This is a genomic window from Staphylococcus xylosus (assembly GCF_002732165.1).
Taxonomy (GTDB): Bacteria; Bacillota; Bacilli; order Staphylococcales; family Staphylococcaceae; genus Staphylococcus; species Staphylococcus xylosus.
In genome coordinates this window covers 1-57,671 of record NZ_MRZO01000003.1, presented here as the reverse complement: position 1 = coordinate 57,671, position 57,671 = coordinate 1, and the positions used below count along the sequence as shown (strand labels likewise).

Annotated in this window: 51 protein-coding genes (1 of these 51 running past the window's edge); 19 read left to right on the top strand and 32 right to left on the bottom strand. The window is 33.8% G+C overall.

The window, feature by feature from the left end; translation table 11 throughout:
• Together betA and betB are read right to left on the bottom strand one after the other, a co-directional pair.
• Positions 1 to 1,613, bottom strand: partial view of a choline dehydrogenase gene (betA, locus tag BTM19_RS05415; protein WP_029378084.1) — the 5' portion only. 70 nt of this gene lie to the left of the window's left edge; only the first 1,613 of its 1,683 coding nucleotides appear in the window; it begins with the start codon at positions 1,611 to 1,613; the stop codon falls past the left edge of the window.
• A 62-nt stretch (positions 1,614 to 1,675) separates the two neighbouring features.
• The gene (betB, locus tag BTM19_RS05410) at positions 1,676 to 3,169 is read right to left on the bottom strand and encodes a betaine-aldehyde dehydrogenase (protein WP_029378083.1); all 1,494 of its coding nucleotides are present in this window, start codon (positions 3,167 to 3,169) and stop codon (positions 1,676 to 1,678) included.
• Between the two features lie 198 nt (positions 3,170 to 3,367).
• On the opposite strand from betB, the gene cudC reads away from it, so the two are divergent.
• A complete protein-coding gene (cudC, locus tag BTM19_RS05405; RefSeq protein ID WP_029378082.1) occupies positions 3,368 to 3,928 on the top strand; it encodes a choline uptake/conversion transcriptional regulator CudC in 561 nt (186 codons plus the stop codon).
• Positions 3,929 to 4,101: 173 nt separating this feature from the next.
• Here the strand turns inward: cudC and BTM19_RS05400 are convergent, their stop codons facing one another.
• The gene (locus BTM19_RS05400) at positions 4,102 to 5,724 is read right to left on the bottom strand and encodes a BCCT family transporter (protein ID WP_029378081.1); all 1,623 of its coding nucleotides are present in this window, start codon (positions 5,722 to 5,724) and stop codon (positions 4,102 to 4,104) included.
• Positions 5,725 to 6,251: 527 nt separating this feature from the next.
• On the opposite strand from BTM19_RS05400, the gene BTM19_RS05395 reads away from it, so the two are divergent.
• From BTM19_RS05395 to BTM19_RS05385, 3 genes are all read left to right on the top strand, one after another.
• The gene (locus tag BTM19_RS05395) at positions 6,252 to 6,968 is read left to right on the top strand and encodes a class I SAM-dependent methyltransferase (RefSeq protein WP_029378080.1); all 717 of its coding nucleotides are present in this window, start codon (positions 6,252 to 6,254) and stop codon (positions 6,966 to 6,968) included.
• Between the two features lie 135 nt (positions 6,969 to 7,103).
• Entirely contained in the window at positions 7,104 to 7,994 is an 891-nt protein-coding gene (locus tag BTM19_RS05390) for a fructose bisphosphate aldolase (RefSeq protein WP_099265777.1), read from the top strand.
• 222 nt (positions 7,995 to 8,216) lie between these two features.
• On the top strand, positions 8,217 to 9,224 hold the full coding sequence (locus BTM19_RS05385) for a PTS sugar transporter subunit IIC (RefSeq protein ID WP_038679216.1): 1,008 nt from the start codon (positions 8,217 to 8,219) through the stop codon (positions 9,222 to 9,224).
• Positions 9,225 to 9,380: 156 nt separating this feature from the next.
• Here BTM19_RS05385 and BTM19_RS05380 read toward each other — a convergent pair whose 3' ends face one another.
• From BTM19_RS05380 to BTM19_RS05355, 6 genes are all read right to left on the bottom strand, one after another.
• Positions 9,381 to 10,781, bottom strand: coding sequence for an APC family permease (locus tag BTM19_RS05380; protein WP_038679217.1), 1,401 nt, complete (start codon positions 10,779 to 10,781; stop codon positions 9,381 to 9,383).
• Between the two features lie 173 nt (positions 10,782 to 10,954).
• Positions 10,955 to 12,334 carry an NAD-dependent succinate-semialdehyde dehydrogenase gene (locus BTM19_RS05375; RefSeq protein WP_038679218.1) on the bottom strand — a complete coding sequence of 460 codons (1,380 nt, stop codon included), beginning with the start codon at positions 12,332 to 12,334 and terminating at the stop codon, positions 10,955 to 10,957.
• 83 nt (positions 12,335 to 12,417) lie between these two features.
• The gene (gene gabT, locus BTM19_RS05370; protein WP_038679219.1) at positions 12,418 to 13,734 is read right to left on the bottom strand and encodes a 4-aminobutyrate--2-oxoglutarate transaminase; all 1,317 of its coding nucleotides are present in this window, start codon (positions 13,732 to 13,734) and stop codon (positions 12,418 to 12,420) included.
• Positions 13,735 to 13,830: 96 nt separating this feature from the next.
• The gene (gabR, locus tag BTM19_RS05365; protein ID WP_081225191.1) at positions 13,831 to 15,231 is read right to left on the bottom strand and encodes a MocR-like transcriptional regulator GabR; all 1,401 of its coding nucleotides are present in this window, start codon (positions 15,229 to 15,231) and stop codon (positions 13,831 to 13,833) included.
• A gap of 455 nt (positions 15,232 to 15,686) precedes the next feature.
• Positions 15,687 to 17,171 carry a cardiolipin synthase gene (gene cls / locus BTM19_RS05360; protein WP_029378073.1) on the bottom strand — a complete coding sequence of 495 codons (1,485 nt, stop codon included), beginning with the start codon at positions 17,169 to 17,171 and terminating at the stop codon, positions 15,687 to 15,689.
• Positions 17,172 to 17,352: 181 nt separating this feature from the next.
• Complete coding sequence (locus BTM19_RS05355; RefSeq protein ID WP_058625919.1) at positions 17,353 to 18,537, bottom strand: CynX/NimT family MFS transporter; 1,185 nt, start codon at positions 18,535 to 18,537, stop codon at positions 17,353 to 17,355.
• Positions 18,538 to 18,622: 85 nt separating this feature from the next.
• On the opposite strand from BTM19_RS05355, the gene BTM19_RS05350 reads away from it, so the two are divergent.
• The 4 genes from BTM19_RS05350 (at position 18,623) to BTM19_RS05335 (ending at position 20,693) form a co-directional block, all read left to right on the top strand.
• Positions 18,623 to 19,168 (top strand): helix-turn-helix domain-containing protein, encoded by a 546-nt coding sequence (locus BTM19_RS05350; RefSeq protein WP_029378071.1) that lies wholly within the window; start codon positions 18,623 to 18,625, stop codon positions 19,166 to 19,168.
• Between the two features lie 299 nt (positions 19,169 to 19,467).
• Positions 19,468 to 19,668, top strand: coding sequence for a helix-turn-helix transcriptional regulator (locus BTM19_RS05345; protein WP_029378070.1), 201 nt, complete (start codon positions 19,468 to 19,470; stop codon positions 19,666 to 19,668).
• Positions 19,661 to 20,185: a hypothetical protein gene (locus BTM19_RS05340; protein WP_099265776.1), complete on the top strand. Its 525-nt coding sequence runs from the start codon at positions 19,661 to 19,663 to the stop codon at positions 20,183 to 20,185. Before BTM19_RS05345 ends, BTM19_RS05340 begins: the two co-directional genes overlap by 8 nt.
• Positions 20,178 to 20,693: a hypothetical protein gene (locus BTM19_RS05335; protein WP_029378068.1), complete on the top strand. Its 516-nt coding sequence runs from the start codon at positions 20,178 to 20,180 to the stop codon at positions 20,691 to 20,693. The genes BTM19_RS05340 and BTM19_RS05335 overlap by 8 nt, the downstream gene beginning before the upstream one ends.
• A 113-nt stretch (positions 20,694 to 20,806) precedes the next feature.
• On the opposite strand, the gene BTM19_RS05330 is transcribed toward BTM19_RS05335, so the two are convergent.
• The 4 genes from BTM19_RS05330 to BTM19_RS05315 all read right to left on the bottom strand — a co-directional run bounded on the left by BTM19_RS05330 (position 20,807) and on the right by BTM19_RS05315 (position 26,941).
• The gene (locus tag BTM19_RS05330) at positions 20,807 to 21,220 is read right to left on the bottom strand and encodes a VOC family protein (RefSeq protein WP_029378067.1); all 414 of its coding nucleotides are present in this window, start codon (positions 21,218 to 21,220) and stop codon (positions 20,807 to 20,809) included.
• Positions 21,221 to 21,371: 151 nt separating this feature from the next.
• Positions 21,372 to 22,187, bottom strand: a complete 816-nt coding sequence (locus tag BTM19_RS05325; protein WP_099265775.1) for a pyruvate, water dikinase regulatory protein — start codon at positions 22,185 to 22,187, stop codon at positions 21,372 to 21,374.
• The gene (gene ppdK / locus BTM19_RS05320) at positions 22,180 to 24,813 is read right to left on the bottom strand and encodes a pyruvate, phosphate dikinase (protein ID WP_038679222.1); all 2,634 of its coding nucleotides are present in this window, start codon (positions 24,811 to 24,813) and stop codon (positions 22,180 to 22,182) included. The genes BTM19_RS05325 and ppdK overlap by 8 nt, the downstream gene beginning before the upstream one ends.
• Positions 24,814 to 25,861: 1,048 nt before the next feature.
• Positions 25,862 to 26,941, bottom strand: coding sequence for a CdaR family transcriptional regulator (locus BTM19_RS05315; protein ID WP_099265774.1), 1,080 nt, complete (start codon positions 26,939 to 26,941; stop codon positions 25,862 to 25,864).
• A 134-nt stretch (positions 26,942 to 27,075) separates the two neighbouring features.
• On the opposite strand from BTM19_RS05315, the gene BTM19_RS05310 reads away from it, so the two are divergent.
• From BTM19_RS05310 to larC, 6 genes are read left to right on the top strand one after another with little or no spacing between them, the layout of a single operon-like run.
• Complete coding sequence (locus BTM19_RS05310; RefSeq protein ID WP_038679224.1) at positions 27,076 to 28,206, top strand: glycerate kinase; 1,131 nt, start codon at positions 27,076 to 27,078, stop codon at positions 28,204 to 28,206.
• A gap of 25 nt (positions 28,207 to 28,231) precedes the next feature.
• A complete protein-coding gene (locus tag BTM19_RS05305; protein ID WP_029378062.1) occupies positions 28,232 to 29,395 on the top strand; it encodes a 2-keto-3-deoxygluconate permease in 1,164 nt (387 codons plus the stop codon).
• 3 nt (positions 29,396 to 29,398) lie between these two features.
• A complete protein-coding gene (larA, locus tag BTM19_RS05300) occupies positions 29,399 to 30,661 on the top strand; it encodes a nickel-dependent lactate racemase (RefSeq protein ID WP_029378061.1) in 1,263 nt (420 codons plus the stop codon).
• Positions 30,662 to 30,677: 16 nt separating this feature from the next.
• Positions 30,678 to 31,502 (top strand): ATP-dependent sacrificial sulfur transferase LarE, encoded by an 825-nt coding sequence (larE, locus tag BTM19_RS05295; RefSeq protein WP_038679227.1) that lies wholly within the window; start codon positions 30,678 to 30,680, stop codon positions 31,500 to 31,502.
• Positions 31,503 to 31,523: 21 nt separating this feature from the next.
• Entirely contained in the window at positions 31,524 to 32,282 is a 759-nt protein-coding gene (gene larB, locus BTM19_RS05290) for a nickel pincer cofactor biosynthesis protein LarB (protein WP_099265773.1), read from the top strand.
• A 17-nt stretch (positions 32,283 to 32,299) separates the two neighbouring features.
• Positions 32,300 to 33,481 (top strand): nickel pincer cofactor biosynthesis protein LarC, encoded by a 1,182-nt coding sequence (gene larC, locus BTM19_RS05285; protein WP_038679229.1) that lies wholly within the window; start codon positions 32,300 to 32,302, stop codon positions 33,479 to 33,481.
• Positions 33,482 to 33,697: 216 nt separating this feature from the next.
• On the opposite strand, the gene BTM19_RS05280 is transcribed toward larC, so the two are convergent.
• The gene (locus BTM19_RS05280; protein ID WP_029378057.1) at positions 33,698 to 34,693 is read right to left on the bottom strand and encodes a Gfo/Idh/MocA family protein; all 996 of its coding nucleotides are present in this window, start codon (positions 34,691 to 34,693) and stop codon (positions 33,698 to 33,700) included.
• 206 nt (positions 34,694 to 34,899) lie between these two features.
• Between BTM19_RS05280 and BTM19_RS05275 the strand changes: the two genes are divergently transcribed.
• Positions 34,900 to 35,298: a hypothetical protein gene (locus BTM19_RS05275; protein WP_029378056.1), complete on the top strand. Its 399-nt coding sequence runs from the start codon at positions 34,900 to 34,902 to the stop codon at positions 35,296 to 35,298.
• Between the two features lie 42 nt (positions 35,299 to 35,340).
• Entirely contained in the window at positions 35,341 to 35,673 is a 333-nt protein-coding gene (locus BTM19_RS05270; RefSeq protein WP_029378055.1) for a YflT domain-containing protein, read from the top strand.
• A gap of 95 nt (positions 35,674 to 35,768) precedes the next feature.
• On the opposite strand, the gene BTM19_RS05265 is transcribed toward BTM19_RS05270, so the two are convergent.
• From BTM19_RS05265 to BTM19_RS05240, 6 genes are all read right to left on the bottom strand, one after another.
• On the bottom strand, positions 35,769 to 35,969 hold the full coding sequence (locus BTM19_RS05265; protein WP_029378054.1) for a hypothetical protein: 201 nt from the start codon (positions 35,967 to 35,969) through the stop codon (positions 35,769 to 35,771).
• 204 nt (positions 35,970 to 36,173) lie between these two features.
• Positions 36,174 to 37,196 (bottom strand): lipoate--protein ligase, encoded by a 1,023-nt coding sequence (locus tag BTM19_RS05260; RefSeq protein ID WP_029378053.1) that lies wholly within the window; start codon positions 37,194 to 37,196, stop codon positions 36,174 to 36,176.
• 9 nt (positions 37,197 to 37,205) lie between these two features.
• Positions 37,206 to 38,090 (bottom strand): SIR2 family NAD-dependent protein deacylase, encoded by an 885-nt coding sequence (locus tag BTM19_RS05255; RefSeq protein ID WP_029378052.1) that lies wholly within the window; start codon positions 38,088 to 38,090, stop codon positions 37,206 to 37,208.
• Positions 38,083 to 38,868, bottom strand: a complete 786-nt coding sequence (locus BTM19_RS05250; RefSeq protein ID WP_099265772.1) for a protein-ADP-ribose hydrolase — start codon at positions 38,866 to 38,868, stop codon at positions 38,083 to 38,085. The genes BTM19_RS05255 and BTM19_RS05250 overlap by 8 nt, the downstream gene beginning before the upstream one ends.
• 3 nt (positions 38,869 to 38,871) lie before the next feature.
• Complete coding sequence (locus BTM19_RS05245; RefSeq protein WP_029378050.1) at positions 38,872 to 39,204, bottom strand: glycine cleavage system H family protein; 333 nt, start codon at positions 39,202 to 39,204, stop codon at positions 38,872 to 38,874.
• Between the two features lie 20 nt (positions 39,205 to 39,224).
• A complete protein-coding gene (locus tag BTM19_RS05240; RefSeq protein ID WP_029378049.1) occupies positions 39,225 to 40,229 on the bottom strand; it encodes an LLM class flavin-dependent oxidoreductase in 1,005 nt (334 codons plus the stop codon).
• A gap of 259 nt (positions 40,230 to 40,488) precedes the next feature.
• Between BTM19_RS05240 and BTM19_RS05235 the strand changes: the two genes are divergently transcribed.
• Positions 40,489 to 41,718, top strand: coding sequence for an NADH-dependent flavin oxidoreductase (locus BTM19_RS05235; RefSeq protein WP_029378048.1), 1,230 nt, complete (start codon positions 40,489 to 40,491; stop codon positions 41,716 to 41,718).
• Positions 41,719 to 41,813: 95 nt separating this feature from the next.
• Here BTM19_RS05235 and BTM19_RS05230 read toward each other — a convergent pair whose 3' ends face one another.
• From BTM19_RS05230 to BTM19_RS05205, 6 genes are all read right to left on the bottom strand, one after another.
• Positions 41,814 to 43,457 carry an alpha-keto acid decarboxylase family protein gene (locus BTM19_RS05230; protein WP_029378047.1) on the bottom strand — a complete coding sequence of 548 codons (1,644 nt, stop codon included), beginning with the start codon at positions 43,455 to 43,457 and terminating at the stop codon, positions 41,814 to 41,816.
• A 419-nt stretch (positions 43,458 to 43,876) separates the two neighbouring features.
• Complete coding sequence (locus tag BTM19_RS05225) at positions 43,877 to 44,332, bottom strand: MarR family winged helix-turn-helix transcriptional regulator (RefSeq protein ID WP_029378046.1); 456 nt, start codon at positions 44,330 to 44,332, stop codon at positions 43,877 to 43,879.
• Between the two features lie 320 nt (positions 44,333 to 44,652).
• Positions 44,653 to 45,594: a mechanosensitive ion channel gene (locus tag BTM19_RS05220; protein WP_029378045.1), complete on the bottom strand. Its 942-nt coding sequence runs from the start codon at positions 45,592 to 45,594 to the stop codon at positions 44,653 to 44,655.
• Between the two features lie 205 nt (positions 45,595 to 45,799).
• Entirely contained in the window at positions 45,800 to 46,228 is a 429-nt protein-coding gene (arr, locus tag BTM19_RS05215; RefSeq protein WP_029378044.1) for an NAD(+)--rifampin ADP-ribosyltransferase, read from the bottom strand.
• A 229-nt stretch (positions 46,229 to 46,457) separates the two neighbouring features.
• Positions 46,458 to 47,201 (bottom strand): glycerophosphodiester phosphodiesterase family protein, encoded by a 744-nt coding sequence (locus BTM19_RS05210; protein WP_029378043.1) that lies wholly within the window; start codon positions 47,199 to 47,201, stop codon positions 46,458 to 46,460.
• A gap of 174 nt (positions 47,202 to 47,375) precedes the next feature.
• On the bottom strand, positions 47,376 to 48,416 hold the full coding sequence (locus BTM19_RS05205; RefSeq protein ID WP_058625926.1) for a M23 family metallopeptidase: 1,041 nt from the start codon (positions 48,414 to 48,416) through the stop codon (positions 47,376 to 47,378).
• Between the two features lie 346 nt (positions 48,417 to 48,762).
• Between BTM19_RS05205 and BTM19_RS05200 the strand changes: the two genes are divergently transcribed.
• Positions 48,763 to 49,953: an MFS transporter gene (locus tag BTM19_RS05200; protein WP_029378041.1), complete on the top strand. Its 1,191-nt coding sequence runs from the start codon at positions 48,763 to 48,765 to the stop codon at positions 49,951 to 49,953.
• A 58-nt stretch (positions 49,954 to 50,011) separates the two neighbouring features.
• On the opposite strand, the gene BTM19_RS05195 is transcribed toward BTM19_RS05200, so the two are convergent.
• From BTM19_RS05195 to BTM19_RS05185, 3 genes are all read right to left on the bottom strand, one after another.
• On the bottom strand, positions 50,012 to 50,992 hold the full coding sequence (locus tag BTM19_RS05195; RefSeq protein WP_029378040.1) for a tRNA dihydrouridine synthase: 981 nt from the start codon (positions 50,990 to 50,992) through the stop codon (positions 50,012 to 50,014).
• A 276-nt stretch (positions 50,993 to 51,268) separates the two neighbouring features.
• Positions 51,269 to 51,616, bottom strand: coding sequence for a DoxX family protein (locus BTM19_RS05190; RefSeq protein ID WP_029378039.1), 348 nt, complete (start codon positions 51,614 to 51,616; stop codon positions 51,269 to 51,271).
• A gap of 26 nt (positions 51,617 to 51,642) precedes the next feature.
• A complete protein-coding gene (locus tag BTM19_RS05185; protein WP_029378038.1) occupies positions 51,643 to 52,200 on the bottom strand; it encodes a TetR/AcrR family transcriptional regulator in 558 nt (185 codons plus the stop codon).
• 140 nt (positions 52,201 to 52,340) lie between these two features.
• Between BTM19_RS05185 and BTM19_RS05180 the strand changes: the two genes are divergently transcribed.
• A complete protein-coding gene (locus BTM19_RS05180) occupies positions 52,341 to 53,282 on the top strand; it encodes a DsbA family protein (protein ID WP_058625927.1) in 942 nt (313 codons plus the stop codon).
• Positions 53,283 to 53,426: 144 nt separating this feature from the next.
• Here BTM19_RS05180 and BTM19_RS05175 read toward each other — a convergent pair whose 3' ends face one another.
• The 3 genes from BTM19_RS05175 to BTM19_RS05165 form a co-directional block, all read right to left on the bottom strand.
• Positions 53,427 to 53,753: a hypothetical protein gene (locus BTM19_RS05175; RefSeq protein ID WP_029378036.1), complete on the bottom strand. Its 327-nt coding sequence runs from the start codon at positions 53,751 to 53,753 to the stop codon at positions 53,427 to 53,429.
• 97 nt (positions 53,754 to 53,850) lie between these two features.
• Positions 53,851 to 55,371, bottom strand: a complete 1,521-nt coding sequence (locus BTM19_RS05170; RefSeq protein ID WP_058625928.1) for an aldehyde dehydrogenase family protein — start codon at positions 55,369 to 55,371, stop codon at positions 53,851 to 53,853.
• Between the two features lie 220 nt (positions 55,372 to 55,591).
• Positions 55,592 to 57,671: Ig-like domain-containing protein (locus BTM19_RS05165; protein ID WP_142378968.1), on the bottom strand; the 2,080-nt coding region annotated here is incomplete at its 5' end.

Genomic DNA, 57,671 nt, shown 5'->3' with positions numbered 1-57,671 from the left:
GGTTTTTTACCACGAATGATATCTGAAGCTCTTTCTGCCATCATTAATACTGGTGAATGGATATTACCATTTGTCGTACGTGGCATTACCGAAGCATCTACCACTCGTAAATTCTCCATACCATGAACTTTGAATGTCTCTGGATCTACAACAGCCATTTCATCTGAAGCAGGCCCCATTCTACAACTACATGATGGGTGGAGGGCAGTTTCGCCATCACGTTTAACCCATTCTATAATCTCTTCATCTGTTTGTACTTCAGGTCCTGGTGAAATTTCTCCACCATTGAAAGGATCTAATGCTTTTTGTTTTAAAATATTTCTAGCTACTTTAATTGCTTCAACCCACTCGCGCTTATCTTCTTCAGTAGATAAGTAGTTGAACACGAATTCTGGTTTTTCAAATGGGTCTTTTGATTTAATCTTCAAGTGACCACGAGAGTTTGAGTACATAGGTCCAACATGCACTTGGTAACCATGTGCAGCTGGTGCTTTTGTACCATCATATCTTACTGCGATTGGCAAGAAGTGGAACATTAAGTTTGGATAATCTACGTCATCATTTGAACGAACAAAGCCGCCACCTTCAAAATGGTTAGATGCAGCAGCACCTTTACGTCCTAAGATCCATTGTAAACCAATAAATGGCATCTTCAATTTATTTAAACTTGGTTGCATTGATACTGGTTGTTTACATGCATGTTGCACATAAACTTCTAAGTGGTCTTCAAAGTTTTCACCAACACCTGGTAAGTGAATACGAGGTTCAATTCCTAGTGAACGTAAGTGTTCAGAATCACCGATACCTGATAATTGTAATAATTGTGGTGAGTTAATTGCACCACCAGATAAGATAACTTCTTTCGCACTTACTGTATGCTCTTTACCATTTTTCTTAAATGTTACACCAGTAACTTTATTGCCTTCAAAGTTTAGTTTTGTAACAAAAGCACGAGTCTGTACTTCTAAGTTTTTACGTTTCATCGCTGGATGTAAATATGCTCTAGAAGCTGATACACGGCGACCATTATGTACTTGACTGTCAAATGGTCCAAAGCCTTCTTGACGGAAACCATTCACATCTGGTGTTTTATTATAACCTGCCTCTACGCCTGCATCGAAAAATGCTTGGAATAATGGGTTATCAGCAGGACCACGTCTTAACTTAATTGGTCCATGATGTCCACGATAAGGATCACCTTTCTCAGAACCAAATGTTGTTTCTAGTCGTTTAAAATACGGTAAACAATGCGCATAATCCCATGACTCCATACCTTCAGGTTTAGCCCATTTTTCATAGTCCATAGGATTACCTCTTTGATAAATCATGCCGTTAATTGAACTTGATCCACCTAAAACTTTACCACGTGCATGTCCAACCTTACGACCACCCATATGTGGTTCTGGTGTCGTTTCATAAATCCAATCATATAATTTATTACCAGCTGGGTACATTAAAGCTGCTGGCATTTGTATTAATAAGTCCCATGGATAGTCACTACGTCCAGCTTCTAATACAAGTACATTATTTGATACGTCCTCACTTAATCGGCCACCTAGTACTGAACCAGCACTACCGCCACCGATGATTATATAGTCATATGATTCTTTCATTGCTATACCGCCTCCTGAATTTATTTAGTGTTATTTAGCCTTCTTTATTTATATATTTATAATTATGCTTTACCAAACCAATTGACTGGCTCTGGGTTAGTATTACGCAAAATGTGCTTTTCTTCTTGATACTCAGCTAATCCTGCTTTACCAAGCTCTCTACCGATACCTGATTGTTTATATCCACCCCATGGTGCTTGTGCGAAGTATGGATGGAAATCGTTAATCCAAACAGTACCCATTTTTAATTTATTTGCTATACGTTGTGCTTTTCCAACATCATTTGTAAACACACCGCCTGCTAATCCATAAATTGAATCGTTAGCAAGTTCAATCGCTTCTGCCTCAGTTGTGAAACTTTCAATCGTTACCACAGGGCCAAACACTTCTTCTTGTACAATACGCATTGATGTATCACAGTCTGTAATAACTGTTGGTTCAAAGAAGAAACCATCTTGTAAATCTTCACGCTCAGGTCGTTTACCACCAATTGCAATCGTTGCATTCTCAGATTTAGCAACTTCCATGTAGTTTTCAATTTTTTCACGGTGTTCAGCTGAGATGACTGGTCCCATTTCTGTATCTTCATCAAAACCGTTACCCAATTTAATATTTTTTATTCTTTCTATAAGTGCTGCTTCAAATTTTTCTTTAATATCGTTATGCACGATAATTCTTGCCCCTGCAGAACAAACTTGACCTGCATGGAAAAATCCACCATTCAATGCTTGATCTACTGCTAAATCAAAATCAGCATCATCAAATATAATATTTGGATTTTTACCGCCTAATTCTAAAGCAATATTTGTTACGTGATCTGCCGCATTTTTCATAATATGTTTACCTGTTTGAATACCACCAGTAAATGATACTAAGTCCACTTCTTTATGCGCTGAAAGTGGCTCACCTACTTCTGAGCCTTTACCTAGTACAAGGTTAATAACACCTTGTGGGAATCCTACTTCTTCCATCAATTCAAATACACGAATAGTTGTTAACGGAGTAATTTCACTCGGCTTCATGACTAATGAACATCCTGAAGCTAATGCAGGTGCTATTTTCCACGATGCTTGGAGTAAAGGATAATTCCATGGTGTAATTTGTGTAACAACACCAATTGGTTCTTTGATAACTTTACTCTCTGTATTTGGAATTGGTGAATCTATAATTTCGCCGCCATCTTTGTCTGCAAGTCCAGCAAAGAAATTAAATACATTAGCAATATCGTCCATGTCAGCATAAGATTCTTCTAACGTTTTGCCAGTGTCTAATGTTTCAAGTTTAGCTAATTCTTCACGATGTTTAACGATTAAGTCAGAGATTGCTCTCACTTTTTTACCGCGATTTTCACTTGTTTCGTTAGCCCATTCGCCATCTTCAAATGCGCGTCTAGCTGCCAATATTGCACGCTCGCTATCATCGGCTGTTCCTTCTGCAACTTCAAAAATCACTTCTTGATTAAATGGATTAATAATTTTTCTTGTTTCTTTATTTGAGCTTTCAACCCACTCACCATCAATAAATTGACGACGAGATAAATTTTTTACAAGTTCCATTAAAATTACCTCCGTTAAGTTTGTTAAATTTTTATTTAACGAATTTTATAAAGTTTATGTTAGCATAGTAATTGAAAGGGTGTCAAACGAGTTCAAATATTACACACTCATTTTCAATTATGATTAGGTATTTATATTACTTAGATTAATTGACCTTCCTTAGTTTGAACTTAAAAAATTTAATCGGAGGTGTACACATTGGTACATTCTAATAACCCTGAAAATCAATTAGACACGGCCAAAGATATTGTTATCAATGCAATTGGTGAAACAATGGATTTATATGGTATCAATAGAAGTGTCGGAAATTTATTCGGTACTATGCTTTTTGAAGATAGTATGACGTTGGACGAAATGCGCGAACAATTACAAATGAGTAAGCCGAGTATGAGCGCTGGCGTTAAAAGACTCCAAGAATTTGATATCGTAAAACAACAATTCACTCGTGGAAGTAGAAAACAGCATTTCATCGCCGAGAAAGATTTCTTTAATTTCTTCAGAAATTTCTTCACTCGAAAATGGAGAAGAGAGATTGTCATTAATGCTGAAGCTGTCCATGATTCAGTTGCAATTTTAGATAAAATCATTGGTGATACAAACGTCGATGAGGCTACTAAGAGTGAAGCGCTTGAAACAAAACAGCAACTCGTTGGTACATTGCCTTATTATGAATGGTTAGATCAATTAAGTGACGCACTTGAAAGTGGCGAAATCTTCAAATACTTCCCTATGCCAGAAGAAACGCACAAAGAAGAATAAATTTTCGTATTTATAAAAATAATTACATTACTTATTCTGTTAATGATTCGCCTTCATTCTTGTCCTATATACTTAATTTAACTTTGTTCGATAATATGTGGTGTTTCATTCTCATTTAATTAATAAAGCCTAAAAAATAGCTACCGACTCACTGTCGGTAGCTATTTTGCGCTTTATAAATTGTCGTCTTCTTTTTTCTCTCTTACTTGTGTAATTCTTAACGAACGGCGTTCTACTTCTCTATATTTATCGGCACGATGTTCCAATTTGAGTCGATCTTCTGACAATGTCCTTAAGAATGCAATCATCATCATGACAAACACAATAAGTACTGGTACACTCGCTAATACGGAAGCTGTCTTCAATACATCTAATGCACGTTCACCACCAACTAACATTAATGCAAATGGTAATAAGCATAGTGCAAATGCCCAATATAAACGATTTGCCTTTAATGGTTCACCAATCACCTTTTTCTGCGATGCTGCAGCTAAAATATATGAACCAGAGTCAAATGTTGTTGCTAAGAATAAAATTGCTGAAATTAAGAATAATACAATAATTAAATTAGGAAACGGTAAATGATGTAACACTTCAATAATTGTTGCTTCAGTTGTATGCGTGTTTAAGAATTCAATCACATTGAATTGACCACTTATTTGTAAATATACTGCATAGTTTCCAAAGATGCCAAAGAATAACATACAGCCCAATGTACCGTATACTAACGTTCCTAAAACAAGTTCTTTTAATGTACGACCTTTTGATATACGTGCAATAAACAATCCAATAAATGGTGCATAAACTATCCACCATGCCCAATAAAATATCGTCCATTTTTGAGGGAACATTGTTTCTTCACGTCCCCCTATACCGCCAAACGGTTCAATCCATGTTGCCATTTGGAAAAAGTTTTTAAACATATTTCCCATACTAGTGATAGTTGTTTCCATTATGAATACGGTAGGGCCTACAACTAATACAAATCCGAGTAATATAAATGATAATATTACGTTTCCATCACTTAAAACTTTAATACCTTTTTTCAATCCTGAATATGAACTATAAGCAAATATTGCTGTAATAACTAACAAAATAATGCTCTTCATAAGCATATTATCTCCATCTATACCTGTAAGACGCTCTATTCCTGCTGTAATCATCGGCACACCTAATGCTAATGATGTAGCTGCTCCGCCTAACAAGCCGAAAATAAAGATAATATCAACTATTTTTCCGACAATACCATCTGTTTGTCCTTTTAATATAGGACGTAATGTCTGGCTAATTTTATAGACTGGCTTGTTTTTCACAAATACAAGATAACCAATACAAAGTGCCGGTAATACAAATGTTGCCCATGCAATTGGTCCCCAGTGGAACATACCATACATAGTTGCATAATTAAGCGCACTATCTGTCATCCCTTTACCACCATGTGGAGGGTCTTGATAATAAAATGCCCATTCAATTATACCCCAGTATAAAATATCAGAAGCAATACCTGCACAAAACAGCATTGCAGCCCAACTAAAATTATTGAACTCAGGTTTATCTGTTGCTTTACCTAGAGTTACGTTTCCATATTTACCAAAAGCTATGTATAATACGAAAATCAATGTTGCTAAACCAATTAGTAAATATATAGAACCTATTGAACTAGAAACAGCATCGTTCATTTTAGTAATAATATCTTGACTTGCTTTTGGAAAGACCATCATAGGAATTACTGCAATAAGTAAAATTATCGATGATCCTATAAAGGTCGTCCAATCCATGACTTTATTCTTTTCCATTTTTGAACACCCCTGAATTTAGATTTCTTAACTATGTATAAGTTGCTAAAATAAATAAACATTAGCAAAACAAAATATTAATTCACAAACATGAGCCTAACGAACTTTAAATAATAATGCAAATTACATTCAAAAATCCCATCATCAAAATATGAATAATTATATAAAATGAACATTTAACTATCATATGAAAATTGCCACAATCACAGTGTTAAGTTTAAATTTAACGTAATTAATAAATCTTACAACTTTTATAATTGGATATTTATGCTTAAAAAATGCATAAATATTTGTTTTATTTTTTTCGTCAAAATTCAAAAAATTAAGATTAATTATTATTAACATTTTAAAATAACGATTTCTAAAATGTATAATTTTTTGAAATTTTTTTAAGTAAAATGAGTGCCATTATTGTCAATAAAATATATATTTTTAATGTTCTAATTGTCTAAACTCACTTTTACGCGTAAATATTTTATAATAAGATAAGAGACTTTTTAGTCGAATTGAATGAAGGAGTACTGTAAATGAAAAAATCACAAATTGTTACTTACTGGGATAAGCGAGCTGTCTCTTTTGGCGAAAATAAACAAGCAGAATTAGAGAGTCAACATGCATTAACCTGGATTGACGAAATCAATCAAATTGCCCCTATACATGGAGGAATGAAAATATTAGATATCGGTACTGGTGCTGGATTTTTAGCAATCTTATGCACTCAACACGGTGGAACAGTTACTGGTATAGATCTTTCACCAGAAATGATAGAACATGCTAAAGCAAATGCACAACACTTCAAACAAAATCTAGATTTTAGAATTATGGATGCTGAAAATCTAGACTTTGAAGATGAAACATTTGATATCGTTATCTCAAGAAACGTAACTTGGCTCCTACCAAATACAAGCGCTGCTTATAAAGAGTGGTTACGCGTATTAAAACCACAGGGTAAGTTGGTAAATATTGATGCTGATTATGGTAAAGATTCATTTGAATCCTATAAAGCGATCGGGTCAAATCATGCTCATGACACACTTGATAAGGACATGCTAGCAGAAAGCGAAGCTATTAAGCAGAGTATCCCAATTAATCATCACTCCCGACCACAATATGATATTCAAATACTTAAAGAATTAGGTTTTAATCATATACATCTTGATGAAGGAGTATATCACCGCATTTATAATAAAAAGGACGCTTTCTATAATCCAACGCCTATATTTTTAATATCTGTTACAAAATAGATGCGATTATTATTACGTATTTTTTATAATAGATAGAATTTTTATTATATTTTGTTATATAAGGTGCCTACAACTTGCGTTTCAGACAGTTTTTTATCATACTAATAATTGAATAAAGTAAAAGGAGTGGTAAGAATGAATAAAGAACAATTTGACAAAGTAAAAAATGGTAAAGGATTCATTGCAGCATTAGACCAAAGTGGTGGTAGTACACCTAAAGCGCTAAGTGACTATGGTGTTACTGAAGATCAATACAATAGTGAAGACGAAATGTTCAAACTCGTTCATGACATGCGTACACGTATTGTTTCATCACCTTCATTTAGTTCTGATAAAATTGTCGGTGCAATCCTTTTCGAACAAACAATGGATCGTGAAGTAGAAGGTAAACATACTGGTGACTACCTTGCAGATAAAGGTATCGTACCATTCTTAAAAATAGATAAAGGTTTAGATGAACAAAAAGATGGCGTTCAATTGATGAAACCAATGCCTGAATTAGACGATTTATTAAGCCGTGCAAACGAACATAAAATTTTCGGAACTAAAATGCGTTCTAATATCTTAGAACTTAATAAAGATGGTATTGATCTAGTAGTTAAACAACAATTTGAAGTAGCTAAGCAAATCATCGCTGCAGGTTTAGTACCTATAATTGAACCTGAAGTTAATATTAATGCTGAAAACAAAGAAGAAATCGAAGCTTACTTAACTGATTCTATATTAGAAGAATTAAATAAATTAAATGATGATCAATTAGTAATGCTCAAAGTAACTATCCCTACTAAAGCAGATCAATATCAAACACTTATTAATCATCCAAACGTTGTTCGTGTCGTTGCATTATCTGGTGGTTATAGTAGAGAACATGCAAATGAAGTACTTAAACAAAATAAAGACCTAATCGCAAGTTTCTCTCGTGCACTTATCAATGATTTAAATGTAAATCAATCAGATGAAGAGTTCGATAGAATCTTAGGCGAAACAGTTGAATCTATCTATGATGCTTCTGTTAATAAAAACTAAGTATTCTTTCCATAGTTTCGTATTACGTATCGCTATATAAATTAAATAATTAAGCTTTCTGAGGCTGGGACATTATATTTGTGTCCTAGCCTCAATTTTTATTCCACTAATACCAGACAATCATTGTATCAATTTCTAAATGGACTAGCCAATACTGAAAACTATCTATATACTAATATTAATTTATAAAATAACTTTATTTAAAAACAGGGAGCATACTTAATGAAAAATCATTTACATAGATGGGTTATTGAAGCACTAAGTTTTATGGCACTTGGCTTATTTGGTTCATTGATAATTGGACTTATTTTAGAAACATTAGGCAGCCAAACTTTGATACCGCAACTCAATTTATCTTTTTTATCTGAAATAGGTAAGGTAGCTATGTCCGTAACAGGAGCCGCAATTGGTGTTGCTATAGCTTATGGCCTAGGTGCTAAACCTCTAGTTATTTTTTCTTGCGTTATCGTTGGGACGCTTGGTTATGACACATTTGGTGGTGGTGCTGTAGGTGCATATATCGCAACACTTATTGTCGTTGAATTAAGCAGACTTTATGCTAGTAAGACAAAAATAGATATCATCATCACGCCTTTACTTACCATTGTAATTGGTGGTGCAATAGCCAAACTATTTGGTCCAGCTTTGAATCAATTCATGACTGGCTTAGGTAAAGTGATTATCGTTGGAACAGAACAACAACCATTGATTATGGGCATAGTCGTGTCCGTTATATTTGGACTAGCATTAACAGCACCTATTTCTAGCGCGGCCCTTGCTTTGATGCTTGATTTAAGTGGATTAGCTGCCGGAGCGGCCACTATTGGCTGTGCTTCCCAAATGGTGGGATTTGCAGTGAATAGTTATAAAGATAATGGATGGAGCGGCTTACTTTCGATTGGTATTGGAACGAGCATGTTACAAGTTCCAAATATTATTAAAAATCCAATGATTCTCTTGCCTCCAACGCTTGCAAGTGCAATTGTTGCCCCAATTATGACAACATTATTCCCGATGTCGAATAATCCTGCAGGTGCAGGCATGGGTACAAGCGGCTTCATAGGTCAAATTATGACGATTAATACGATGGGCGGTTCGATTCAAACTTGGTTACTGATAGCTATATTCCATATTTTGCTACCCTCATGTTTTAGCTTTATGTTATATAAATTTTTCTTAAATAAACAGTGGATTAAACCAGGAGATCAACGTATCAATGTAGCTAGTTAAAGATGTGATATATTCGAAAGATTATAATTTTATATTGTTTATTAAGCGCTAATCCATTTACCATCAATACTTCATTTATGAACAGAAAAAGGTGACTCAATTTCTATCTCAGCTTAAACCAGCTTATAGAAATCGAGTCACCTTTTTTATTCAATACTAATTAGATTGGTTCTCACCTTGTATCGGTACTTGTCGTCCTGTTGTCACTCTTCTCTTTTGAGTAAAATAAAGGACAAAGGCAACAAAGTACCACGCTAATACAATCAACCACTCTGCAGGCCAAGCGAGTGACGAAGGCATGCCAGGAAGATAAATACTTATAAATAAAATACTAAGCACAACTGCAATAATACCTACAACTCTACCATTTCTAATACGATATGGTCTTTCTAAATCAGGTTGTGTCTTACGTAATTTTAAAAATGAAATTGCTACTAATAAATAACCTAATACGACACCAACACCTCCAGCGTTAACAATCCACGAAAGTGCCGGTCTTCCTAATAATGGCGCCACAAATGCAAGTATACCTAAAAATAAAATACCGTGTGTTGGCGTTTTGAATTTAGGATGAATATAAGCAAACCATTGCGGAATCATTTTATTTTTAGCCATAGCATACAAAATTCTACTACCGCCTATAATAAATGCATTCCAACTGGTAATTATGCCGGCGACGCCACCTAGTACGAGTAAAACGCCAAATCCACTATGCCCAAAAAGGTTTACCATTGCATCAGCTGTAGCTAAACTACTAGTGCCAAGGGCTTTAGGAGATAATCCCGTTGCGACACCAAAAACAATAAGTAAATAAAAAATCACAGAGGCAATAATCGAAAAGATTAAAATACCACCTATTTTTTTAGAAGGTGCTTTTACCTCTTCAGCAATCTGTGGAATAACATCAAATCCAACAAATAGGAAAGGAATCATCATCAACACGGACATTGTTCCACCTACTCCATGTTCAAATGGTTTTAAGTTACTGAAATTACCATTAAATCCAGCACCAAAAACGAGTAGCAAACCGACTGAAACAATAAATATTGTAAAGACTGTCTGCATTATTGCCGCAGGTTTAACACCAAAGTAATTTAATGACGTTAAAACAATACTACCCACAGAACCAATTAACACCCACGTTAAGTATACGTCCCATCCGGCAATATTCCACATAAAGCCATGATGTTGAAAAGGAACAACATAATCGATTACTGTTGGTAAAGCCACCGCTTCAAATGTAATCACTGATACATAGCCAAATAATACTGACCACCCAGAAATAAAAGCAATACCCGGTGAAAATGCTTTTTTTACAAAGACAAATCCCCCACCAGTTTCTGGAATTGCAGAAGCAAGCTCTGCATATGTAAGACCAATTACAATTACTAAAAATCCTCCTATTAAAAAGGCAACAATACTTCCTACGAAACCTGCTGTTGATACCCATTCACCCGATAATACGACCCATCCCCATCCAAGCATGGCGCCGATCGCAAGAAATAAGACATCAACAATATTCATTGATTTATCAAACTGTGATTTTTGTGATTTCATTGAACATACCCCATTACATTCTTCAAATTAAAATAATAATATTGTAAGGCCAGCACAGTAATACAACTTAACTACTATGCTTATAACCTTACCTTGATTTAATTATTATTCCTTAAATCTTCAACCCTTGTTTATATTTTAATTGACAGTACTCTATGCATGCATTCCTAAAGTTATTCTTGAATAGAAAGATATTTCGTTTCTAAATACGGTTCAATTCCTTCTATGCCACCTTCTCTACCATAACCGCTTTCTTTTAAACCACCAAACGGTGCATGGGCAGCAGATGGACCTCCATCGTTCCAACCAATAACACCATATTCTAATTCATTAAAGAGTTTCAGACCAGTACGATAGTCATTAGTAAAGAAATATGATGCTAAACCGAATTCTGTATCATTTGCTATTTGAATAACTTCATCTAAATCTTCATATATCATAACTGGCGCAACTGGTCCAAATGTTTCTTCATGCATGGCCTTCATATCCAAATTTGCGTTAGAAATAACTACTGGTTTCAAGAAATTTCCGCCCAACGATTGAATTTCTTCAATGCTACGCGATAATGCCCCACCTTTCTCTTGCGCATCAGTTATATGCGTTAATACTTTCTTAACAGCTTGTGCATCGATAAGTGGTCCTACTTTGACATCACTTTCTAAACCATTACCTACAGTCAGTGCATGCACTTTTTCTACTAATTTCTCTGTATAGGTCTCTGCGATATCTTGATGTACATAAATTCTATTGGCACATATACAAGTTTGACCCGCATTTCTAAATTTAGAAGCAATTGTTCCTTCCACAGCTGCGTCAACATCTGCATCTTTATGCACAATTAACGGTGCAAGTCCACCTAGTTCCATTGTTACATTCTTAACTTGTTGTGCAGATTGCTCTATCAATGTTTTACCCACTGCAGTTGATCCAGTAAATGTCACTTTACTGATAAGTTCATGTTCAGTAAATAAATCACCTGCGTCTTTACCAGATGCAATAATATAAGAAATCGCATCTTTAGGGAATCCAGCTTCATGGGCAAGTTCTACTAATTTAATTGTAGTTAATGGCGTTTTTACTGCTGGTTTACAAATAATGGTACAACCGGCTGCTAAGGCTGGTGCCATTTTTCGCGTAATCATAGCTGCCGGGAAATTCCACGGTGTAATTGCACCGACAACGCCTACTGGAAATTTATCTATAATAATTTTTTTAGACGAAGCGTTAGCCGGAATTGTGCGACCATAAACACGTTTTGCTTCTTCTGCATACCACTTCACATAAGAATTAGCATAAGTAACTTCACCTTTTGCTTCAGCAAGTGGTTTACCACCCTCTAATGTGATGAGACGTGCTAGTTCATCTTGATGTTCATCTATAAGTTCTGCCCATTTCAATAATTTAGCAGAACGTTCGTGAGCGTCTACTTTTTTCCATTGTTGAAATGCTTTATGTGCGCGTTCCACCTGTGCTTGAATATCTTCGTTACTTGTATAATCTAAGCGTTCAATGACTTCATTTGTAGCTGGATTAAATACTTCTAATTTTGTCATATTAAGGTCTCCTTTTTATTGATCAATTATAAAATGCTTATAATTACCATACCCTATATCAAAAAAGCATAAAGTGTAGATGTTTATGCGATACCTTCTTTAGAAATTACACTCTCAAACACATCTGTTAAAATTCGTAATCCTTCATTCAACTCATCATCTGTTATAACTAAAGGTGGTAAGAATCGAATAACATTACCTTTAATACCTGCAGATAACAATAACAAGCCTTTTTCATTGGCTAATTGTACAAGTTTACCTGTTAATGCTTTATCAGGTTCACCAGTTTCAGCATCAACCACTTCAAAAGCAACCATTGCACCTAATCGACGTATACTTGAGATTTGATTATATTTTTCACTCAATGATGTTAGATATGTTTCTAAGTTATAACCTAGTTGTTCTGCTTTACCATTTAAATCTTCTGTCTCTATAATTTCAATAACTTTAAGCGCAGCCTCACAAGCTAATGGATTTCCAGCATAAGTACCACCTAATTCTCCTGGTGCAGCACTATCAATGATTTCTGCTTTACCAACTACACCACTTAACGGAAAGCCGGCAGCTAATGATTTTGAGACTGTGATTAAATCTGGTTCAATATCAAAATGTTCTATAGCAAAAGTCTTGCCCGTTCTGGCAAAACCGCTTTGAATTTCATCAGCTACAAAGACAATACCATTATCTTCACAAATTTGTTTGACTGCTTTTACAAATTTAGAATCTGGGATAATGAACCCACCTTCACCTTGAACAGGTTCCATAACGATACAAGCCACATCACTTGGATCTACTGTTTCGATAAAGAAATCATGTAATTTATTGATAATCTGATCTGTATAAGCTTCATTTGATAATTCTTCAGATTTTTCAGAAATATTTGGGTAAGGCGCTTGATAAACTTCTGGTGCAAACGGACCGAAACCTAATTTGTAGGGCTTCACTTTACTTGTCATTGACATAGTTAAATTTGTTCTACCATGAAATCCTCTTACAAATGAAACGACCGCTTGTCTGCCAGTATATTTTCTTGCAATCTTCACAGCATTTTCTACGGCTTCAGCTCCAGAATTCAACAATATTGATTTTTTCTCAAAATTACCTGGCGTAATTTCTGTTAATTTTTGTGCTAAGTTAAGATAGCTTTCATACATAATGACATTGAATCCTGGATGTATAAATTTATCTAATTGTGTTTTTAAATGTTTCGTAATTTCAGGATGCGTATGCCCCACATTTAATGTTCCAATCGCACCGGCAAAATCAATAAATACATTGCCTTCGACATCTTTAATAGTTGCACTTTGCGCTTCATCAGCAACATGTAAATTTCCGTTTCCTACTCCACGAGCTACATATTTTTCACGTTGTTCTTTATAATAATTAAATTTATCTGACATTATGAAACCTCCTATGACTTAATACAAACATTATTTCATTTATTGTCTAAAAATTTAAAATATTATTGGTATTATGTAAAGTACCAGATTAGCTATTTATATGGTACCAGATGTAGCATTAATTACTTTTTTTAAGCGTTGAACTGCATCAGGTATTTGCTGTTGCTCAATTTTAGAGAAACCAATAATCAATATCTTACGTTCACTATTATTTTGAAGTGCTGTCACATTGAAGCGATTTATCGTATATAGTTCTAATTTATACTCTTTAGCGCGTGACTCAATTTCTTCATAAGAGTATGGTGAAACAACTTCAATAATAAAATGTAACCCTGCTTGCGTATCTTTAATATCAATATTTTCACCAAATATCATTTCTAATTGTTCAATTAGATATGCCCTCTTTTTGCCGTATATCTGATGCATTTTTTTTAGATGTTTTTCATAGTAGCCATCTTTAATCAGTAAATTCAATGTTAATGCATTTAATATTGAAAAATCTGGAATTGCGCTTTGATTTTGTGCTTCAAATTTTCCAACTAATTTTGTCGGTAATATCATATAACTAATACGTAACGCTGGCATTAATGTTTTAGAAAATGTGCCTAAGTATATTACACGTTCATTTTTATCAAAACTAAATAGAGATGGGATATTATCTGTTTCATATTTGAATTCACTATCGTAATCATCTTCGATAATATAGCTTTGTGTTTTACTTGCCCAATTCAATAAACTTATACGTCTAGATACAGGCATAATTGTCCCCATCGGAAATTGGTGTGAAGGGGTTACAATGATAGCATCAGGTTGAGCATTTTTAATGCCTTCTATAGAAATGCCTTTGTTATCTAATGAAATGGGAGCCATTTGCGTATGTGTTTGCTTTAATATATCCCTAAATCTAGAATAACCTGGATTTTCAACAGCTATCCTCACATTTTCAGACATCAGCTGTATCAATTTCATCAATAATGTATTGGTCCCTGAACCAATAATTATTTGTTCTGGATGACATTGGACACCTCTTTGATAAGAAACAAGTTTAGCAATAGATTGTCTTAGTTCTATAGGACCCTTTACATTAGGGATTGATGATAAATAATGATCATAGTCTTGAAAAACACGTTTGGTTAATTTTGTCCATATGTCTATTGGAAATTCAGATATATCAGTACTCATATGAGAAAATGAATAATCATAATTTATTTCTGCAGCACTTTCATATGAAGTGCGTAAATTTTGTGCATCTGGGTTAATGATTAATTTATCTAATGGCTCTACAAAATAGCCTTTCCGTTCTTCAGTGTAGATGTAACCTTCTGCTAGTAATTGTTCATATGCAGCTTTAACACTATTCACACTTACATTCATATGTTTTGCCATAGTTCTTTTAGAAGGTAATTTTTCATGACTTTCATATTTAGAAGCTAGCATATCAGACTTCAAATGATTATATAATTGTCTATAAATATATTGGTTTGTATCACGCTGCATAGGTACACCTCTCTATTATTCAATAAATAAATTATTATTAGCATTAACTATAGTAATTCATGATTTTATAAATTATATCATATAAAAAAGCAACGGTTATCCTTCTGATAACCGTTGCCTTAGTAGTATTTATTAAATTATAGGTAAGGGCTTATTCTTTAAAGTATTTCGATGTGAAATTACATATTAATGCGACGTATTTTGGCGAGACTCTTGAGGGAACAGGACAAACTGAAGACTACAGGCTGAAGATGTCCCCTAAGAAAGCGAGCCAACAATACGAAGTATTGAACAAAAAGAAGCACTCAGATGAATTGAATTAAATCATCTGAGTGCTATTTTTCTAAGATTCATGGCCTAATTTCTTCTCTACGTTCTAAGCCAACAGTTATCCTTCTGATAACCGTTGTCTTAAATTGTATTCATTATATCTTTCAGGTCACAATAATTCTCATTTATAATATAGGCGAAGCTAATTTTGCAATAGCTTGTTTAAATTTAATCCAATTAGAACGTTGATTATAACGCTCTTCTGTTAATTCTTGTGATACTTTCAAATCTTCAAAGAAAGCGTCTTTAAGTTTTTTAGTGATACGTTCATCATACATAAATGCATTTATTTCAAAGTTTAATTCAAAACTTCGAATATCCATGTTAGCTGAACCTACACTCGCAACTTCATCATCGATAAGCATCATCTTAGAATGAATGAATCCATTTTCATATGTGTAAACTTTAACACCATCCCGTATAAGCTGAGCCACACTTGAAATTGTAGCCCAATATACAAAAATATGATCCGGTTTGCAAGGTATAATCAAACGTACATCCACACCTGATTTAGCCGCAATACGCAAAGCATTAATATAACCTTTATCTGGAATAAAGTACGGACTATGCATATAAATAGATTTCTCAGCTTTCATAATCATCTTCATGTAACCAAATTCAATTTGATGCCAATTATCACTTGGTGCACTGAGTGCTAATTGCATGGATACATCGCCGCCTTGATCCGCATTTTCCGGGAAATATTTTTCATTATAATCTAATTGTTCACGCTTAGCTTGCGAGTTCCAATCATGAATAAAGCTTAGTTGTAATGCATCTACGCCATCACCTCTAACTCTTAAATGCGTATCTCTCCAATAACCAAATTTTTCATTTAATCCTAAATATTCATCTCCAATATTAAAGCCGCCGACATAACCAGTCATACCATCAATGACAACAATTTTACGATGGTTTCTATTATTCACTCTAAAGTTGATTAAAGGAATTTTGGCTTGAAAGAAAGCTTCAACTTGACCGCCCGCTTCTTGAAATGATTTAAATTTTGATTTGTGAACAGATTTTGAACCTACTGCATCATATAATAGCTTAACTTCTAACCCTTCTCTTGCTTTTTCTTCTAAAATATTAACAATTTCAGTGCCCAAACCATCTAACTCTAAAACATAATATTCCATATGAATATAGGACTTAGCACTACGCAAGTCTTGTTTCATTTGCGCAAATAAGTCATGACCATCAGTATAAATATCAACATTATTATCATTACTTAAGAATGACGGTTCTTTTGTTAATAACGTGGTTGCAATATCTTTATGCTTTCTTACAATTGGATTTTCAGAATCACTAATTTTATTTGTAGATGTTTTCAATTGAGCTTCTACACGTTTCATACCATCCTCTATTTGATTATGCGCAAAACCTCGCTCACGTTTCTTACGCACACCTCTACCAAAGAATATATAAATAAAGAAGCCTAATATAGGCATAACAAAGAGTAGGAACAACCATGCCCAAGTTGCTGTAGCATCTCTTCTATCTCTATCTAAAAATACAATTAGCAATGCTAATATAATGTTTACTACAAAGAAAAATGCTAAAACACCTCGATAGATTGGACTTACATTTGGATCAAAAATTAACTGCATAAACTCACCTCATTGTACTTTCGTTTATCGAAAGATTTATAAAACTATCAAAAAATTTACTAATTAAATTAAATGTTAAACATGTATAATACTAAAAATACAATGCTTATTAAAGCCAATTATATTGTAAAATCCCTAATTTTACCATTCTCTTTAACCTATTTTTATAACATGGTTTATGCTATTTCTGAAGCGTTTCTTCAATAGTACGATTACGACCGGCTTGGGAACCAAATAGCGTGATAATACATGCAGTTATTAACAAAATAGACAGTGAAGCCAACCATTCACCAGTAATGTCATGTAAAATTCCAAATAGTAATGGACCAATTGCAGCAAATAAATAACCGATAGATTGGGCCATACCTGACAATTTAGCAGCGGTTTGACTATGCTCTGTTCTCAAACTAAAGAAAGTGTTAACTAAACCGAATGCAATACCACCAGCCATACCAATAAGAATTGTCGATATAATTGCTAAATTGGGAATAAATATCATGATTACAACACCAGCTATAAAACATAGACCAGTAATAAAGGTCAATAAAAATTGGGATTTCATTTTTGTAGCAAAAATAGGCGTAATAAATGTAAATGGAATAATTGAAATTTGAAGTACTGATAGATAGGCGCCCGCTTCACTGATTGACATGCCACTTTGCGCAAGATATGCTGGCATCCAGTTTATAAGTGAGTAAAAGATAAGCGACTGTCCCCCCATTAATACAGTAATTTGCCATGATAACGGAGATTTCCACACATTAATACTTTCTCGAGGTATGGCAGTCGTCACCTCTTGCTTACCTTTTAATTGGAATGACCATAAGATAATTGTCAAAAGTGTCACTATACCAATAACGCTTATTGCAATATTATAGTTAAAGGCTTTCACTAATGGCGCTGTTCCATATGAAGATAGCCCCCCAAAGACGTTCATAACAACGGTGTAATACCCAGTCATAATACCAATATGTAGTGGGAACTTTGCTTTGATAACTGCTGGTGCGAGTACATTGCCAAACCCAATACCAATACCAATCAACACAGTCCCAATGTACAACCATGAAATACCTGTAACTGATCTGACAACAATACCTATTAATATTAACCATAAAGCTAGGAAGATTGTTTTCTCAAGTCCGAACCTATTACTCGTTCTGGCAGCAAATAATGAAATTACAGCAAAGGCTAATAAAGGTACTACCGTAACCACACTAACAGCACTATTGGATAACGCTAAATCTGCTTTTATATCAGGCAATGCCACACCTATAGAAGTTATAGGTGCTCGTAAATTTGCCCCAACTAATAAAATACCTATAAATAATAACCAATTAAATGGTTTTATTTTTCTATAATTTTCCATACTTTACCACCTTGATGGATTATTTTAAAATCAATACACTATATGGTACGATATGTACGTTATATTGTAAATAGGAGCGATGCATTTGTATAATATTCAGAATATAGTAGCCAAAAACATTGCTGACCATCGGAAGAAGCATCAACTCAGCTTAGAGAAAGTTGCAAATGTAACTGGTGTCAGCAAAAATATGCTAAGTCAAATTGAAAAAGGAAATTCCAATCCTACCATTACAACTCTTTGGAAAATTGCCAACGGACTTCATCTATCTTTATCGCAATTAACATCATTAAATAACGATGAAGTAGACTTTATCGATGAGTCTGACATCATTCCAATCATTGACGATAAAGTCTCTATCTATCCATATTTTCCATATGATGATAATAAGAAATTTGAAATGTTTAAAATGGTAATAGAGCCAGATGGAAAAATGAATTCAGCGCCACACCATGTTGGTTCTGAAGAATATATCATTGTAAACGAGGGTGTGCTTGAAATAGAAGTTGATTCTACAATATATACAATTAACCATCATCAAGCCTTTCGTTTTAACAGTGATGTACCACACTGTTATCGAAATCGTGGAAACGTAACTGCTGTTTTCACCTCTACTATGTATTATCAATAATCAATTATAAAGTCACTATGCTAGGAAACTACTTTATAAAACCACTTCCAAAAGTCCCACTGTCAAAATATTGAACAAGTGGGACTTTTTCTATGTCTATTAATTCATATATTCCTCATATTTAATTGCAAATTCTTACAACTGTTCTACCACTTATCAATTTCGCTTAACAAAATACAGCATCATGTTATTTTGATCATTTAAATTTAAAAAATTATGTAACATTGACACATTTAGAAATGTCGTATATATTGTACATGTAACATATATTTGACACAAAAGGTGGCGATATATTCACCATGAATAAAGTTAAGCATTATCGAAACGCCAAGCATATGTCTCAACTTACACTTTCAAGAACAGTTGAAGTATCAAGGCAAACAATCAATATGATTGAAAATAATAAATATAATCCATCATTAAATTTATGTATTAATATAGCGAAAGCTTTAGATGTTACACTCAACGATTTATTTTGGGAGGAGCATTCAAATGAATAGAAAAAATAAGTGGTTATATCAAAATTTTACCGGTTTAATGAGCAATCCAGATGAATACCAACAGTATGAAATAGATAAAACTCTAGCCAAACATAGTATTATCGGATTATATGTACTTATCGCACTCGTTTATTTATCTATTTTCTTCGACATTGAACGTGAGTTTTTATCTCCGTTCACTATTGGCGGCGCATTATTACTTATCATTTTAGGTTGTAGAATGTCTATGAGTAAATTTAGTGCTGATCCATTAGAAATAGAGGTGAAAGATCGAGAAGTTTACCATAAATTGCTACGAGAAACCCGTAATAAAAGGGTCATTTTCTTAATCATCGCAATAATCTATATGCTATTGACTACAGTAGTAATTGCGCCAATCCTTGCAGGTAATAGTTTAAACTTTTCTATATTAACAAAGTTTAGCACCTATATACCTTTAATTCTCATCATAATATTTACGGTTACTAAGGATTCTCGGATAAAATTGCTAGATGAAAGGAGTAAACATGATGAATAATGACAAAATTCTACGTTTAATTCCTAATTTTAGATTTACAGACGAATATGAACGTCAACAACTATTACATGATTATGCTAGGTTTTCTCCATGGATTTTTTATGGTGGGCTCATTGTCAGTGCGTCAGACTTTTTTATAACTAGCTATCTAAATCGCCTACCTTTATTAGGTTCAATAACTTTCATATTAGTATTAATCTATTCAATCATTTTAGTTGGTTCACTTCGTAAGAAAAAAGTGGACACTTTAGAGGTACATACCGAGGCGCAATATAAGACACAATTAAAAAAATTACATAAAAGTAGCATATTATTCGCAACTATAATGTTTATCATATTCAATCTAAGTAATTATTGGATACCATACATTACAGGTTCGAATTTACCACAGAGTTCAGATATCTTGAAATATCTATTTATTAATTTAATCATTGCTATTATATCAGGTCTTATTATCTATGGATTTGCTAAAATGAAGCTCATTAAAACTTATAAAGATAATGACTAGTTAACTCTTAATTACTATCACTACAAACTCATTTGTACCATTAAATAGATAGCACTGATTATAAGTAATGCCCACGTTCATTTAAGTAAACGTGGGCATTTATATCAATTTATTTATGATGATTTAGTGTAACTTAAGTCCCATCCAATATCATATTTATCAATGAGTTTGGCATACTTAGCTCCCCAAAACATGTCATCAAGCTCCATTTGTACTTCGCCGTCTGCCTTTAATTGGTTATAAGCACGTGTTAATGCTTCCTCACTATCAAACTCAAGTACAATATAAACATTACGATCTTGAAGCATAGAGTTATCATCTTTAGGAATATCGGACAACATAAACAACTGTCCATCTACTTCTAATTGGCTATGAATAATACGCTCAGGGTCATCAGCAACTTTTTCATTTGCTTCACCATACGTCATTACACCTTTAATTGTACCTTCTAATATTTCACTGTAAAATTGTAAGGCTTCTCTGCATGTGCCATTAAAAAACAAATACGGTGATACTGTTTTTAGCATTGTGACACTCCCTTTTAAATTTTATATCACTTTAACCCTACCCACCTTGTAACAACACTACTCACTATTCCAGTGAAATTAATACATCTTTCAGTCTTAAATTTTACTATTAAAATATATTGCAGTCATATAACTGTGAAATAAGACTAACTTATAAAAACTTTTCTATATAAAACGCTGATTCTTCAATTGATTTGTATTCTGTTTTAATAACTGTTGCGCTTAATTTTTCAAAAATCTCTTCAGCATATATTAATTCTTCTCTGATTCTTTCAATACTATTATAGTTTGTTGGGCCGTGTAGCCCCAACACTTTCACACGTTCATTACGTATGTTCAAAATATAATTAGGGCTTGCAGTTAAACCAAATACTTTTAAATCCTTATGCCTAAAAACTTCATCAGGTATATCAACTTCTGGTACCAGCGGTATATTTGCAATTTTGTAACCTTTATTCGCTAAATACATACTAAGTGGTGTCTTTGATGTTCTTGAAACACCAACAATGAGTGCATCGGCTTCCCCTATGTCAGTAAAATGCTTACCATCATCATATTTAACAGAGTATTCCATAGCTTCTATTCTTCTAAAATAATTTTCATCTAATTTACGTAAGGCTCCGCTTTCTAAAATAGGCGAACAATTTGTGCGTTGCTGAATAATGCCAATTAAGTCAGACATATAATCAACATATGGAATATCCGCTTCTTTTGCATATTGCTGACCAACCATATTAAATTCAGGATTCACTAATGTTGTTATTACAACTGCAGCACGTGCTTTAGCACTTTTCAATATATTAATAAGTTCTTCTTCACTTTTTATAAATGGAAATTTTTTTATTTCAATTTGTGATACATCAGGAAATTGAGTTAGTGTTGCATGTACCATGCGTTGCGCTGTTTCACCGATAGAATCTGAAATAACATATAATCTGAGTTGTGGTTCTACCAAGTCATTAAACACGTAATCGACCACCTTTAACCTCACTTTGTGCAGTCGATAACAATGCACCTGGAACTCTAAATGGTGAACATGAAACATAGTCAATATCAATTTGATTAAAGTAATGGATTGATTTATCGTCTCCACCTAACTCACCACAAACACCTATTTTAATCATAGGGTTAACAGCTTTAGCTTGTTGTGTAGCCATTTTAACAAGTTGTCCAACACCATCTTGATCTAATGTTTGGAATGGGTCATTTTCTAAAATACCTTGTTCTGAATATGAACCAATAAATTTACCAGCATCATCTCTAGAGAACCCGAAAGTTAATTGCGTTAAATCATTAGTACCAAAGCTAAAGAAATCACATACTTTCGCTAATTCACCGGCGATTAGGCAAGCCCTTGGTGTTTCAATCATTGTTCCAATTAAGTATTGAATTGTTTCTCCTGCCTCTTGTTGCAATTGTTCTATCTTTTCAACAATTTGAGCTTTTAAAATTGTAAACTCTGCTACTGTAGAAACTAAAGGAATCATGATTTCTGGTTGAGACTCAATACCTTGTGCTTTTAAGCGTAATGCACTTTTCACTATAGCTTCAGCTTGCATAACATACAATTCTGGATACGTAATAGCAAGGCGACAGCCTCTATGCCCCAACATTGGATTTACTTCGTCTAAACTCTCAATGTATTGTTCCAATTCTCTTGCAGACACATTCAACTGTTGAGCTACATTGTTTTTTTCTTCTAGCGAACTTGGTAAAAATTCGTGAAGTGGTGGATCTAACAATCTAATAATCGTCGGTCTTTGACCAGACAACTTTAATATTTCTTCAAAATCAGCCATTTGATATTGCTGAATTTTATTTAGTGCATTAATTCTTTTCTCTTGTGTATCTGATAAGATAAAGCGGCGCATTTCAATCAGGCGTTCAGGACCAAAGAACATGTGCTCTGTACGGACAAGACCTATGCCTTTAGCATTAAACTGGTAACCAGTTTGAATATCTTGAGGTGTTTCCGCATTCATTCTAACTTGTAATCTCGCTACATCTTCTGACCATGCCATAAACTGCTCAAACGCTTCACTGCGCTCTGCTTTCATCGTCGACACTTCGCCGTAATAAATATCACCTTTTGCGCCATCTACTGAAATAACATCACCTTCGTGTAACGTACCTTCTGAATAATTAACTACTTTATCTACGACATTAATTTCTATATCAGAACATCCTGTAACGCAACATTTCCCCATACCACGTGCTACAACGGCTGCATGCGAAGTCATACCACCATGTGTGGTAACGATTGCTTCACTTGCGATCATTCCTTCAATATCTTCTGGAGATGTTTCTGGTCTCATTAAGATAACTTTATTACCTTTCTCTGCTTGTTCTTTCGCACTTTCTGCTGAAAATACAATCTTACCACTCGCTGCTCCTGGACTTGCTGGCAAACCAATTTTAGAAATTGTAGTTGCTTGTTTAAGTGATTCCTCATCAAAATTAGGATGCAATAACTGATCAATAGATTTTACTTCGACATTCATTACTGCTTCTTCTTTGCTTATAACGCCCTCTTCAACCAAATCTACTGCAATGTATATGGCTGCATTAGCAGTACGCTTACCATTTCTTGTTTGCAGTAAATATAGCTGTCCATTTTCAATCGTAAACTCAATATCTTGCATATCTTTATAGTGAGTTTCAAGACGTTTAGAAACCTCTACAAACTGTTGATGTACCTGTGGCATTTGTTCCCTCAATGACTCGATATCTTTAGGTGTACGAATACCTGCAACAACATCTTCACCTTGTGCATTTAACAAATACTCTCCAAATAGCTTAGACTCTCCTGTAACTGGATTGCGTGTAAACGCGACTCCTGTCCCACTATTTTCTCCACTATTGCCAAATACCATTTCTTGAATATTTACAGCAGTTCCAATATCATGTGGTATTTCATTCAATTCACGATATATACGAGCACGGTCGTTATCCCATGATTTAAACACTGCTTCAATAGCTTCAGTTAATTGATCAATAGGCGTTTGTGGAAATGGCTTATAAACTTCTTCAATATATACTTCTTTAAAATGTTCGCAAATTACTTGTAGTCCTTCAGCTGGAATATCAGCATCATTTTGATAACCATGCTTTATTTTATATTGATTGAAATATGTATCAAATGATGCCATTGGAATACCATATACGACTTCGCCAAACATTTGTAATAGACGGCGATAACAATCATAAGCAAAACGAGCATCCTCAGTCTTTTCAGCTAGCTTTTTAACATTATCATCATTTAAACCTAAATTTAAAATTGTGTCCATCATTCCTGGCATAGAAATTTTAGCTCCACTTCTTACTGAAACTAATAATAAAGACGTGTCTGAAGAAAATGATTTTTGTGTACGTTCATAAAAAGCAGTTAGTTGTGAATTTAATTGATCTATGAGTATATCAGATAGCTGAGATCCATGCTCTAAATATTTGATACAAGCTTCCGTTGTTAATGTAAAACCATCGGGCACTGGTAAACCCAAGCGTTTCATTTCTGCTAAATTAGCACCCTTGCCTCCTAATAAATCTTTCATAGATTTTTGCCCTTCATCAAATGCATAAATATATTTCGTCATACTGAATCACCTCAAATAGTTATTATGTTATACTAATTGTGATTGAGTATGTCACATTAGATTGAAAATGACAACTAAAATATAAAAATTTGTTCATATTAATTTCTTTTTTCACCTTAATCTCTTGATATATCATAATTTTGTGCATAAAAAGCCCAAGCAACATTGATTTGTTGCTTGGGACTTTTAACATCACCAGTTCATTGCCATTTTTATATAACATGATTAAAGGACTTAATATATTACTAAGTATATTTTTCAAATGAGAACATTTAAGTCATATAACTATAATTTTGTGTGGCTAAAATTAAAAATAGATGCATTTACACTAGCTTTTTTCTATTTCAAAGTACTATTTGATTTAAACTGGTTCTTATATTTTTGTGGACTTTAAAAGTAGGTGAAATAGAGACATCGCATTTTCTAATTAAGATATACTAAATAAATTGGAGTACGAAAATTACTAAAAATGGCAGATTACAGCATAAACGTTGTATTGCGCTAAAGTAGGTGACTATTTAAAATATAATCGTTTGTCAAAGTTACATACAGAGGATTTATCATACTAGCATCTCATAGTTAATCTAGTATGATAAGTTACAACAACATTCGTGCATTGTTAAAGTTAATTCGTTTTGGCTTTTTCATGTAGTGTAATATATTTTAATCAAATCATCACAATAATTCATTCAAAACTTTATAAGTATTTTATACACATTATGACCACGTCCCTTCATTCCATGGTACATCAATAACAAGTTGATGTGAGTTATCACTTAATAACTCAATAATGGCACCATTACTATTTAAGAATTTCAAATTGAAAACAAAACGTTTTGTATCTATAAAGATTTTTATTATATATTTTATAGAATTATTTAGTAATAACTTAAATTAATTATATTGTTGGTCGTGTAATTTGTAAAGTCTTTTTTGATACTTTTCTAAAAAACGCGACTACTACATTTTATGATATTTCTACATTGTGATATTGCTACTATTATCGATTTACTAAACAAAAGCAATATATCAACTAAACTACGAATAGTTAACACCATAAAGCTATTTGTAGTTTAATCGCATCTGAATATTTCTTTGGATTCAATCCTGTACGTGTTTCACATTTTTCCAATCGGTAAAGTAACGTATTACGATGAATAAAGAGATATTTTGCAGTTTTAGCAATATTCAAATCATTTTTGAAGAAACTTTCTAAAGTTTCTATACTTTGTGAATCTAGATTACTCAAAATTCTTTGCTTATATCTTTCTCTTATTTCACTCTCTATTTGATAAAGCAACGTTTTCTCTTCTACATCTTCAAATGACATCAATGTTTGGGTTTGGTCATTCAACATAAATACAAGATCACACTCTTCATAAGCCTTTTTGAAATCATTCAAACTTGAAAAAAGTAAACTCGAAGCCATTCTTACTTCTAACTTCAATGATTTAAAAGCTTGATAAATTCTCACTATCTTTTCTTCCAAAGCTTTTTGCGATTCATCAGAAGCCAGTATAACGATACGATTATGATTAGTAAAAGCTAATGTAAAAGTCGTTTGGTCAATTTTACTAGTTAATGTACGAACGATGCTATTTCTTGAAAATATTTGATTCTCTAGATTAATAATAATACATTTTCTATAAGTTAATAAATTTGTGTTAATTTGTTTCGTTAAATATTGTATAAACGAATTAGAGGGATTGCTTTTTAACAGTTCTTCAATGAATAATTCTTGGCTACGTATATGTCCTTCTAGTTCATATGTAAAGTAATTTTGATATAACAATAATTCGGTCGACATTTTTACTAAATCTGCTACGTACAATAATGCTTTGGGATCACCTGTAATACCAATTACACCGATAATTTCTTCTTGAAATATAATGGGTAAATTAATACCCGGTTGTGTCCCCTGAAGTTTCTCACAATCTTCTTCAGTTAATATAACCATTTGCTCGCACGCTAATACTTTACGCGCACCTTCATGTATACTACCAATCCTGCTTTTATCAAATGATGCTATAATCTTACCGTTAAAATTCATTATGTTAATATTACTTTTTGTTCTTTTTGCAGTTTCTTCTACAATAAGTGTTGCTACTTCCTCTGTTAATATTTCCATTTTTTCACCACTCTATCACTTTTATACAAATTTAAAGGTATATTATTGTATAGTTTAACCCTATTTTCAATAAAATAAAATCTATATAATAGAATAATATATATCAGAAAGCGTTTACAAGGAGGTCGTTTAAATTGAAAATTGTCTTAGCGCCTGATTCATTCAAGGGTAGTATGACGGCTACCGAGGTCACATCCTATATGTCCCAAAGCATTACCGAAACTTACCCTCATGCCGAGGTTCATGCTTTGCCTGTTGGTGACGGTGGTGAAGGAACCATGGAAGCACTAGTAAATGCAACCAACGGCAAATTTGAAACTGTTTCTGTTACTGGACCATTAGGTAATCAAGTTACTGCTCGATACGGTGTGTTGGATGATAATAAAACTTGTGTTATCGAAATGGCAGAAGCATCAGGCTTGAAACATGTACCAGAAGCAAAACTAAACCCAATGATTACAACAACATACGGCACCGGAGAGTTAATACAAGATGCACTAAACAAAGGTTATGAGAAATTCATTCTAGCAATCGGTGGCTCAGCAACAAATGATGCCGGCGCTGGTATGTTACAGGCATTAGGTGCGAGATTAATCAATAAAAACCTTAATGATATAACTTTTGGTGGTGCTGCATTAAAAGATATCCATCACATCGATTTAAAAAACTTCGACGATCGAATTCAACATTGTAACTTTGTAATTGCAACAGACGTTAAAAATCCATTAATTGGACAAGATGGCGCATCACATGTCTTTGGAAAGCAAAAAGGAGCATCATCTTCAGAAATAACATTATTAGAGCAAAACCTTACACATTGGGCAAACATTGTCGAATCCACACAACATATACGTCTACATGAATTAGCTGGTGCTGGGGCCGCTGGTGGTCTAGGAGGTGCTTTCAAAGCATTTTTCCCTAGTGAATTTAATGATGGTATTCAAGTTGTTATAAACCTTATACATCTCGAAAATTATTTAGAGGATGCAGATTTAGTAATTACTGGGGAAGGTAAAATTGATTTCCAAACTTTTTATGGTAAAACGCCAATAGGTATTGCCAAATGCGCCCAAAAGTTCAATGTACCTGTCATCTTTATCGGGGGAACTGTCGATGTAGACATTGATATGTTAAATGATTTTGGTGTAGTAAGTGCTTTTAGTTTAACCGATGGACCTATGTCACTTGCACATACGATTGCTAATTCGGAAAAATTAATAAAGAAAGCAACTAAGAATATCGTAAAAACATTTTTCCATAATTAATAAAATATTTAAGGGGATGTTAGTTATGAGAATCAAAGATACGATTGAAAAAATACCAGGGGGATTGATGGTTGTGCCTTTACTTTTGGGTGCTACGATTAATACGATTGACCAACTACATTTAAATTTTATAATGAATTTATTAAAGCAACTCGGTGCGCCAAAAACTGAGCAGGGGCATTATGAAATGTTGCAAATTGGTGGATTCTCACAGGAACTATTTAAAGATAGTGCGTTAGTATTAATTGCACTTTTTATATTTTGTGTTGGAAGCCAAATGAATTTGAAAATCGGGGGGAAGGCATTAAAAAAAGGTTTCTTATTAACATCTACTAAATACTTTTCAGGGTTAGGAGTTGGTTTATTACTCGGCGCCATTTTTGACCCGTGGACAGGATTATTTGGGTTATCTACAATTGCAATCATTGCTGCAATGACAAATAGTAATAGTGGTATGTATGCTGCATTAACGAGTGCATATGGAAATCGTTCAGATATTGGCGGACTATCTATATTAGCAATTAATGATGGACCTTTACTCACCCTAATTTCACTAGGGTTTATTGGCACTACTTTTCCAGTCATATCGTTCATATCAGTACTGCTTCCGTTAGGTATTGGTATGCTATTAGGTAACTTAGATCCTAAAATTTCAGAATTTCTACGCCCAGGAGAAACAATCCTAATTCCGTTCTTCGCTTTCTCATTAGGTGCTGGTATGAATTTAGCTGAATTCTTTAATTTCTCTGTATTATCAGGTGGACTAACTTTAGCTTTACTAACATTTATATGTACCGCTATTACTGGTATTGCTGCATTTAAATTATTTAAAGAAAAAAGTGTTATCGCTCCAATTTCTGAAGCTTCCACTGCTGGGAACGCTGTATCTACTCCAGCTGCAGTAGTTGCGGCTGCTTCTACTGCCCTAGCAAACGGTAATTTAACTCAAAGTGAGTATGCAATGATAGAAAAAATAGCGCCTGTGGCAACGGCTCAAATATCAATATCTGCTATTACTACAGCTATTTTATGCCCAATAGCAGTTATAATGGTTGATAAATACCAGAAAAACAAGGGTATATATGGAAGAAAAGAATATTTCAAACGCACAAACGAACCATTGTTCAAACTAAAACAAGTAAATAAACTACGCTTTTATGAAAGCGCTTTAAACAAAAAGGAGGAGTAAGTTTTGAAAACTACTATGCTATATGGTAAATCCAACGTTGAAATTGATTTACCAGACCACAGTGTCTTAATTGAACCTCAAGACTTAACTGCACTTGAAGATGATATCGGTGCAATTCAAAAAGCTTTACGCCACCCTATTGGTACTAAACCTTTGAGTGAAATGGTCCAAGCTAATCAAACTGTAGCTATTGTGATCAGTGATATCACGAGACCAACGCCTAACCATATATTGGTGCCTTTACTTATAAAGACATTGTCCCATTTACCATTGGAGAATTTTGTAATTATAAATGGTACCGGCACACATCGTGACCAAACTCGAGAAGAGCTTGTTCAAATGTTAGGTGAAGACATCGTTAATAGCATCAAAATTGTTCATAATCATTGTAATGATAAAACAACCTTGAGCAAAGTTGGACATAGCAAATATGGATGTGATGTATACCTGAATAAATCATATGTTGAAGCCGATTTCAAAATCGTTACTGGCTTTATAGAACCGCATTTCTTTGCTGGATTTTCAGGTGGTCCTAAAGGGATCATGCCAGGAATTGCAGGTATCGAAACAATTATGACCTTCCATAATGCGAAAATGATTGGTGATATTCGCTCCACTTGGGGTAACATGACAGATAATCCGGTTCAAGATATGACCCGAGAAATTAATGCCATGTGCAAGCCAGACTTTATGCTCAATGTAACATTAAACAAAGAGAAAGCCATTACTGAGGTCTTTGCTGGAGAATTATTTGAAGCACATGATAAAGGATGCGCTTACGCTAAGAAACATGCCATGTTCAAATGTGATGAACCTTTTGATGTTGTAATAGCTTCTAACTCCGGATATCCTTTGGATCAAAACTTATATCAAACCGTTAAAGGGATGAGCGCTGCACACAAGGTTGTTAAAGAAGGTGGCAGTATTATCATGTTATCAGAATGTAGTGATGGATATCCAAATCACGGTAACTATGCTGAAATTCTTAAAATGGCTGATAGCCCGCAAGCACTCGTCGACATGATTAACGACCCAGACTTTGCTATGTTGGATCAATGGCAAGTTCAAAAACAAGCCGTTATCCAAACATTTGCAGATGTCTATTTATACTCTAAACTCACTGATCAGCAGACTAAAGATGCTATGCTACATCCAGTTACTGAAATTAATGACACACTAAAAATGCTTGAAGACAAATATGGAAAAGACATGACGATTGGCGTTATGCCGTTAGGACCACTAACCATTCCATACGTTGAATCATAAATTAGGAGGAATAATAATGTTAACTGAGACTTTAAATAAAGAACAAAAATTAGAAAATATTCTTAAAGATATGAACAAAGTAGTTATTGCTTTTTCTGGTGGTGTAGATAGCAGTCTGGTCTTAAAGAAAGCCGTTGATGTATTAGGTCACGCAAATGTTAAAGCAGTTATAGTCAAATCCGAATTATTTAGACATGAAGAATTCAATCAAGCTATTGAATTAGCAAATCAACTTAACGCGCCAATAACAGAGGCTGAAATTGAAGAACTAAAAGACCCTCATATTATTGAAAATACACCTGACAGTTGGTATTACAGCAAGTGTTTATTATATTCAAAACTAGAAGAGTTAAGAAGGGAGTACAACTTTAATTATGTGCTTGATGGCATGATCATGGATGACTTAGATGATTTCAGACCAGGCTTAAAAGCAAGAACAGAATTTAATGTAAGAAGTATATTGCAAGAAGCTGATTTATACAAATCCGAAGTAAGAGAAATTAGTAAGGCTAATGGTTTACCAGTTTGGAATAAACCAGCATTATGTAGTCTTGCCTCTCGTATTCCTTATGGAGAAACATTGAATTTTGCAAAAGTAAATAAAGTCAACGAAGCGGAAAAATATATTTTAAGTTTAGATATTAGCAATGTTAGAGTACGTTATCACCATAATATCGCTAGAGTAGAAGTTAACGATATCGACATTCCAACCGTAGTACAGTATCGAAAACAAATAACACTGCGACTTAAAGAACTAGGCTTTGACTATGTAACGATTGATTTAGAAGGCTATCGCACAGGAAGTATGAACGAAGTCATCGATTCATTAGATGCATATTAAATTTATAAAGGGGGCGTAACTATGACTGACAAGCAAGATTCCCTAGACTCATTGCTTCAAGCTGTTCAATCGAAGCAGCTTTCTGTTGCAGAAGCTAAGACTCAATTAAGTCATTATGACGAATTAGGTTTTGCCAAAATTGATTTGCATAGGAGACAACGGCAAGGCTTTCCAGAAGTTGTTTTTGGCGAAGGAAAAACAGCTTCTCAAATTATAGATATCATCAGCACATTACTCGCACACGATGAGATTATTCTAGTTACAAGGGTCGACTATAACAAAGCACAAAATATTATCGCTAAGTATAGTCATCTTGAATATCATGAAGCAGCGCGTATTATTTGTACTCCTATAAGCAATATTTCAAAATCTAATTATTACACATCTGTGATTTGTGCCGGAACTTCTGATTTACCAGTTGCAGAAGAAGCTGCCATTACTGCTGAGGTAATGGGTATACATGTAAAACGCTTTTATGATGTAGGTGTATCTGGTATCCATCGTTTATTTTCACATATAGAAGCAATTAGACAAAGTAAGGTTTCAATCGTTGTTGCCGGTATAGAAGGTGCCCTTTCAAGTGTAGTATCAGGCTTAGTAGATCATCCAGTCTACTCTGTTCCTACTAGTATAGGTTATGGTGCGAATTTAGAAGGTGTAACAACACTATTATCAATGGTTAATTCCTGTGCACCAGGAACAAGCGTCCTCAATATAGATAATGGCTTTGGTGGTGGCTATAATGCCGCAATGATTATAAAAATGATTGAAGCTCATTAGAAATGGAGTGAATCAATATGCCTAATGCAATTTATTTAGATTGTCATGCAGGTATTGCAGGCGATATGTTGCTATCTGCACTTGTTGATTTAGGTGCAGATATAAATTATATTGAAAAGCATTTAAATGACTTACCCTTAAACAAATTTAAGTTAAACTTTTCTTCACAAAATAAACAAGGTATCCAAGCTACATCACTATCAATCGATTTTGAGCCAGCACATCACCATAGAAAAGCTCAAGATATTTTCATAATGATACGTGAAAGCACTTTGCCTGATAGAGTAAAAGAACGAAGTATCAAAGTATTTGATGTTATTGCACATGCAGAAGCAAAAATTCACGGCATGTCAGTTGAAGACGTACACTTTCATGAAGTAGGTGCAATGGATTCAATCATTGATATTATCGGGAGTTGTTTAGCATTAGAAGCCTTAGACATTGATACTTTACTCTCCTCACCGATTCCCACGGGACACGGAAAAATCAATATCGCACATGGTATTTACCCTGTACCCGCACCTGCAACTGCTGAAATACTTAAAGGTATACCGCTTGCCGCTTTTGATGTAGCAAGTGAATTAACGACCCCGACAGGCGCAGGTTTTATTAAAGCATTAGTATCAGAAGTCGGGCCACTACCAAGTGTCACAATGAACGAGATTGGTTACGGTTGTGGTACAAAAGATTTTGATTTTCCAAATATATTACGTGCAGTTCAATTTTCTAAAAAAGAATCGACTCCCTCTCAAGTTCAAGTATTAGAATGCCAACTTGATGACATGACACCAGAAATGCTTGGATTTTTTATGGAACAAGTAATAGACGATGGTGCTTTGGATGCTTATTACACACCTATCACTATGAAGAAAAGTCGTCTAGCTACACAATTAACAGTTATTTGTAGTCTTACACAAGTACAGTATTTCGAAAACTATATCCTTAAATATACGACATCGCTAGGTGTACGAAGTTATACAGTAAACCGAAAAATCTTGTACCGTCAATTTCAGACCGTGCATACAAATTACGGCGCAATATTAGTGAAATTAGGTATGCTGGGTGACAAAGTTATAAAAGCCAAACCTGAATTTGAAGATGTTCGAAATGCTTCAATTCAGTCAGGAATGCCCTTTGCTACCGTTTATAACGATATTCAAACAACTTTACAAAAACACATTAACATTGAAATTGATTAATTCAATATCAATATAAACAAATCTTAATCACAGTTTCATCACAATATTAAATTTAAGGAACATAATAAATATCATTATTGTCATACATTTCTTTAGTCTGAATTAGATCTTTAATCAAACGTAAGACGCACCTCAATTCATTAGTCGAATTGAGGTGCGTTATTTTAACTTATTTCCTACTATTTTATATTTTCTTAAGCACGCATCTAAGTTCAATCACTTATTATTAACAGAAGGTCCTAATTCTATATGGGCACTATCTAGAGCAAGCTCTAATACTTCACTAACTTGAATACTATGTTCTAATTTTTGCATTGCTGTATCAAAGTCTTTCTCTTTAATAATTTCTGCAATTTTTACAAATTCTTCGTACATACGGTGTTCATGCTGATTAACTTGATATGATTGCGTTCCACCATTATTATATTTTAGTTCAAAGGCTTTTAATTCATTTGTAGGACCTTTAATATTTATTGTTGCTTTTTCCCCTTGAATATAAGATTGATTATCTGAATTAGAGTCTTTCGCACCTATACATACAACTTTTATATCGTCATAATCTAATTGTAAAATGCCTGAAGTATCAATATTATTTTCTATATTTGCAAAGTAAGCTACTCCATTAGGTTTACCAAATAGTGCAATTGCCAAATGGATATTGTAAACATTGATATCCATTAAAGCCCCACCACCTTTAGATGGGTCAAATGCAGGTTGGATAATCCCTTTTTTAAAATCATCATACCTTGATGAATACTGCGAATAATTAAATTGCGCAATCTTACTATCTCCTATTTCAAGTAAAGATTGCTTTAATACATCAAAATTACTCAAATACAGGTTAGTAATGGCCTCTATAATAATAACTTGGTGAACTTCAGCTAGAGTCTTTAATTCTAATAATTCTTCTTTCGTTAACGTAAATGGTTTTTCACATATAACATGTTTATGTTGTTTAATTGCCTTACGTGCATAATCAAAATGTAAATGATTCGGCACGGCTAGATAGATAGTATCGATTGTCTCATCTGCTAAAAATGCATCATAATCATCAAAAATATGCTTAATATTAAATTGCTTTTGTAAATTCTCTACATTTTCTGGATTTCTACCTGAAGAAACAAGACTCTGAAAAGTATACGCTGATATTTGCTCCATAACAGGTAACGCTTCTTTAACAATTTTTCCCGCCCCGACAATTCCAAGATTCATAAGTCATTCCCCTTTGTTAATTATTTGTATTCTCTATTTATTTTAATAATTAATTACATAACCATAGTGTACTTTATAGATACATTTAATTCAAAATCAATAATAGAAAATCATTAGATTTGTTTTTAAAATTAATTCAGTGGTATACATTTAATATAAAGGTATAAAATTGCATTTTATGTTTTATGCGTAAGGAGGGCTAGAAGATGTCCATATTTTATTTTATAATATTTCTGATAATAGTCGTGGCTTTCTTCCTACTCATCAAGAAACAATATAGGAATGAAGCTTCCGTAAATAAAAGAAAACGCAAACGTGAAAAAAGAGCTGAAAACTATATCAACGAAGCATTCAAAATAGAAAACTTACAGTCTATCAAAGAAACACCACAACACATCACTTTAGTTTATCCTAAAGAAACATTAAACATTAAGCCTGAGAATGTATCTCAAGTTCAATATGTGAACGAAGAAAAAATAGATACTCATTTTGAATTGCCTACCGATATCAAAAGAGAAGAAGTATATGATTATGCACTTCAACACACACATTTTTATATTATGCATGAACGCTACGATAGACTTAAAAAGCAAAATAATAAATAAGTAAAATGAATTAAGTTTGTTCTATATCAAGGGGGGTTATAAATGACGCCAATTGTAAAAGTATATTCAAATGATGAAGAAGTCGAAGTAAATATTAATACACTAAAAGATCAACAAATAAATGCAAAAGATGTCTTTGTATTGTCTCACGACCCTGATAGAACTGAACGAATTGTAAATCATACCGAAGTATCCGGTATTGATTACAACCGTTCTACCGTGGGTGATGAAGTGGCTAAGCAAGGAAGTCAACTGCGTGAAAAACTACAGGTGCTTGGCATTTCTGAAGAAGATTCTTATGAATACGAAGAACTGATGGATCAAGGCAAAGTTTTATTAATCGTTACTGATTCTCGTGCAAGAGATGTCTTATAACACTAATAATATCGAAATAAAAAGCTAAACGACCTTCCACCCAATTTAACGTTTGTGGAAGGTCGTTTTATATACTTTAATTCTTTTTATTAAGACTAAAGTTGATCAAAATTATTTACTTGTATATCAGTTATTTTATCGATTTCTACTTGTTGATCTTTTGGCTCTGTGACATGTAAATACTGTGAATCATCATTGTCCTCTATTGCTTTAACAGTTATTCTCTCATGCTCAACAGTTTCTATAATAATCTCTGAGTTTTTAGATAACGCTTCTTTGATATGATTTTTATTCATACGATATCCTCCTTACGTATCTATCAAGCATTTATAATTGTTATACCCGACATCCGCTTTTCAAAACGATATGGGCATTAACCTACTTCAGACACTTATGAGTAGTAAGTCGTTTGAAAATTATTTTTACAAAATAAATACGAACCAAAATCACGCAAGTTTATTCAATCCCTTAAGGTATAGGACTCACTTTCATATTTTTAATTAACTTAAAATAACGTCCGCTAATTCTTCAGCAGATGTTTTCCCAAAATAGTACGTAACATCTAGCTCATTTAATGCTGCTATAATATCACCTTTGACTACACGTACACCTTGAAGTTGATTCTCAACGTCACTAATATCGCCTTGGCCAAAGAAATCACCATAAATGCGACATGCGGAAATACGGCCATGTTCAACTGCTAAAGAAATATCAATCGTACCTGCTACTAACCGCGCATCTCGATTGTATTCATATCTTGGAGAGCGTCCATAATTCCACTCCCAATTATTGTATTTTTTCTCAAGCATGTCATCAATGACTTCCCAATCTTTATTTGTTAAGTTATAGCGTTTAGCATCACTTAAATCATCAACACCTAACACTTGTTTAACCATTAAATCTTTAAATGTTTCTATTGTTATATTTTGATACTCTGCTGCTAAGTATGGTCTAATACTACCTACACGAGAACGTACCGATTTAATACCTTTAGATTCAATTTTTTTACGGTTCGGTTTTAGTACGTTTACCATAGGCTCATAATCTACATCTAATAATAAAGAGTAACCGCCATAAATCCTGCCTTTGATTAGCGTCATAGCCGCTCCAGATACCTTTTTACCGTTAATCGCTAAATCATTACGCCCACTTTGTTCTACTTCTGTGGCGCCAAGGTGATGTAACGCTTGGATCCCCGGTTCATAGAATTTTTTGAAATTACCATAGATTGTGTCATCTTTTTCTAGAATACAACACATATTCACCGCACCACGGTCTACATAAACCGCTCCGCCTCCTGTATCTCGACGTACAACTTTAATATCTTTTTGTTCTAAATAATCTTGGTTAATTTCTACAGCAGTATTTTGAAAACGACCTATCTCTACTTTAGGATCACAGTAATATGGGAAAAGAATATCTTCATTTAAAAATATATTTTCACTTACATATACTTGCATAGCCAATGCTACAGCACCATCAGTTATATATTCACCATTTCTAATCGGTTCAATTAAATACATAGCTATCTCCTATTTAGTTAATTTTTTATTTGCTTCTAAAATCAATGTTGAAATATCATCAGTTAAATGTATCGTTCTCTCACGGATATCTACTGGGATACGATAAGCTTTTTTATTCAAAGTCATAAATAAGGCGTTTGGATTTTGTTTTGTCATACGTTGAAAAGGATGTTTCACAAATTGTGGCGTCGTGTAGCCAATACCTATTTCTAGATACAGTACTTTAGCTTCTTTATGTGCATTAAGGAATTGATTATAACGCGACAATTGTGCCTCAAAATCTGCATCTTCTACCATTCCAACTTGCGCTTTACGTTTATTTATTTCCATAGGTGCATCACATTTTGGGCAATGTGGCACTAATGTTCTAGGTATCTTCATATTTTCTTGTTGCGCTACCATTTGACGTATCGCATCATCATCACGATAAGTTTGCGCATGACAATGTTGACTACATTGCCACAAAATATACTCTCCTTGAATATGAAAGACTTTCTCTAAATCATAATCTGCCACTGCAAAAGCATTATCAGCATTTGTCGTAATAATATGATAGTCTTTAGTTTCTAAAATTTGTTTTAACGCTACGTAAGATGCGCCGACAGGTTGATCTAAATAATTTAGTGCAACAAAACGACTTTCAAATGCCCAATACTCTTGCCAGCTTTCAAAAGGATGTAGGCTTGCTTGCAACATATCAAAAAAACCATATTTAGCTATAAAATCAGGAAAGTGTTGCGTGAACCTTTCTCCAATATATGTAAACCCATCTGCCGCAGACATACCTGCTCCAACACCTACTACGACAGCCTCTGCTTCTTGTAATGCATCTGCTAATTGGTCAGCTTGTTGCTCATATACTGTCGTTAAAGCATCCCACGTTGACTCAGTCATTCTGTTTCAATCCTTCCTTGTACAACTTTAAATCTGTATTAGTAAATACATTAAATACCACGTTGATATCTGATTGATAAGTTCGTTTATAATTTAATACCGTATCTATAGCGATACGAGAAGCTTCTGCTTGAGGAAAACCAAAAACGCCTGTAGAGATGCAACAGAAAGCAATGCTAGCTAATTGATGAGCATCAGCTATTTCCAAACAACTTTGATAGCATCGTGCAAGTAAATCACGATTCATTTGTGACACTGGTGTCTTACGTATTTGTGGTCCTACTGTATGAATTACATAATTTGCTGGTAAATTATAAGCACCTGTAATTTTTGCCTTACCTACACCTTCACATTTCCCCTGTCTTTCGATTAGCTCTGCACATGCTAAACGCAACTGTACACCTGCTTTTGTATGAATGATGTTATCTATACAATTATGATTAGGTTCAAAACAACCTAGAAACTGACTATTAGCGGCGTTCACAATGCCATCTACTTGTAATTGCGTAATGTCACCTTGCCATAAATAAATATCGTTGCCTAAATATGGTGTTAATGACGTTATATTAGTCACTTGCTGGTTATTATATTGAATTAACAATGCATCTTGTACATCAATAAATTCTTTAGATATATCTTTGGCTGGCCTTACATTTATTAGACTCCTAAACATATCCCACCGTGCTTGTTCCGTATCAGGTAAGTCTAATATTTTATCTCCATTTTCCTCTTGCCATAAATATTCAATCAAATACCCTAAGCGTTCTACCTGTTGCATATATTATGCCTCTGGAAGTGCATCAAAGGCTGCTTCATCAACGTTTTCTAATTTTACTAACCAGTTTTCATCTGGTTTTTCAGAATTTAAAAGCGTCGGTTCATCTTCTGCCTTAGTATTACGCGCCACAATTTTACCTGCTAATGGTGATTGCACATCTAAAACTGTTTTTGAAGCTTCGATACTGACAATTTCATCATCAACTGTAATATCATCTTCACCCATAAATGCCACATAACCAACAGTTCCAACATCGTCTTGTAGTTCTGGTGTCATTCTATAAACATATTGTTCTCCAATTTTTTCTATCCATAAGTAATTTGCTAATTTTTTCATTTATATCTTCCTTTCTTTGATTATAAATTCATTTGTGCAATCAATTCTATTGTACGACTCCGATTTTCGATACCTGGTATCAAAGGGACAATCATAAGTTCGTCTGCATCAAACGTCTCTATTATTTGCTTTAGTTGAGTTTGAACAGTTGCTTTTGTTCCTATGACCATACGTGCACGATTTTGTTTAATTAATTGCTCATCTCGTTCTGATTTTTGATAATTTTGAGCTGTTGTTATTGACGGCATTCGTTTAAATTCTGCAAATTGTTTTTTGCCTAAAAGCCAAACATCTAATGATTGTGCTAACGATTGTGCGTGCACTTCACTATCAGCAACTATGGTAAATACTGTGACCATAACTGTAGGATCCATGTTCAACTTCGTGTGTTTGAATGACTTTCTATAAGTTTGAACACTTGCTATGGCATTTTGAATAGCCTGTGCACTAGGAAGTAAGAACGTCCCTAATGTATAACCCATGCCTACTTCACCAGCCATTTTTGCAGATGTAACACTTGTACTTAACAACCACATTTCAGGAACTGTCGCAACACTTGGTTGTGCTATGACATTATCTAATCGCTGTTCAGTATTATTTTCAATTAAATAGTCTCTCACATCTGATATAGACTGCGCGTAGTCTAAAAAATAAGACTTCGTCTCATTGAGTGCTTTCTTCACGCTAGATGTCCCTGGATTGTTACCAATGCCTAAATCGACTCTTCCTGGGTAAAAAGCTTCCAACAATCGAAAGTTTTCCGCCACTTTAAAAGGACTATAGTGTGGTAACATCACACCACCCGATCCCAACCGTATATGTCTTGTCTTAGCTAATAATTGCATCATCAACAACTCCGGACTTGCACAGGCAAACGCCGGTACATTATGGTGCTCGGTGATCCAAAATCGTTTATAACCTAATTCATCTGCTAATTGCGCTAACTTCACGGTATCTTGCAAAGCATCTTGTGCCGTTTGACCTTCATCAATGACAGCATAATCTAATATGTTCAATTGCACCACGTTTACATTCACTCCCGTCATACCACATATATGCGTCTGCATCTCTATATTTATTACATATGGCCATGTAATATTAGTTTATATCCAGTCAAAGTATCACATTCAATACATATTACTCTCACTTTATAGAATAACGGATATAGAAAATTTTTGTTATATTTTGCTTATAAAATGCTGAAATTTCTTGTTTAATTGACCATTCTGTCACATTAGTGTTAATTTAAAATTACATATTACAACAAAGAACGAGGTCAAAGCTATGACAAATAATTTTGATTCACTTTTCAAAACACTTATATTACCTAACGGCATTAAATTAAATAATCGTTTTGTACTTTCACCTATGACGACTAATTCCTCCACACAAAATGGGCATATTACAGAACAAGACTTGCGTTATGCACAAAGGCGTTCGCATGCAGCACCTCTTCAAGTAACTGGAGCAGCTTATATAGAACCATATGGTCAACTATTTGAATACGGTTTTAGTATTATAGATGATAGCTGTATACCAGGTTTAAAAAAACTAGCTACTGCCATGAAACAAGATGGCAATAAAGCCATTTTGCAACTTACACATGCAGGTAGATTTTCAAACCAAGCTATTTTAAATTTCAGCCAAGTATATGGCCCTAGCCCTATGTCATTACATTCACCTATCGAACATGAAGTCTTAGCAATGTCACAAACAAAGATTGACGCTGTCATTAAACAATACGCAGATGCAACTTCACGTGCCATACAAGCTGGATTTGATGGCGTTGAAATCTCTGCGGCACAACGTCTACTCATCCAAACATTTTTCTCTACATTCTCTAATCAACGTACGGATCAATATGGCCCACAAAACCTTAAAAATCGTGCGCGTATTGGCTTAGAGATATTAAATGCTGTGCAATCTGTTATTGATAAGGAGGCGCCATCTAACTTTATTCTAGGTTATCGTGCCACACCAGAAGAAACACGTGGCAGCGACGTTGGTTATACAATTGATGAATTCAACCAACATCTAGACTGGATTTTAGAGATAGCAGATATACAATATTTAGCAATTGCTAGTTGGGGGCGTCAAATTTACCAAAACAAGGTTCGTTCAGATGGTAGCTATAAGGGGCAATTTGTAAATGCAGTTGTTCATGATTACCTAAGGGGTAGAGTACCTGTGATTGCGAGCGGTGGAATTAATTCTCCTGAAAGTGCGTTGGATGCATTGAAACATGCTGATATGGTTGGTATGTCTTCACCTTTTGTAACAGAGCCCGATTTCGTAACGAAATTAGCAAATGGTACTCCAGAAAAAATCAATTTACATGTCACTTTAGAAGATATAGATGAATTAGCTATCCCGTATGCAGCATTTAAAGATATCGTAAAGATGATGGATTACGGTGAGGGCTTAAATAAAGAAACACGAGACGAACTACGTAAGCTTGAAAAAAATTATGACCAAGTAGAATATACTGAAGTGGAAAAAAGAGCGGAAACATAAGACCATTATTTGATCTTATGTTTCCGCTTCTTTTAAGTTAAGATGCTGGTTATAAATCTAGCATACATGTATAAATTTTAATCTACTTTTCTATATTAGCCGTTTTGCTTAGCAAATGCCTGACCTATCGCATTTAATTTATGAGGTGCATCATGCACATCCATTTTCACTTCTATAAAATGCATTCTGTCAGGTTGTGCTTCGACTTGAAGCAATACCTTTTGGAATTCTTCACTCGTGTTGACATCATATGTGCACACTTGTTCTTTACCACCAAAGACAGTTGGTAATAATTTATAGTCCCACATTTTAATATCGTTATACATTGCATTTTCGCCATGAATTTTACGTTCCACTGTATATCCATCGTTATTAATAACAAATATAACTGGTTTAATTTCTTCTCTTATCATCGTAGATATAGCTTGCACAGTTAATTGTAACGAACCGTCACCAATTAATAATAAGTTTCTACGATTAGGGTCAGCCAATTGTGAACCTAAAGTCGCAGGTAAAGTATAACCAATAGATCCCCACAATGGTTGCCCTATGAATTTATTATGTTGATTTAATGCTAAATCATACGCTCCAAAGAAAGAAGTTCCTTGTTCAGCTATAATTACATCTTCTTCTTTAATAAAATCCTGCATCATTTTGAAGTAAGTTTCTTGTGTTAAAGGGTCATCATTCAAATCATAATCATGCGCACTTGGACGCTGATATTTCGGAAAATCCATGTGATTTACATAATTAAGTTTATTTAATCCAGCTAGCAAATCTACTAACGATACATCCGTATCTTTCGTTTCATTCATTTTAAAATTATGATGATTAATCATTACTACATCATCAATATCAAATTGATATGAATAACCGGCTGTGGCTGAATCTGTCAATTTTGCACCGATATTTAAAATTGCATCACTTTGGTCTACATAGTCTCTAATGGCTTTATCTGCTAATTCGCCATCATAAATCCCCATATAATATGGGCTTTCCTCATTAAATGCGCCTTTACCTAATGATAATTGTGCAACTGGAATATGAGTCTGTGCTACGAATTTTTCTAATTCTTCATGTAACCCAAAACTGTTAATTTCGTGACCAGTGATGATCACCGGTTGATCCGCACTTTGTAATTTTTCCATTATCATTTGCATATGTTTCGAAACGTCTCTGTGTTGATGCTCTGCTAGTTCAAAAGATGATGTTAATTCTATCTCCGTATTCGCTACATCAATTGGTAAGTGAATATGGACCGGTCTCTTTTCAAAGAGTGCAGCGCTTATCACCCTTGGAATTTCTGATTGTGCATTTTCAGGTGTGATATACGCTTGTGTTGTTGTAATGGAAGCATACATATTTCTATAGTCATCAAAACGTCCCTCACCTAGGGAATGATGCACATATTTACCAGCCTGTTCAACGGCACGTGTCGGTGCGCCCGTAATTTGAATAACTGGTACACGTTCTGCATATGACCCTGCAATACCGTTTACGGCACTTAGCTCTCCTACACCAAATGTCGTTACCATAGCAGCAATGCCTTTCAACCGTGCATAACCATCTGCAGCATAACTTGCATTTAATTCATTCGTATTGCCAATCCATTCTAAGTCATCATGACTAATAATGTCATCTAGAAAAGTAAGGTTAAAGTCTCCTGGTACACCAAACACTTTATCTACACCAACATTGCTCAAACAGTCCATTAGATATTGTCCTACACGTTTTTTCATTTTCATTTCCCCTTTTACTCTATATCTAATACACTTCAAATTTAACTTATAATACAATAAAGGTCAACAATATTGACTTTTATTATGTGAATCTTTCCAAGATCGCTCACTTACATATCAACTCGATTAAAGGTTAACACCGTATTGACGCATATAAAAGATATTATAAAATTCTATGATTACAATTAAATTTCGATATTCTTTCTTGAAAAGTTACATAATTAAAAAAACATCTAGTTAAAATACTAATCATGTTTCCTACTTAAAATTAAAAATTCCGAGACATCTAATGATGTCCCGGAACACTATTTATGCGATGAAATTTAGTTTTTCAGTTTCATGAAGCGTTGTATTGATACAATACTTCATTTTAGAAAGCTTTGGACCTATTAACGTTAACTGGATATTATACTAACCTTTTAATCTTTCATATCGTCTTTCAAATATTTTACCTCTTGAAATCCTGTACGATACGAAGCAAATTCTTCCATGATTGCATACCAATCATTTCCTACTTTTTTTTGAATATCTCTAAATAAATCATTCTGTGCTTTGTTTAATTCACGAACTAATTTCGTACCTTTTTCGGTAGGATAAAGGGCTTTGATTCGTTTATCGGCTTCAGTCTGTTTTTCAATAATAAACGCTTCATCTTTAAGTTTTTTCAAAGTTGCGTGACTACCTTGCTTAGATATTTCCATGCTTTTTAAGAGATCTTTGATTGTAATACCTGGGACTTTCTCTATAAAAAACAGAAATCTGTGATGTTGTCTATTCAAACCATAATCTTCAATTATTTCATCTGCCGTATTTATAAATGTTTTATACGCAAAGTAAAATAACAAATTTTCATAATCATTATTATTTCCTTCCATTCATACTCACATTCCTTATCTATATTGATCACTTTTATTATAATCGCTTTACCTTTTTCCTAGGAAATATATACAATATAACCATTATACTTTTATGATTATAACAGACTTACTACTGGATTAATTCGTTATAAATCATTAAGTCTCTCTATACATCTAAATAAAATGATAATCACTTATATATCAATAAAATTTCAGCCCTTTCATTTTATATAATTCATTATTTTTGTATTCAACTCATAATTAAAAAAGGACCATTGCTCCTAAATTGGTAGCAATAGTCCTTTCGCTAATAAAACAAAAACTAATTTAATTTTTAATTATTTCTTATTTTCTGAGTCAATTTTATTAGAGAATTTTTCAAGTTGTTTCTCGGCAAATGACTTACCACCAATACCAAACGCAATTGCAAATGCTACTGCTACAGCACCTAAAATTAATAAGAATGCTACGTTAACAATACTTTGCGCAAAGTTTAGCTGATCTAAAGTCATAAATACAGAAACAATGATGACTAAGTATTTTACAATTTCAGCCAACATACCATTTCCAGTTGATTTATTAATTAGTTTTGCTACTAAATTACCACCGATTAATCCTAGTGCTAAAATGATTGCAGCAGAAATAACAAGAGGTAAGTAACCGATAATCGCTTCACCAATTTGATTTAATACAGATAAATTAACTGTACTAAGCGCTTGTACCGTAAAGAATAAGCCTATTAGCGTAGTGATTACCCAACCAGCTGCTACTGGAATATCTATGCTGTCTTCATTTTTTCCAAAATTAACATATTGATTAAACTTACTTACATTTAAGCTTGATAATATGTTTTTTACTAATGTACCTAAAACTTTTGCAATAAATAAACCAATTACTAATATAACTACTGCAACAATTATTTTAGGTGAAAAGTTAAGTATACTGCTCATCATACCTTTAATAGGTTTAGATACTGATTGCATATTTAATGAATCAAACACTGATGGTAAGAATAGTAAGAATACTAGGAAGTATGCTAACTTACCAAAGGTTTGTATCAAACCTGCTGACTCAGACTTTCCGCTTTCTGCATCTACTAAGCCTTTTTCTTGTAACCAGGACTCAAAACCTAATGCGCCCAGCCCTTTGATTATGATATTCTTCACAATTACTGCAATAATCCAAGCAATAAGTAAGAATATTAATGCACCTATGATATTTGGGATAAAACTTATAACGCTATCAAGCGCTCCCATTAAAGAATCTAAAATTTTACTCATGTAAATTGCCCCCTTTTTTGGACAAATACCCTAGAAAAATAAAAATAATCATATTTATATATTTTTTTAAAAATAAGTTTGTAAATTAAGATAATTACACGCACCATTTATTTATCAAACGCCAATTAAACAAATTGCTTAATATCTAAATATAAATTAAGCGAACCATCTTTTAAATTAATCTTTTAATTATTTTTTATAACTATTAATCTTCTATAACGTCTAGACCTTCACTTCTCAATTGTTTAATTCCTGCTACCATCTGGCTGATTTCTTCTTTAGAATGACTTTCCCATGAAGCTAATTCTGCAACAATTTTCAATGGTTCAGTAGAACGATACGAACGCGTTGGGTTGCCAGGAAACTTCTTATCTGTAACATTGGGATCATCTTCAAACTCTCCTAGTGGTTCTACGATATAAATGTGTGCATCTGCTTCTTCTTTAGCTAAAGCTACAGCCAATTCTGCGCCCCATTTTGCTGCTTCTAATGTTCCTGTAAAATAAATATGATTCATTATGCGGTCTTGGTAATTAGATTTATGCAAAGGCTTCAATAAATCACCTATCTGCAACTGAACTTTTGTGCCATGTAAATATAAATCTTGTTCAAATGCTTGCTTTTGATTTTCCATAAAATAGTTTCCCCATATTCCACTAAAGTGTCTTACTATTATATGTGCCAATTAATAAAAGAAGTAGTCTATAATATTTATTTTTCATATAGTATAATTAACACAAAGGGAATATTTAACTGCAATTATTAAACATATATCCAACAATATCATACATAGTTTTAAATAAAATGAGGATACAAAATCACATTACCATTTTGTACCCTCATACTTATTATATGTCGATGAATTAACTATTTAAATGAACTAATTCATCCGCTTTATCTGTGAAGACCCCGTCCACGCCCCAATTAGCTAATTGGTTTGCTCTCATTTTATTATTTACTGTCCATACATTTAATTCATAGCCAGCATCTTTTATTGCGCGAACACGATTTTTTGTAAGCTTTGCATCTTCAATATTAACAATTGTTGATCCACAAAAATCTAAAAGCGTTCTCCAGTCTCCTTGAAACGCTGCCGCTTTGAATATAACTGCTCGTTTGTATGCTGGCATATGTTCTTCTGCTAATTTTACTAAATAAACATTAAAACTAGATATCAATACATTTAAGCTTTTATCTAAGTCTTTTAATTTTTCAGCTACTTGCTGAACCATACTTAAAGATAAATCACTACCGTTACTACCAGTCACGCCCTTTAACTCAATGTTTAAATTCATTTGATATTTATTAGCAAATGCTATTATTTCATCAAAAGTCGGTAATTTTTCATCTTTAAATTTTGAACCAAACCAATTACCTGCAGAAGCATGCTTGATTGCTTCATACTCCAATTGTGTAATTTCACCAACTATATCTGTAGTTCTATCTAAAAAGTCATCGTGAATGATAACGAGTTGTTCATCCTTTGTAATTGCAACATCTAGTTCCACCCATTTTAATCCTGTCACTTTTGCTGCGGCTTCAAATGCCGCTATAGTATTTTCAGGTGCTTTACTTGATAATCCTCTATGTCCATATATAGTAAACATCTCATCTTCCTTTTCAAATAGATTTTAGTGTAATTATGATATTTCCTTTAAGATATTACAAATAATCTAAACCCTTTATTAGAGTTATTCACTTAGTTTATAAAAATATGACTTAACAAAAATCGCCTTTGATACCTTTCTAAAGGTATTCAAAGACGACTAATTAATTATTTATTATGCTTTTGAATTTACGTATGATGTAGGATCAACTGAATATTGATTACCTACACCACCTTGCATACGTTGGAAGTGCAAGTGAGGAGCAGTAGAGTTACCCGTACTACCTGACGCACCAATTTGTTGTCCTTCTTTAACTTGCTGTCCTTTTTGAACATTTAAAGAATTCATATGCATATACCATTGATAGTTATTACTATTTTTTTCTTGGATAGTAACTTGGTTACCACCACCATAATTACTCCAACCACTTTGAATTACTGTTCCATCAGTTAATGAATAAACTGGTGTATTTTCAGACATAGCGTAATCGACACCATAGTGTGCACCGCCACCATGATATTGACCGTATGGTTGTAATTGACGATTTTTAGTTAACCAATTTGATGAATTTGAATTGCTTGTTGAATTTGAATCCGATGTATTGTTTGAAGTACTTTGACTTGTTGAACTTTGTGTTGATGCATTAGTTGTGTCATTTGATGTCGCATTCTGTTGTACATTTTGTTCGCCATTACCGTCATTACGTGTATAGCCACTATTGTAATCTACGTTTGATTTTGCTTGTGATGTTGCTTGTTCTGATGAAGTTTGAGCAGAAACTCCGTCTGAACTATTTATGTTTTGTGTATCATTTTGATTATTATTTTGGTTTACATCATAACCATCTTTTTGAACTTCTTCGTGACTTTGGTTAGCAGAATAATTGTTATCATTATTTACTGGTGCATTTGTATCTCCAGTTTGATTACTCATCGGGAAATAAAAATAATGATAATTTCCTTCACCATCAATTAAATAGAAATAATATTGTTGTTGATCAAACATAGATTGATCCCATTTACCATCTAACGTGTGATGATAATTACCGCTAGTATCTTGATCAATATAACCATAGTTAAAAATACTATTAGAAGACTGGTTACTTGAATATTGTGAATTAGATTGATCATTTTCTGATGCTTGCGCCTCTCCTTGTGCTATGCCAATTGCTCCCAATGACAATGTAGCAATCGTTGCTGTAACAAACTTTTTCATAATTAATAAATCCTCCCAAAATTTTTCTTAAGCTAATATATCAGATGAGATGATTTAATAGAATAGTAGACATCGTTTTTTAATTTACTGGTAATTATTTTGAGATAGCTGTAATTATTTTGAATATTCCTAATATGACACATCATCAGTTTGTAATAATAAAATAAGTCATACTTCTTTCATTTGGAAAATTATATGTAAGAATATCATCAATTGTTTCATTCATTGAGTTATATTATTTGAAGACTTTTATCAAAATATCATGTTCATTTAAAAATAATATATTTTTTATATTATTAATTACATGCTACGATAAACACATCAACTAATAAGTGAGGATATGACATTGAATAATTTAAACAACAACTATGTAGCAAAAGGTTCAAAAGATTATATTAAGATTATTGTTGCACTCTTTATTTCTGGTTTTACTATCTTTTCAATCTTATATAGTGTTCAACCATTGATTCCACATTTTACAAAATCCTTTAATATTAGTGAAACTACTGCGAGTTTAGCGTTATCAGCAGCAACTATTACCTTAGCTATTGCTATGTTATTTTTTGGTGCACTATCCGAAGTTTTAGGGCGTAAATCTATCATGATTTTTTCAGTTACATCTGTTACGCTCTTAGCATTAGTTCAACCCTTTGTGACAGACTTTAATACCTTCCTCATTATAAGATTGATACAAGGTGTATGTTTAGCAGGATTACCCTCTATAGCTATGGCTTATATTGGTGAAGAAATTTCACCACATAACTTGCCTGAAGCCATGGGTATTTATATAAGTGGGAATGCCTTTGGAGGAGCTTTTGGCCGTATATTCACAGGATTTATTTCAAGTATTTATGGGTATCAAATCGGACTTTTATCTATCGCAACAATTAGCGTCATCGCCACTATAATGTTCATAGTTTTAATACCTAAGTCTAAACATTTTGAAAAACAGCCTTTTTCTGTAAAAACATTACTAATTAGTTATTATAATCATTTAACAAACATCCGATTACTCAAACCCTTTATGATAGGCTTTTTATTACTTGGTTGTAACATAGCCGCATTTAATTATATTGGTTTTGAATTAGCCAATAAGCCGTACAATTTGCATGATAGTATCATTAGCTTTGTTTATTTACTATTTTTAATAGGCATGATTTCCTCGATTTTAAATGCAAAATTACGTACTAAATTAGGTACTTTAAACGCGTTAAAATTTAGCGTTTTATTACTAATTGTCGGTATAAACATTACTTTATTGTCACCCCTATATTTTAAAATTATTGGCTTAGCCTTTAGCGTCTATGCATTTTTTAGTGGGCATGCAATCTCAAGCGCAGTAGTTACCAGTCGTGCAGAAGACCATAAAGCCCAAGCTTCTAGCCTATACTTATTGTTCTATTATATGGGGTCATCTGTTGGCGGCACTTTGGCCGGTGTATTTTACAACTATATTCAATGGTCTGGCGTAGTTTTAATGATTACAATTTTTATGATTATTGCCTTTACCATTGCTCTTACTATTAAACAAAAATAGACCTGGAAATCTATGTTTTAAGATTTCCAAGTCTATTTTGTTATTTACATTCAAACTTTTACTGTTCTGTTGTCGATGCTATTTGTGCTTCAAATTCATCAAGTAACTTACGAGCCTCATCAGTTGTATTTGTGCTCATTAACTGGTGTCTTAATTCACTAGCACCTCTAATACCGCGTACGTAAATTTTAAAGAATCTACGTAAAGGCTTAAATAAACGTGATTCCTTTTTTGAATATTTGTCGAACAGGTCAAGGTGTAATCTTAATAATCCTAAAAGTTCTTCACTTGTATGTTCTCGTGGTTCTTTTTCAAATGCATAAGGGTTATGGAAAATACCGCGCCCAATCATTACGCCATCAATTCCATACTTTTCGGCAAGCTCAAGTCCCGTTTTTCTATCTGGGATATCTCCATTAATTGTTAACAATGTATCAGGTGCAATCTCATCACGGAGTTTTTTAATTTCTCCAATTAATTCCCAATGCGCATCTACTTTGCTCATCTCTCTTCGTGTACGAAGATGAATAGATAGGTTAGCAATATCCTGTTCAAATACATGTTTCAACCAGTCTCTCCACTCATCTATTTCAGAATAACCGAGTCTTGTTTTCACACTTACTGGCAGGCCGCCTGCTTTTGCTGCTTGAATGATTTCAGCTGCAGTTTCAGGTCGTTGTATTAAGCCTGAACCTTTACCCTTAGTTGCAACATTTGCTACTGGACACCCCATATTCAAATCGATACCTTTAAAACCCATCTCAGCCATACCGATACTCATTTCACGAAAATGCTCAGGTTTATCTCCCCAAATGTGAGCGACCATTGGCTGCTCATCTTCCGTAAATGTTAAGCGACCACGTACGCTGTGTATGCCCTCAGGATGGCAAAAACTTTCTGTATTCGTAAATTCAGTGAAAAATACATCAGGTCGTCCAGCCTCACTTACAACATGACGAAAGACAACATCTGTCACATCTTCCATAGGTGCTAAAACAAAAAATGGACGTGGTAATTCACGCCAAAAATTTTCTTTCATATATATTTAAACCTTCTTATCTATTATTATCTCGAATTTTTATCCATGACGATATTACCACAAAAAGTCAACTTACACAAAAGGATAATGATTCATATAAATCTTGTAAAGCTTCATCCTATTCGTTATTACATCAAAGAATTTAAAAATTAATGCTCTAATATTAAATCCCTTTATACTTGCCATATATTATTATATTTTCAAGCAAAAGATTTATACATGCAACAAACAAATCGAGACATCTATATACCTCGATCTTTGAAAATTAAATAGCTTTTAAACTGCTATAAAATAAATGAATATAATCAAATTTAATAAAAATAGTACAATCGCTGGCATTGCTTTTGTAACTGGATCTTTTCCTAAAAGAATATGTGACAGCGCACCAGCCAACATAGTTAAACCTATTAATGCACTGGCAAATAGTGCCAATGGGCTATAGAAAATACCGATTAGCATTGCTATAGCTCCAATAAACTCAAATGCTCCAGTGATTTTATTAAAAATAGATGGGTACCCAAATCGTGCAAATTCTTGTTTCATCTCACCAGAAAAGATTTTAACTCCCGTCATGATAAAGAATAAACCTAGAATCACTTGCAATATTAAGATAATAATTCCCATACAACCATCCCTCCTTTAATCGTGCTCTATCGACTTACTAAACCAGATATAATGTAAGGTGTGACACGTTTAATATAAGACTCGGCCGAAATATCACTAAAACTTTCACACCATTTTTCAGAAGCTCTATAAATACTTGCACTTAACATGCTCGCTGCTAATTGACGCGTAGCTTCATCCTCAAAATTCTCCTCAGCCAATAACCGTAACAACACACGTTCAATATGTTCTTGAATAATATTACCAATAGTTTCAGGATAACTTCTATGGCATCTTCGGCTTAAAGATAGTTGAAATTCTGCTACAATTTCAAAAATATACGCAAGCGTTGCTTCATTTAATTTCTTTTGCTCAAAATACTCATAATTCAAATTAATTAATAACTCTTCTGCGAGCGCTTTATCTAATAAATCATATATATCACTAAAATGATAATAGAATGTAGCTCTATTGATAAGTGCCTCTTTGGTAATGTCTTTTACTGTTATATTTTTAAAATCCTTTTCATCAGACAATTTAATAAAAGCTTGCATGATAGATTTTCTAGTTTTGATTACGCGTAAGTCTGATTTTGATTCTACCATTCGACAGCCTCATTTCCCTCCAACAATGAAGTATAGATGTTGAATATCCGACATTATTGACAAGTTGTTGGTATTTTTAAATCATATTACTGATTATTATAAAACTATATTAGTTTTAATTAAACTTTGGAGGTCAAATTATGGAGAAAAATATGGTATGCGATATTTATTCAGGCGTATGTAAACCTAGTGATGCAAATAAAGTAGAAACAATTAACTTAAATACAAACTCTGCTAAACAGACTTTGTATTATGTTACGGATCCTATATGTTCTCATTGTTGGGCATTTGAGCCAACTTTAAATAAACTATTAGTACAATATGGGCATTTATTTAATTTTCAAATGGTCATGGGCGGACTATTAGAAGAATGGGGAGACGGACCTATAGACCCAGCGAATGGCATTTTCAAACCGGCAGATGTTACACCACACTGGCAAGAAGTAGGACAGTATTCACGTATGCCGATCGATGGCACAATTATGGAACTAGATCCTGTTCAATCCTCATATCCGGCATCACGCATTTATAAAGCAATTCAACATTTAGACTCACCTACAGCTGCAATAAAATTTATTAGGTTAGTAAGAGAATCATTATTTGTTTTTAACCAGAATATTTCTGATGAACATATACTTAAATCACTACTACAACAATTTTATAAAAATGAAGCAACAGTTCGTGTAGAAGATATTTTAGCTTTATCAAACAGTGACAAAGGAAAAAAATTACTTCTTGAAGATTTTGATTTAATTCATAAATTAGGGGTTCAAGGTTTTCCAACTATAGTACTGTTAAACAATGATAATCGTGGCACTAAAATCGTAGGTGCAAGAGAACTCAGCGTATATGTAGATACACTTAAAAATTTAAATAAATCTAGTGAAATTGTTCCAAAACCTTTACCAGATTTATCATTATATTTAAATTCTCATCCAAGGTTATTTTCTAAGGAAATTGAAGTAATGTATAATTTACAAAAAGAAAATGTGCCAGAATTCATGCAACAATATTTAAATCATTCTAACTACACTACTCAAAATATATTAGGCGAAAACTATTACGAAAGCGTTTTAAATTAAGTTGACTCAATTTAAATAAGAATTAAGGAAACAACCAAAATCGTAGATTTAATTTTGGTGTTTCCTTTTTAATCTCATTGAATATTCTATTTTATTATGAACTAATTACGTTTTGTAATGAGCATCTATTTTTAAAGATGTAAACTATACATTCAAATACTTATCATAATCAAATGTTTCAATACTATTGGTAACAACAACACTTGTATCAAGATTAAATTTAAGATATCTACTCACTTCACAAACGGCGTTAACTTGCAAATTTTCTATTTCATTCATCTCAAGTAATATAAAGCGAAGTGAGTCTGAGTGATAATTGGATTGAGCAAGTAGTTTCTCAATACTCTCTAATAATAATGCCTTATAATTCTCTCCAGAAATAGGAACTACTCTAGAATTAATTGGTTCTTTATTTTTATTTCTTAAATAGAATAATGTATTGCCTCTACTATACTGTATAATAATAAACATAATAAGTTCCCCAATTCTAACATTATATTATTTATTATTATACTGTACACATTTAGCGCAATTTATAAACAAGATAAATTAAATTTACAACAATTTTTTAAAATAAACCTGTTGGCTTCGTATCATAACTAACTAATAAATTTTTAGTTTGTTGGTAGTGTTCTAACATCATTAAATGATTTTCTCTACCAATACCACTCATTTTATAACCACCAAAAGCAGCATGCGCCGGATAAGAATGATAATTATTAACCCATACTCTTCCAGCTTGGATGCCTCTACCAGCACGATATGCTATATTCTGGTTTCTTGTCCAAATACCAGCGCCTAATCCATAAATTGTATCATTTGCCATGGCTAATGCCTCATCGTTATCTTTGAAGGTTGCTACCGACAATACTGGCCCAAAAATTTCTTCTTGGAAAACACGCATATTTTGATTACCTTTAAAAATAGTAGGTTCAATATAAAAACCATTTTTTAAATTCTCATTCTCTTTTCTCACATTACCACCAACAAGTATTTCTGCACCTTCGTCTTTACCTATATCTAAGTATTTCTTAATTTTTTCTTGTTGTTCATTGGAGGTCTGTGCACCTACCATTGTTGTATCATCTAACGGGTTTCCTAGCTTTATTTTATTTACTTTATCAATACATAATTTTATAAATTCATCATAAATATCTTCATGAATCAATGCTCTAGAAGGACATGTACAAACTTCACCTTGATTTAAGGCAAACATAACTAATCCTTCTACTGCTTTATCTAAGAATTCATCGTCTTCATCCATAATATCCTTATAAAATATATTCGGTGATTTGCCTCCTAATTCTAGAGTTACTGGTATCACATTGTCACTGGCATTCTTCATAATAATCTTACCTGTTGTTGTTTCACCGGTAAAAGCAACTTTATTAATCTCTTTATGTGTGGCAAGTGCTTCACCAGTTTCATTACCAAACCCATTTACGATATTTATTAATCCTTTTGGTAAAATATCTTCAATTATTTCAATAAAATGTAAAATAGACACAGGTGTTTGTTCTGCTGGTTTAAGAACTACAGCATTTCCAGTCACTATAGCAGGGGCAATTTTCCAAGTTGCCATAAGTAATGGGAAATTCCATGGAATAATTTGTCCGATGACTCCTAGTGGTTCTTTATAATGATAAGCAACTGTATCATTATCTATTTGTGAAATACCACCCTCTTCGGCACGTATCACGCCTGCAAAATATCTAAAATGATCTACAACTAAAGGTAAGTCTGCAGCAAGTGTTTCTCTAACAGGTTTACCGTTATCAAAAGTTTCGATAACTGCTAAGTATTCTAAATTCTCTTCTACGCGATCCGCAATATCTAATAAAAGTTGTGATCTTTCGGCTAATGACTTTTTCCCCCACTCAACTTGTGCTTTTTTAGCAGCTTTTACTGCTAAATCGACATCTTTTTGTGAAGACCTAGGAACTTTTGTATAATTTTCACCAGTAATTGGCGAAATATTATCAAAAAATTCACCTTCCTGTGGCTCCGTCCAACTTCCATCAATAAAATTACTATATTGCTCTTTCACTTTATATTCTGCATTACTTTCATTTGGATTTGTATAAATCATATAAATACCTCCTTTATATTGTCATATACCCTTCAAATTTTTGTGTAAGCGCTTAAATTATTAACTGTAAAAGAAGAAGTATTTAATGCTTTGCCACAAGGGTTAACTTTTTGTTTAGTCTTTTTTGGTACTTTCTTAATATATAAAAATAGAAGCTAGGACATAAGTTTGTCCTAGCCCCTATAAGTAATGACTTTCTATAATACTTTATTTGAAACGTCTATTTTTCATCTTCTTTTTTTCTACGACGTTTAGCAAATAGTAATAATGCACCTAATCCTGCAAACAATGAACCAAATAATGTAGCATTGCGTGTTTCTTCCTCACCTGTTTCAGGTAATTTTGATTGTTTATTTGTTTTGTTATCTATTGATTTATTGTTTTCTACAACGTTAGAACTGTTATTTGAAGCTTCCGCTTGTGATTCATTAGGATTGCTATTATCTTTGTTATGGCTAGCGTTTGGTGAATTTTCTCCTGTGCTTGGAGCTTCTCCTGCGCCTGGCTCTTCTCCTGCGCCTGGCTCTTCTCCTGTGCCTGGATTTTCTCCTGTGCCTGGCTCTTCTCCTGTGCCTGGATTTTCTCCTGTGCCTGGTTCTTCTCCTGTGCCTGGTTCTTCTCCTGTACCTGGATTTTCTCCTGTGCCTGGTTCTTCTCCTGTGCCAATTACATTTGTATTTGTAGGTTCTGAAATATTACCTTCTTTATCCGTGGCAGTCACTACGACAGTGTCTCCATTATTTAAATGTACATTTGATGGAATTTCAATTGTGTAGTTGCCTTGGTCATCTGCTGTGCCTGTTGCTGTTGTACCATCTGGGAACGTTACTGTTACCGTTGAGCCTGGTTCTGCCGTTCCACTTACTGACGTATCTTCACTTGTTACTTCATTCACCGTCGGTGCTTCTGGTGCTGTTGTATCTACTACAGTTGTCGTTGTTTCTGATGATACATTTCCATCTTTATCTTCTGATACAACTCTGATTGGCTCTCCACCATCTAAGTTCACGGTTGACGGAATTTCAATTGTGTAGTTGCCTTGGTCATCTGCTGTGCCTGTTGCTGTTGTACCATCTGGGAATGTTACTGTTACCGTTGAGCCTGGTTCTGCCGTTCCACTTACTGTCGTATCTTCACTTGTTACTTCATTCACCGTTGGTGCTTCAGGTGCTGTTGTATCTACTACAGTTGTTGTTGTTTCTAATGATACATTTCCATCTTTATCTTCTGATACAACTCTGATTGGCTCTCCACCATTCAAGTCCACTTTTGATGGAATTTCAATTGTGTAGTTGCCTTGATCATCCGTAGTAGCTGTTGCTGTTGTACCATCTGGGAACATTACTGTTACTTCTGATCCTGGCTCTGCAGTACCGTTAACCGTTGTAGATTCACTTGTTACTTCATTCACCGTTGGTGCCTCTGGTGCTGTTGTATCTGCCACTGTTGTTTTTACAGAGTCAGAAATATTGCCGTTATTATCTATAGAAGCTATTAATAATTCTTCTCCACCTACTAAGTCAATTACAGCTGGCACATCTATTGTGTAGTTGCCTTGGTCATCCGCAGTACCTATTGCTGTTGTGCCATCTGGGAACGTTACTGTTACTTCTGATCCTGGCTCTGCAGTACCGTTAACCGTTGTAGATTCACTTGTTACTTCATTCACCGTTGGTGCCTCTGGTGCTGTTGTATCTACTACAATTGTCGTTGTTTCTGATGATACATTTCCATCTTTATCTTCAGCTACAACTCTGATTGCCTCTCCACCATCTAAGTTCACGGTTGTTGGAATGTCTACTGTGTAGTTGCCTTGATCATCCGTAGTAGCCGTTGCTGTTGTGCCATCTGGGAACGTTACTGTTACTTCTGATCCTGGCTCTGCAGTACCTTTTATTTGTGTATCTTCACTTGTTACTTTTTCGACTGTTGGCACTTCCGGGGCTGTTGTATCTACTACAGTTGTTGTTGTTTCTGATGATACATTTCCATCTTTATCTTCAGCTACGACTCTGATTGGCTCTCCACCATCTAAGTTAACGGTTGTTGGAATGTCTACTGTGTAGTTGCCTTGATCATCCGCTGTGCCCGTTGCTGTTGTACCATCTGGGAATGTGACTATTACTTCTGATCCTGGCTCTGCAGTACCGCTAACCGTTGTAGATTCACTTGTTACTTCATTCACCGTTGGTGCTTCTGGCGCTGTTGTATCTGCCACTGTTGTTTTTACAGAGTCAGAAATATTGCCGTTATTATCTATAGAAGCTATTAATAATTCTTCTCCACCTACTAAGTCAATT

Excerpts from the sequence above, each read along its gene's own strand:
- betB (WP_029378083.1), bottom strand. The coding sequence starts at position 3,169 with ATGGAACTTGTAAAAAATTTATCTCGTCGTCAATTTATTGATGGTGAG.
- BTM19_RS05400 (WP_029378081.1), bottom strand. The coding sequence starts at position 5,724 with ATGGAAAAGAATAAAGTCATGGATTGGACGACCTTTATAGGATCATCG.
- BTM19_RS05395 (WP_029378080.1), top strand. The coding sequence starts at position 6,252 with ATGAAAAAATCACAAATTGTTACTTACTGGGATAAGCGAGCTGTCTCT.
- BTM19_RS05390 (WP_099265777.1), top strand. The coding sequence starts at position 7,104 with ATGAATAAAGAACAATTTGACAAAGTAAAAAATGGTAAAGGATTCATT.
- BTM19_RS05385 (WP_038679216.1), top strand. The coding sequence starts at position 8,217 with ATGAAAAATCATTTACATAGATGGGTTATTGAAGCACTAAGTTTTATG.
- BTM19_RS05380 (WP_038679217.1), bottom strand. The coding sequence starts at position 10,781 with ATGAAATCACAAAAATCACAGTTTGATAAATCAATGAATATTGTTGAT.
- BTM19_RS05375 (WP_038679218.1), bottom strand. The coding sequence starts at position 12,334 with ATGACAAAATTAGAAGTATTTAATCCAGCTACAAATGAAGTCATTGAA.
- gabT (WP_038679219.1), bottom strand. The coding sequence starts at position 13,734 with ATGTCAGATAAATTTAATTATTATAAAGAACAACGTGAAAAATATGTA.
- gabR (WP_081225191.1), bottom strand. The coding sequence starts at position 15,231 with ATGCAGCGTGATACAAACCAATATATTTATAGACAATTATATAATCAT.
- cls (WP_029378073.1), bottom strand. The coding sequence starts at position 17,171 with ATGCAGTTAATTTTTGATCCAAATGTAAGTCCAATCTATCGAGGTGTT.
- BTM19_RS05355 (WP_058625919.1), bottom strand. The coding sequence starts at position 18,537 with ATGGAAAATTATAGAAAAATAAAACCATTTAATTGGTTATTATTTATA.
- BTM19_RS05345 (WP_029378070.1), top strand. The coding sequence starts at position 19,468 with ATGAATAAAGTTAAGCATTATCGAAACGCCAAGCATATGTCTCAACTT.
- BTM19_RS05340 (WP_099265776.1), top strand. The coding sequence starts at position 19,661 with ATGAATAGAAAAAATAAGTGGTTATATCAAAATTTTACCGGTTTAATG.
- BTM19_RS05335 (WP_029378068.1), top strand. The coding sequence starts at position 20,178 with ATGAATAATGACAAAATTCTACGTTTAATTCCTAATTTTAGATTTACA.
- BTM19_RS05330 (WP_029378067.1), bottom strand. The coding sequence starts at position 21,220 with ATGCTAAAAACAGTATCACCGTATTTGTTTTTTAATGGCACATGCAGA.
- ppdK (WP_038679222.1), bottom strand. The coding sequence starts at position 24,813 with ATGACGAAATATATTTATGCATTTGATGAAGGGCAAAAATCTATGAAA.
- BTM19_RS05315 (WP_099265774.1), bottom strand. The coding sequence starts at position 26,941 with ATGGAAATATTAACAGAGGAAGTAGCAACACTTATTGTAGAAGAAACT.
- BTM19_RS05305 (WP_029378062.1), top strand. The coding sequence starts at position 28,232 with ATGAGAATCAAAGATACGATTGAAAAAATACCAGGGGGATTGATGGTT.
- larE (WP_038679227.1), top strand. The coding sequence starts at position 30,678 with ATGTTAACTGAGACTTTAAATAAAGAACAAAAATTAGAAAATATTCTT.
- larB (WP_099265773.1), top strand. The coding sequence starts at position 31,524 with ATGACTGACAAGCAAGATTCCCTAGACTCATTGCTTCAAGCTGTTCAA.
- larC (WP_038679229.1), top strand. The coding sequence starts at position 32,300 with ATGCCTAATGCAATTTATTTAGATTGTCATGCAGGTATTGCAGGCGAT.
- BTM19_RS05280 (WP_029378057.1), bottom strand. The coding sequence starts at position 34,693 with ATGAATCTTGGAATTGTCGGGGCGGGAAAAATTGTTAAAGAAGCGTTA.
- BTM19_RS05275 (WP_029378056.1), top strand. The coding sequence starts at position 34,900 with ATGTCCATATTTTATTTTATAATATTTCTGATAATAGTCGTGGCTTTC.
- BTM19_RS05270 (WP_029378055.1), top strand. The coding sequence starts at position 35,341 with ATGACGCCAATTGTAAAAGTATATTCAAATGATGAAGAAGTCGAAGTA.
- BTM19_RS05265 (WP_029378054.1), bottom strand. The coding sequence starts at position 35,969 with ATGAATAAAAATCATATCAAAGAAGCGTTATCTAAAAACTCAGAGATT.
- BTM19_RS05260 (WP_029378053.1), bottom strand. The coding sequence starts at position 37,196 with ATGTATTTAATTGAACCGATTAGAAATGGTGAATATATAACTGATGGT.
- BTM19_RS05255 (WP_029378052.1), bottom strand. The coding sequence starts at position 38,090 with ATGACTGAGTCAACGTGGGATGCTTTAACGACAGTATATGAGCAACAA.
- BTM19_RS05250 (WP_099265772.1), bottom strand. The coding sequence starts at position 38,868 with ATGCAACAGGTAGAACGCTTAGGGTATTTGATTGAATATTTATGGCAA.
- BTM19_RS05245 (WP_029378050.1), bottom strand. The coding sequence starts at position 39,204 with ATGAAAAAATTAGCAAATTACTTATGGATAGAAAAAATTGGAGAACAA.
- BTM19_RS05235 (WP_029378048.1), top strand. The coding sequence starts at position 40,489 with ATGACAAATAATTTTGATTCACTTTTCAAAACACTTATATTACCTAAC.
- BTM19_RS05230 (WP_029378047.1), bottom strand. The coding sequence starts at position 43,457 with ATGAAAAAACGTGTAGGACAATATCTAATGGACTGTTTGAGCAATGTT.
- BTM19_RS05225 (WP_029378046.1), bottom strand. The coding sequence starts at position 44,332 with ATGGAAGGAAATAATAATGATTATGAAAATTTGTTATTTTACTTTGCG.
- BTM19_RS05220 (WP_029378045.1), bottom strand. The coding sequence starts at position 45,594 with ATGAGTAAAATTTTAGATTCTTTAATGGGAGCGCTTGATAGCGTTATA.
- arr (WP_029378044.1), bottom strand. The coding sequence starts at position 46,228 with ATGGAAAATCAAAAGCAAGCATTTGAACAAGATTTATATTTACATGGC.
- BTM19_RS05210 (WP_029378043.1), bottom strand. The coding sequence starts at position 47,201 with ATGTTTACTATATATGGACATAGAGGATTATCAAGTAAAGCACCTGAA.
- BTM19_RS05205 (WP_058625926.1), bottom strand. The coding sequence starts at position 48,416 with ATGAAAAAGTTTGTTACAGCAACGATTGCTACATTGTCATTGGGAGCA.
- BTM19_RS05195 (WP_029378040.1), bottom strand. The coding sequence starts at position 50,992 with ATGAAAGAAAATTTTTGGCGTGAATTACCACGTCCATTTTTTGTTTTA.
- BTM19_RS05190 (WP_029378039.1), bottom strand. The coding sequence starts at position 51,616 with ATGGGAATTATTATCTTAATATTGCAAGTGATTCTAGGTTTATTCTTT.
- BTM19_RS05185 (WP_029378038.1), bottom strand. The coding sequence starts at position 52,200 with ATGGTAGAATCAAAATCAGACTTACGCGTAATCAAAACTAGAAAATCT.
- BTM19_RS05180 (WP_058625927.1), top strand. The coding sequence starts at position 52,341 with ATGGAGAAAAATATGGTATGCGATATTTATTCAGGCGTATGTAAACCT.
- BTM19_RS05175 (WP_029378036.1), bottom strand. The coding sequence starts at position 53,753 with ATGTTTATTATTATACAGTATAGTAGAGGCAATACATTATTCTATTTA.
- BTM19_RS05170 (WP_058625928.1), bottom strand. The coding sequence starts at position 55,371 with ATGATTTATACAAATCCAAATGAAAGTAATGCAGAATATAAAGTGAAA.